This is a genomic window from Clostridium sp. MSJ-8 (assembly GCF_018918325.1).
GTDB lineage: Bacteria > Bacillota > Clostridia > Clostridiales > Clostridiaceae > Clostridium.
This window is the reverse complement of sequence record NZ_JAHLQH010000036.1, coordinates 115,344-166,369: the sequence shown is the minus strand read 5'-3', so window position 1 is coordinate 166,369 and position 51,026 is coordinate 115,344. Positions and strand designations below refer to the sequence as shown.

Below are 51,026 nucleotides of genomic sequence, written 5' to 3'. Positions count from 1 at the left end.
TCTTATAAAAATTATAACTTATTTCAAATATTTTAGCTATAAAAACAATCTAAAAAACTGACTTTACCCTTGCAAACACAATAATTTAGCTAAAACGGAAGTTAGTTTTGCATTCAACGGCCACGAAAATAAACTATATAATTGTAGAAAGAAGGGAATCAAATATGAAAACAATAAAAAGCAAACTTATCTTTAGCATATCTGTTACTGTAGTAATAATTCTTTTGATAAATGCTTTTGGAAGTTACTCTGTATCTAAAAAAGTAGTTACAAATAAAGAATATGAGTATCTATCAGAGTCTTCTAAAGAATCAGCTAGTGAAATAGATAATTGGGTTAATCAAAAAAAGGAATGGACTAAAGGGTGTTCAGAAGCTTATCAATTTCTTCTATATGATAAGTCAAATGATGAATTAAGAACTTTCTTACAAAATCGATTAACTAAAGATGATGGGGTAATTATGGATGCATACTTTTGTAAAGAAGATAATACCACTATAATGGCAAATGCCACACCACCAGAAGGATTTAAATGTTGTGAACGAGATTGGTATAAAAATGTTAAAGCTGCACAAGATACAATTATTACAGATCCATACATAGATACAATAACTGGAGATCCTGTTATAACTATAGCTACTCCTTTTTATGATAATAACGGCAACTTTGCAGGAGCTGTAGGAGCAGATATTAAAATAACAACATTGGTAGAAGTTGTTAATGAATTGTCAGATAGTAATGGAACATATGGCTTTTTGGTAGATTCTTCAGGAAATTTTGTAGCGCATAAAAATGACAAGTATCTCCCTACATCAGAAGAAGTAATATCTATAGCTGAAGCTGATAATGGTTTACTTAAACCTGTAGCTAAACTAATCTCTTCTGACTCAGAAACTAAACCTATATTATCTAAAGATTATGACGGAAAAGAAAAATACTTCTCTCTATCTAATGTTTCTAGTTGTAATTGGACAATAGGCGTTGTAGTACCTCATTCAATAGTAGCTGCGGACCTTTCAGCACTTTTATTTAAGTCATTATTATTTAGCATAATAGGAATTTTAGTAATTATATTATTGATTTTCGTTATTTCTGCAAAAATGCTTGCACCTATAAGCTACTTAAAGCAATTTGCAACTGGCGATTTCAGTGAAAATTCTTCTGATTCTGTCCCTCAAAAAGGTGTAAAAGAAGGCTTCAAGAATGAAATTGAAGAAATAAAATATGCTACTAAAACAGTTAAAGAAACTATACGTTCTACTATTAAAGGCACAATGAATGGTGCTAATGATGTTGCCATTATATCGGAAAAAACAAATGAAAATATGAATAACTTAAATTCAGAATTAAATGATATAACTACTTCCATAAAAGATATATCTAGTGAAGCAATTAAAGCTGCTGAACTTACAGAAACTATCACAGAATCTAGCAAAAATATAGGAATAGCTGTAGATGGTGTTGCATCAAAAGCATCAGAAGCTGCTAGTGAAGCAAGTAAGATTACACTTCGTGCTGACGACCTTATGAAAAAATCTCTATCTTCACAACAAAATACAATTAACATATATAATTCAACCAAAAATGATTTAGAAGCTGCTATAACTGCTTCTAGACATGTAAATGAAATTCAAGGATTAGCAGATGAAATACTAAATATAGCTAATCAAACTAGTCTTATAGCACTTAATGCATCAATAGAAGCTGCACGTGCTGGAGAATCAGGAAAAGGCTTCGCTGTAGTTGCAGAAGAAGTTCGTAAACTATCAGAGAGTTCAACAACTGCTGTAGATGAAATACAAGGAGTTATAAAAAATGTAGTATCAGCAGTAAATCATTTAGGAGATAGTAGCGATAATCTATTAACCTTTATTAATAATCAAGTTATATCAGACTATAATGATTTCATAGATGTAGCAAAACAATACCAAGATGATTCTAAGTTCTATAGTGATATATCATCTAACTTAGGTACAACATCTGAAGAATTAGCATCTACTATATCCGAAATTATAGAATCACTATCTAATATAAATGAATCAACTCAAAATATAGCAAATAATACCGAAACTGTATTTAATAAAACTGAAATTTCTAATGATAAATCAAAAGAAGTACTTAAAAATATGCATGATTTAGCTAATACGGCAGCTGACCTTCAAAAAGTAATCAGTAAATTCAAAATTTAAAAAAATTATGGATAAAATCCAATGTTATTTGGTTTGATTAATATTATGTTTATTATTAGTATCAATATTATATGTTTTCATAAATAGCATAATTTCATTAAGGATTTCTAAATATAAAAAAATTAAGGTAGCTAAATGTTGTAAACTCACTAAAGTTCAAACAGTACAACATTTTAAACGCTATCTTAATTTTTTTAAAGTAAGAATTACTGAAGACTTAAGATATTTGCAGACAGTATAGATATATTAAAAATTACCATAACCCTTAAATAATTAAAATATAATAAGCTTAGTGGAAGTAACCATTATTGTTAGTGTTAGAATTATAGGTAGATATAGAATAATATAACCATAAAGAATTCCATATTAGTATAAATAATATGGAACAATAGGTTACTGAACTAATGCTATTATATTTTAATTGCCAATATTAGGTTTTCTAACATATTTAATCATTTTCTCTTCACAAGCTCCAAACTTCTTATAGTTTTCCCTTGCCTTATTTAAACTAACTGTATTAGCTCCACCTTCATAATCTGGATCTTCTGCTTGGATAGGATCATCTTCCCAATAACATACAGGACATATATCATAATTGCCTCTTGGCTCTTCTAAAAATGTATAACAACCACAACATGGGCATTTATATTTCATGCTAACAAGCCTCCAATATTTTATAATAATATCTATCTTCTTCTATTCTCTATTACATCTATAATTATTATAATAATTGTCCCTATAAAATAACAGAGAATGTCTTTAATATCTCCAGTAGAACCTAGTAATATTCCTAAAAGGCTGCTACCCTCTATACCTAAGATATTATTTATCTTCATATACTGTAATATCTCTACAATAACTGCAAATAAAAACAAAATATATGGGAGCTTTCTTATCCTCTTAGGATATATAATTCTTATAAAAAAATACATAATAGGTATTACCAATATATCTCCTACATAATTTCTTATAATTCCAGAATGTGAATAAGCACCTATAAAAACTTCTACCATAAATATAATAATAAATATAATTAAGTATTTAATTCGTTTGTTTTTCATAATTATCTCCTAATATTACATTACTATACCTTAACAATAACATATCTCTGTTTGTGTCAAAGTAAGTATAAAAAATTTGCTTCCAAGAAAATCACCAAAGACTGATAAATCTTAAAAGCATTCTTTATACAAAGTATATCACTGACTTTTTATAAAGTCATCTGAATTTCTATCTAACTAAATATCTTTATCATCACACATTTTTTAAAACGACTTAAACACTTTTGTAAAATCATAACCTGTAACTTATCTTCATTTTTATGTTTAAAGATGAAATGCAGAAATGCTTTCTAGATTATAATTCCGTTACAATGATCTATCTCATGTTGAATAATTTGAGCAACAAAGCCTGTAAATTTATCTATATGCTTATTAAAATCTCTATCAAGATATTCAACTTCGATGGATTCATATCTAGTAGTTTTTCTTACTCCTAATAAAGATAGACAACTCTCTTCTGTTTTATAACTTTTATGTCTACTCTTTATAATGGGATTAATCATGGGCACAATTGTATCCCCTATAGCAAAAACTATTATGCACTTCTTTACACCTATCATATTAGCAGCCATACCTACACAACCACTTAAGTTTGCTCTTAATGTATCTATAAGATCATCAACTACATGAATATCATCTTTTGTTGCTAATTCTGATTTTTGTCCTAAAAATAATACATCTTTATTAATTGTTTTTATCATATATAATTTCCTTCCTTAAAGTCATATTGCATAACAAAATCGTCAATACAACTACAAGGCCTTAGATTTTGTTATGCAATTATACTAGATTCTAAAACTTGTTTTTGAGTTCTGTCGTGACACTATTTCTATTTTATCATATTTTTATCTTTTTATCTCTTTTTCATCATGTAAATATCACATATATTGTATTTTTTTACCAAAGTAGATTTATGTCTTAATTTTTCCCATATTATAATTTTAAGCCTCATTTAAGTTTTTAATTTTAAAATCAACTTATAAAATTAATTTATGTTTATTTTAGGAGGCAATTATATGAAATCTAAAAAAATAATTTCTATAATAGTAACTTTATCAATGCTTACATTTATTACACCATCTACTGTATATGCAGCTAACATGCCTGGTAATAATTCAAGCACTTCATATACACATGGAAGTAGTACTACAGTAACAGAAGATATGTTATTTACAGAGGATGATATTCCTGATTCTTATGATGTAAATAATGAAACTCAAGGCAAAGCTTCAAGCGGCGCATATACAAGTTTGTTTAATGACGAATCTGTTGAAAATGTCTATATTGATATAAATGAAAATAATTGGAACTATATGTTGCAAAATGCAATTGATAAGCCTAATGTACTAACCAATAGCGTAACTATAGGTGGACAAACTGTCCAATATGCTTCAATTAAAACAAAGGGAAACTTAACATTATCATCTGTATGGAATTCAGATAGTGACAGATTTAGTTTCACAGTAAACTTTGGCAAATACATAAAGAAAAAGAATGGATATAGTGCTAATCAAAACCTTTATGGCTTATCTAAAGTTTCCTTCAATAATATTTATGGAGATTCAACACTTATGAAAGAATATTTATCATATAAGCTTATGACTGAAATGGGAATTCCTACACCATGCTACAGTTTAGTAAATTTATATGTAAATGGTGAATTCTATGGCGTATACATGATGGTTGAATCAGTAGATAGTGCATTAACTCAACGTACTTTAAATGAGAAAAGTGATTATCTAGTAAAACCAGAATCATCTGGTGGAGATTTAGTTTATGATTCATCTCTAGATCAATATTATAATGAAGAAACTGGCGAATTTGAATTTACTTCATCTGATTATCCAACAGATTCAAGTAATCCATTATATAAATATAATGGTTTATGGGAAAATGATGAAGACACCTTCAATGATATTTATGATTCACTTAGTACAGTATTCAAATGGATGAAAACTTTAAATGAATTAAGTAATTCTGAAAATCCTAACACTGAAGAATATAAAGAACAACTAGAGTCAATTATGGATGTTGATAATGTAATTAGATATTTTGCTGTTAACACTTATTTAGTTAATTTGGATAGTTATCAATCAGAAAAAATGCAAAATTATGCACTATATATAAATGATGAAGGATATATGCATATACTTCCTTGGGATTACAATTATTCATTTGGAGCATATGGAGTATCTAATGCTTCCGCAATGGTAAACTTCAATATATACAATCCATTAGTTAATTGCACTTTGGATGAAAGACCTTTATTAAATGTAATACTACAAAATGACGAATACAAAGCGTTATATGAAAGTTATTTAAATGATTGCTGTACTATAGCAAGTGAAGGTGGAACTACCTCAGATGGAACTACCTATTCAGAAAATAATTTTGAAAATATAATTAATTCATATAAGACTCAACTTACTGAAAACTATTCAAATGATCCAACAGCATTCTATACTGTAGATCAATATACTACTGCTAGCACACTTTTATCAGAACTTATTGCACAAAGAAGCGAAGCAGTACTTAAACAATTATCTGGAGATACTGAAGAAGTATCAACTGATATAAATCTTAATCTCTTAGGTAATGTTGTTGGTGGTAGTGGTAATATGCCTGGTGGTAATCCTGGTATAACTTCTAAAACCATAACTGATGAAACTACTGGAATTAGTATAACAGGTACTTTCCCAGATAACGCTACTCTTTCAATCTCTAATATTACTGATGGAGATAATTATGACCTTGCGACTAATTCTATAAAAAATGTAAGCACTATGTCACTATATAATATCTCTATGAATATGGGTGGTAACTTTGACCCAAATAATGGTGGTGCACCTGGTAATCCTCCGTCAATGAATGATAATGGTACTAATCAAAATCCACCTAATATGAATGATACAACTCAAACTCAACCTGACAATAATCAAGCTAATAATGCTGCACAAGGAAATCAAAACAATACTAGTGGTAATCAAAATAATAATAACCAACAGCCAAACAATGGTGTTCAACAACCAGATAATAATATGAATCAAGGTAATAATCCTAATGGGCCTGAAGAAATGTCAGCTCAAATTTCATTTCCTATTACATTATCAAGTAATGAAACAGCAGCTGTATATTACTTAAATTCTGACGGTGCTTATGAGTTAATAGATGGAACTTATTCTGATGGTGTTTACACAATAACAACTAATAATATAACTAACGGTGTATTTGCACTTACAACAACTAAAACAACAGAATCTACTGAAGATAGTACTAATAATTCAACATCAGATACTACTGCTAATACAACAGATAGTTCAACTACAACTTCTAGTGAAAAAACTAATACTACATCTACAACTACAACAACTAATGCAGATTCTAGTTCTTCATCAAGTAGTACAGATACTTCAGCTAGCAGTAAAAAGACAAGTGATAACAATAAGCTTAAATTATTATTTACAGCCTTTGCAGTATCAGCTACAAGTATATTGACTAGTTTATTTGCAAAAAAGAATAAAAAATTGAAAGACTCTAATAATTAGATAAATATAAATAAAGAAGTATCGCACCCTTTACATTCACTCTCCTTTTATGCGATACTTCTTTTTTACTTTTATAGAAAATTATATTATTTTTCCTCATGATATTCTTTTTCAGTATTTACATTCCATATATCTGTTTTATCTTTTTTACCATTAACTATGGCCTTAACTGTTTCAAAGGAAGTAACCATAGAATGATCCATATTATTATAACGATGTTGTCCATTTCTACCTACACAATATAGATTATCAAACTTATTAACATAATCTATAGCTTTATTAATATCTGAATAAGTATCAAAATAAGCTGGATAAGCTTTTTTAACTTTTTCTCTATGAGCATCTAAAACAACTTTATTACTTTCAATCACGCCCATTTTAACAAGTTCATTTATCCCCATATTAATCCATTCCTCTTCACTCATATTCCAATACTTGTCCCCTTCTTTACAGAAGTATTCAAGTCCTATCCATACAGTATTTTCTGGATCTTTAACTAAGTATGGAGACCAATTATTAAATATTTGTATTCTTCCTAGCTTAACCCCTGTATCTTGTACATATATCCAACAATCAGGCACTATGTTGCTCAATGTTTTTAACTTTGTTTCATTCTTTAAATTCAATTTATTCACCAACAAGCCAACAGTAACAAAATCTCTATATGGAAGTCCTTGTGCTATATCTTGTATATCCTTAGGTACGTCATTCATTCCTAAAATTAAATCTTTAAAAGGCATTGAAGATATTACAATATCAGCTTTTTCTACAATTTCTTCACCATTATTGTCATATACAACTTCTGTAACAACCCCATTACTAGTATGTATATTCTTTACTTTACAGTTTCTTTTTATTATTCCACCCATGTCCTCAAATTCCTTAGCAGCTGTTTCCCATAATTGTCCTGGACCATACTTCGGATAAGCAAATTCTTCTATCAATGAAGTTTCTACTTTACTATTGTTCTTCTTAAACATCTTGGAAAATACATCCTTTAATATAGCTACTATAGATAGTCCCTTAACTCTTTGAGAGCCCCAATCTGCTGATATCTCTTTAGGATGTCTTCCCCATAGCTTTTCAGTATATCCTTCAAAAAACATAGAATATAATTTCTTACCAAATCTATTTATATAAAAGTTCTCCAATGAATCTTCAGGCAACTTGTGAATTGTAGCTTTTAAGTAACTAAATCCAGCATTAACGGTAGTTGTAAATCCCATATTCTTTATTGTATTAACATTAAGCTTTACAGGATAATCAAAGAATTTCTTTTTATAATAAATTCGTGATACCCTATTTCTAGTTAACATAACCCTATCTTCTTTTTCTGGATCTGGTCCATTCTCTGATAGTTTTACTTCTCTATTTAATACAATATCATCATAAGAGGGTTTGCCTTGCATTGGCATTATATTATTCCACCAAGATGTTACTTCTCTGTCTTTAGAGAAAAATCTATGCCCTCCTATATCCATTCTATTGCCTCTATAATAAACTGTTCTCGATATTCCCCCTATATCTTCAGTTTCTTCTAATATCTCTACTTCACACTCATCTAATTGCTTTAGTAACTCATATCCAGCAGTAACTCCAGCTGGACCTGCACCTATAATAATTATTTTCTTCATTATATTTTCCCCCAAATATCTTTCCTATAACATGTAACCTATTACATTTCTTAACAAACTTTTAAACTTAAAATATTTTATAATATACTCTTTCTAATATATTATTCTTTTCATTGAAATTTTATCATACTATTCACTTTTATTCAATTAATCCATACAAATATGGAAATATAAACAATTATTTTGTTTTTCTATTCTTTATTTCACTACAATTATTTTTAACGTTTTTACAAACTTACATATTAAGGAAAGCAGTAATAATCAGTACTCACTCTCAAAAAAGTTTTATACTTTCCTATACGTTAAAAAAGAGTCAGATTTGTATCCAACTCTTTAAGATTTATATTAATTACACGTATTATATAACTTTTTATACAAGTAATTTTCCTTCCATTATACAGTTTTTAATGTCCACTCTTCACAATCCCAAATTTCATTAACTACATCTCTATAGAATTCCGGTTCATGGGATACAAGTAATATAGTTCCTTTGTATTCCTTCAACGCTCTCTTAAGCTCATCTTTAGCATCTTGATCTAAGTGGTTAGTAGGCTCATCTAGAACTAATATATTAGTTTCGTTGTTAAGTATCTTACATAACCTAACCTTAGCAGCTTCTCCACCTGATAGAACCATTATCTTCGATTCTATCTGCTTAGTTGTTAAACCACATTTTGCAAGGGCTGCTCTTATCTCATATTGTGTATAAGAAGGAAATTCACTCCACACTTCTTCTATACAAGTATTAGTATTTCCACTTCTATCTTCTTGTTCAAAATACCCTATTTGCTGATAATCTCCTTTTATTACTTCTCCACTTAAAGGTTTGATAATTCCTAATAAACTTTTAAGTAAGGTTGATTTTCCTAACCCATTAGCTCCTACTAATGCAACCTTTTGATTTCTCTCTAGATATAAGTTAAGAGGTTTAGTAAGAGGACTATCATATCCTATTACTAAGTCTTTTGTTTCAAATATAAGTTTACCTGATGTTCTAGCTGTTTTAAATGTAAACTCAGGCTTTGGTTTTTCCTTAGCTAATTCTATCTTCTCCATCTTATCTAGCTTCTTCTGACGAGACTTTGCCATATTGGCAGTTGCTACATTAGCCTTATTTCTAGCAACAAAATCCTCTAGTCTAGCTATCTCCTTCTGTTGCTTCTCATATGCCTGTTCTAGTCTCTTTTTCTTCTCTTCATATAATCTCTTGAATTCATTATAATCTCCTACATATCTATTAATCTTCTTATTATCAACATGATATATAAGATTAACTACTGAATTCAAAAAAGGGATATCATGAGATATAAGTATAAACGCATTCTCATAATTCTGAAGATATCTCTTAAGCCATTCTATATGTTCTTCATCTAGGTAATTCGTAGGTTCATCTAGTAATAGTATATCTGGGTTCTGTAATAATAATCTTCCTAATAGAATCTTGGTTCTCTGCCCACCTGATAGGTCATCTACATCTTTATCTAGTCCTACATCTACTAACCCTAAGCCTTTTGCTACTTCTTCTACCTTGGCATCTATCATATAGAATCCATTATTATCTAAAAGGTCTTGAATAACAGCTGTTCTCTCTAACATCTTCTCTAGTTCCTCTGGAGTACAATCTCCCATCTTCTCATATAATGAATTCATCTCTGTTTCCATATCAAATAGATACTTGAATGCTTCTCTTAAGGCTTCTCTTATGGTCTGTCCCTTCTGTAATACAGCATGCTGATCCATATAGCCTACCCTAACATTATTAGACCATATTACATCACCTTCATCGGGCATAAGCTTTCCTGTTATTATATTCATAAATGTAGATTTTCCTTCACCATTGGCCCCTACAAAACCTACATGTTCTCCTTTTAATAATCTAAAAGAAACATCTTCAAAGATTGCTCTATCTCCAAACCCATGACTCATGTTTTTTACTATTACTATACTCATGTTTGCTTTTACTCCTTAATAATCATATGTTTTTACATTTTCACATACCTTTATAGCAAGGTTCTTATCTTCTATTAATTTCTTATATGAGCATAAGAATTCATTAAGCTCTATATCATTTAGATCTATCTTGCCTTCACTTTGTAGTATTACTTCTTCTGCATTAATTATAATCTCTAGATTGTTTTTGTCATTTTTTATGTAATACTTAAGTATATTAGCTGGCTTTAATCTATCTTTGTATTTCTCTTGAAAGCTCATGGTTTTTCTTATAGATTCATAGTCTGTACCAATATTAGCCATATCTACGCCCATGTCCTTAAGTTGTTCTTCAATTGCTGAAGTATCAACTCCATATCTCTCCATAAGCTTCTTTTGAATATTAATAAACTTGTCTTGAGAAATATTATTTTCTTCCATGTATTTGTAAATTTCTTTAGTAAAATCAGCCATTGATATATTTCCACTAGACATTTTATACATCTGAGAATACATATATTCTTCGAACTTATCAACATCTTTTTCTTTTGCTTTATTCTTCATCTCGTTGAAATCAATTATTCTATCATCGCTCATATACTTTCAACTCCTCTTAACATATTTATTATCTATTATATATCAAATATATTAAATAAACTAGAAATAATTATTTACTTTTTATTTCATTCCAAGCTTCATCATATAATTCTTTTGTTTTCTTATCTAAATCCTTATACATCTCACATTTATTCAAAAATTCTTGATCATAATATGCATTAGGATTATTCTTAACATTATCAGGTTGCATCGCTCTTGCTAACTTATTAGGTGTTACATATCCAATTTCATCTGCAATTCTATATTGTGCATCTTTTCCACTTAAAAAATTAATAAGTTTCTCTGCGTCTTCCTTATTCTCTGAATTACTAGGAATGCATAAACTATCTATCCAGAAATTCGCACCTTCTTTTGGAACAATATATTTTAAATTGTCATATTCTGCTTCTAAATTCAATCCTTCTCCAGACCATATCATATTAATATATGTATCTCCAGAAGCAATAGTTTCAGTACCTATGTCTACCCCATATATTTCTACTAGTGGTTTCTGTTCTATAAGTAAATCTCTTGCTGCATTTATCTCACTTTCATCTGTACTATTCATTGAATAGCCTAATTTCTTAAGTGCTGCTCCCATTGTATCTCTATAAGTATCAAACATGAATATTTCACCTTTGTATTTTTCATTCCACAATATGTCCCAGCTATCTACTGGATCATCTACATAATCTGTATTGTATATTATACCAACTGTACCAAACATATAAGGAACTGAATATTTGTTGCCTTTATCTATATCTAAATCCATATACGTACTGTCCATCTCCTTTAGATTAGGTAGATTATCCTTATTTAGTTCTTGAAGTAAGCCTTCATCTATCATACGTCCCATAAGATTATCTGATACAAGTATCACATCATATTTTACAGCTCCCGAAGAAACTTTTGTATACATCTCCTCCATATCATCAAAAGTTTCTTCATTAACTGCAATATTGTATTTCTCTTCAAATAATTCTAAACTTTCTTCGTCTATGTTAGCTCCATAGTTTAAAAAATTAATAGTTTTCTTCTTGTCCTCCGATGATGAACATCCTATAAATGATACCATCATACATAAAAATAAAATGCTTATTATTACCTTACTTTTTTTCATTTTATAATCCCCCTTATCTTATATTATTCTTTATTTCTTGATATATATGTATATCCTAATCCAATTACTACTGCACCACCTATTATATTACCTATTGTAACAAAAAATAAATTATATAATATTCCTGACAACGTAATAATCGTAGTTTTTTGCCAAAAATACACCATTGACATTATTCCCATATTAGCTATACTATGTTCAAACCCAGCTATCATAAATGTTAATACACACCATAATAACATAATTACTTTAGCAGCTTCATTTTTCATCTTGTATGTGCACCAAGTTGCTAAACATACCATTGTATTACATAACATTCCTCTTATTATTAATTCCATAGGTGAATAACTTATCTTAGCTTCTATTATATGTGTTAAGTATTCTCCTGTAGATGTACTTATTACACCTGCCATTACAAACAATAATGCTGCTATTACAGATCCTACAAAATTAAATGTCCAACTAGCTGATGTTATTTTAAGAAAATCTTTAAAACTTGTCTTTTTCTTCTCAAGACCTACTGTCATTACAAATGTATTACTTGTAAATAATTCTGCCCCTGCAAATGAAATTAAACATAATGCAATACCAAATGATAATCCCATAGCTATTTTACCATATGGAGAGTTAGCCTCATGAAATACTGCCCCTATTGTATACGCTAGTATTGCTCCAAAACATGCATATAATCCTCCTAACATACTTGCACAGTAATATTTCCATCTCCCTGCCTCAAATAATTTAGCCTTCTTTTTAGCTGATTGTGCTACAATTTCTAGTTCTTCTGCGTACATTCTTTTTTCTCCTCTTAAGTTTTTCTTTTGTTTTTTACTTATCGATTTTACAATAATATTAGAATTATTACAATTATTTTTCGTGTTAAATTAAAATATAATATGTAATTTTGTAAAAACATTGATAATTAAAATTGAAATATAATAGCATTAGTTCAGTAACCTATTGTTCCATATTATTTATACTAATCTATAATTCTTCATGGTTATATTATTCTATATCTACCTATAATTCTAACCTTAACAATAATGGTTACTTCCACTAAGCTTATTATATTTTAATTATTTAAGCGTTATGGTGATTTTTAGTGTATCTATATTATTACAAGTATCCTAATTCTTACTTAAAAAAATTATCTAATATATTGTTTGATTACTTATCTTTTCAGTTAATTAATATCAAATTATTGCTTTAAGTAAAATAATATTATTATAATGAAAAATACAATGTTATTTGATAATGTTAATATTATGATTTTTTTTTAGTATCAATATTATTGCTTTGAATAAATCTTCATAATGAATGTTTATAATTAAAATATAATAGCATTAGTTCAGTAACCTATTGTTCCATATTATTTATACTAATCTATAATTCTTCATGGTTATATTATTCTATATCTACCTATAATTCTAACCTTAACAATAATGGTTACTTCTACTAAGCTTATTATATTTTAATTATTTAAGCGTTATGGTGATTTTTAGTGTATCTGGATTATTTCAAGTATCTTAAGTATTCAGTAGTTCTTACTTAAAAAAATTATTGAATATATTGTTTTGATTACTTATCTTTTCAGTTAATTAATATCAAATTATTGCTTTAAGTAAAATAATATTATTATAATGAAAAATCCAATGTTATTTGATAATGTTAATATTATGATTTTCTTTTTTAGTATCAATATTATTGCTTTGAATAAATCTTCATAATGAATTTTAGGATTTCTTATTATAAAAAAATTAAGTTAGCGTTTAAAATGTTGTACTGTTTGAACTTTAGTGAGTTTACAACATTTAGCTAACTTAATTTTTTTATATTTAGGAATACTTAATGAAATTATGCTATTTATGAAAACATATAATATTGATACTAATAACAAACATAATATTAAGCAAACAAAATAACATTGGATTTTATACATATTATATTATATTATTTACTTAAACATATAATTTTGATATTAATCATTAAATATACATTTTACAATTTAAAGATCATTAATATCAAATGGAGTATTTTGGTATACACAGTAGTTTAACCAATTAGTAAATACAATATGAGCACTACCTCTCCATGTCATAAGTGGTTCCTTAGAATCATCATCATCAACGAAATAATTCTCAGGCACTTTTATTTCAAGGCCTTTATCCTTATCTCTAAAATATTCATCCTTAAGAGTATCTCTATCATATTCTAGATGTCCTGTGATAAATATTCTTCTATTATCCTCCGTTGCAACTATAAATACTCCTGCTTCATCTGATTCAGATAATATTTTAAGTTCAGGTACTTTAATGATATCTTCCCTTCTTACTTCACTATGTCTAGAATGAGGTGCATTAAATACGTCATCTAATCCTCTAGTTAGTTCTGCCTTTTCATCTAAAATATTGTGCTTAAATACTCCAAACATTTTCTCAGCTAATTTATATTTAGGTATTCCATAATGATAGTATAATCCAGCTAACGCTCCCCAACATATATGAAGAGTTGAGAATACATTAGTAGTACTCCACTCCATAATCTCCTCAAGTTCATCCCAATATGCAACCTTTTCATATTCCATATGCTCTACAGGTGCACCTGTTATAATTAATCCATCAAATTTTTGATCTTTTATATCTTCAAAGTAAGAATAAAACTTATCTAAATGCTCTTTAGGAGTATTACTTGATGTATAAGTTTTAGTCTGAATAAGAACTATCTCAACTTGAAGAGGGCTATTAGATAAATATCTTAACAATTGATTCTCTGATGTTATCTTAAGTGGCATTAGATTAAGTATAGCAATCTTAAGTGGTCTAATGTCTTGTGTTGCTGCTCTCTGGTCGTTCATAACGAAGATATTTTCTTCCTTCAAAACGCTATAAGCCGGTAATTCTTCTGGTATTTTTATTGGCATATCCGTCTCCCCTTTTGTTAAATAACTTATTCTTAATTCCAATTATACCATATTTCTTTCACTTTTATGTTATATTATATCTCTATATGCTTTTAATGTTTTTTCGATTTGCCATTCTTTTGTTTTTTTACATACTTATAAATATTATCATTAACTTCTATAGCTTTTTTTATATACTCTTTCTTCATAGGCTTCATTCCATAAGCTACACCATAATACCATTCTATTATTTGTTTTAAATCATAAGGAATATCATTTTCTGTCCTTATAGCGTAATTCATAAGAGTCTCTTCTTTTAATAACTTTAATCCTAATTTATTCATTTCTTCTATAGAATCATCTATTAATCCTAACATGTATTCCTTAGAAGGTAATTGGGATAATCTATGAATTCTTCTATATCTCTCAGTTAATCTATATAGTATATATCCTATTGCTATTAATCCAGCCACACCACTAACAATATATATTATTTTATTAATATATGGAATATTAAAACTAAATCCATTTGAATTATTTTCTTCTACATCAACTCTTACAGGAGTTGGATCAAATATCTTCCATCCATAACCTGGTATATATACTTCAACAAAAGCATGAGCCCTCTCAGCATTAACATTATAATAATCGTCTGTAACTCTATCTTTTTCAAGTGAAACTGCATATCCTTCAACATATCTAGCAGGAATATTTAATGTTCTACACATTATTGTCATTGCTGTTGCATATTGTACACAATATCCTTTCTTGCTGTCAAAAAGAAAATATGATAAATAATCTCTAGCTGATGTATTATCTATAGATAATGAATATGTATATTTTCCACTATTAAAATAATCTACTATTGCTGATGCTTTGTCATATATACTTTCTTTACTTTGAGTTATCTTTGCAGCTAAATTATATATATCTTGAGATGTATCTTTAGATAAACTTGTATAATCAGAATATACCTCTTCCATACTTTCTGTTAATTGCTGTGCATAACTTTCATCTTCACTTGCAATAGAAGATATAAGATCTTCATATCTGTCTTTTGTGAAATATTTCATGAAATAATCTTCTGCACTATTTCCTTCAGGTGCATCTTCTATATACCCTATAGTTACATATTCAGAAGGTAAAAACTTTTCATTTATTCCCTTAAAAAGCCTATTGTTTTCATTTACCCTTAACATAGCTTCTTCATTGTCATCTAAATAAGCCATCGTCACATTTTCTGGATGAAGCATATTTTTTAAAGAATACGACTCTGATTTTATACTCATAACTTTTTTATTATCACTATTATTTAATTGTAAACCTTCTCTAACTTCTTGAGGTATGTTGTCATATCTTTTAAGTGATATAAGCAATTGCTCTATTAAGGTTTGCTTTTCTACTCCAGATGTAGCTATAAAAGAATTTTTATCACTATTCCTCTCACTTTCCACCCATGTGTTATTACTTGTATCAAAATAATCAAACACATGATTAACAAGATATGGTATATATTCACCTTTATAAGAATATAGAACATAATCCTGGTTTCCAGGCATAGACTCCGTTATAGATTTGCTTGTATTATCTTCAATCATTCCATCTTGTAGAGAATACTGTGTCCTATAATCTTGTAAATAATCCTTAAGACCATTTAATGGTTCTATATTGGGAAAAACATTTGTATTAGGTAATATTCTAGCTATAATTGTCATAATAACTATTATAGGTATAACCAATTTCAACGAATTTTTAATTCTTATTTTATCTCTAAGATATTCTTCAATAAAATCACTTTTCTTCATATACAGCAAGAAATAAAAAATTATATATAAATATACAAATATATTATCTTGTGCATAAGGTCCTCTAAAATATAATATAAGAGTTACAAAAGATAATAGCATAAGTATTGGCATTCTTATAATCTTCACTGTAAAATAATAATACATTGCTCCAAATATATAAGATAATAATATAATAGTTCCTATCTCATAATATGTTTCATAAGATAATTCACTCTCTGCTTTAAATAGCCACATCATGTAGCTAGCTTCATTACCACTACCCAAGATCTTTATGATAAAATATGATGAAAGCATAACTATAATGGAAGTTATAGAAAATATAATTACCCTATAACTTTTATTATGATTCATAATATCATAACATACAAAAAATAAAGTTATAAGAACAATCATAAATATAGCTTGAGATATTTTTATATCAGCAACAATAGAATAATATGTAAGGGATATACCTAATATAGTAAATATAAGCGCTATAATATTTTTACTTATTACATCTATACATTTTCTCATTATATTCTCTCCAAACTATAATCTTCATTTAAACAAAATTGCTCTTGAACAATTTTTCTCTTATTATTACTTATTAGATATACCTCATTACAATCATATTCAATCACATCAATAAACTCTAACAATCTACTATCTCTACATGCTGTCAGTATTATAACATCATCATATTCACTAGCATTAAATATATTTGCTCCATTTAACCTTCTATCATCATCTGTAAAACATATCTCTGACAATATCCTTCTAATATCTCCTATACTCTCATCGTCTTCAAGCACTTTTTCATGCCATCTATCATCTATTTTATATACTAATGAAGCATCATATTCAAGACTCATTATTTCCTTACATATGCCCAATGTTCCCTCTAATAACAAATCAATAATCATTAACTTATCTTCTGCCTCTTCTATTCTTGGATCTATAAGGATAGTTTTTTTAGCTCGTGCTGATGATTCATCTTTTCTTATTATTAAATTATTAGATTTTGCTGAAAGCTTCCAATTAACTTTGCTTAGTGGATCTGATGGCATATACTCTCTATATTCATATCCAGGTTCTCCAACAGTTTTTATATATTCATTTTCTATTTCAATATCTCCTATTGTTCCTTCACCTATAAGCAAATTAATATTATCTACATCTACTATTGAAGGTAAGATTTTAACTTCACCTTTTATTTCCTCCTTATAATTCCTATTAAATAATCCAAATATACCTTCTATCTTGATATCTTTTATAGTAATTGTTGCTACTCCAATATGCTTAGGTTTTACACTTATATCTTTATATGTAATTCCTTTACCTTGAACTGAAATTTCTCCTTTTAACTGTTTATCTACCACAATAAACTTTTCATCTAATAATATTTTATACTTTACTCTAGCTATAGGTACAACTCCTTTATTTTTAAATGCAATTTTATTAAATGCTATATTATTTTTTTCAATATATTCATCCTTCACTAATATATCCACTTCAAGATTATTTCTGACCAATAATACAGTCAACAAATCAATAAAAGGACACATTGCTATAAAATAAAAAATCATATAAGCTTCCTTAACTTCAAATATGTATGCAAAAGAAAAGCTAAATATAAACAAGGCTAAATATGTTAATATATTCATTATTGCATCACCTTATTCATTTGCTTTAAAGCCTTATCAACACAACTGCCTACAACTTCATCAGCTGTTATTCCTTTTGCCTTGGCATTAGATGACAAAATAATTCTATGTGATAAAACATCCTTGGCAAGTAATACAACATCTTCTGGAATAACATAATCTCTTTTTTTCATATATGCTATTGCCTTTGAAACTCTAAGTAGTGCAAGAGTTCCTCTTGGACTTACCCCTAAAGACGTTTCTAGAGCTTCTCTTGTGTTTATTGATATAGACACAACAAGTTCTTTTATATCATCACTAACTGATATTTTCTCTACTTCATCTTGCATATCAAGAACATCTTGTGCTGTTGCAACAGGTTTTAAATCATTAAGAGGATTCCTACCTGCAAACCTATTTAATATTTCGATCTCTGCCGCTTTAGTTGGATAACCTATAGATATTCTAAATAAAAATCTGTCTAATTGTGCTTCTGGTAACTTATTAGTTCCTTTACTCTCTATAGGATTTTGAGTTGCTAATACCATAAAAGGCTCCGGAACTTTTCTAGTAACTCCATCTACAGTAATCTGTCTCTCTTCCATAACTTCTAAAAGACTTGATTGAGTCTTAGTTGATGCTCTATTAATTTCATCTCCTAGCAAGAAATTACAATTAGCTGCTCCCTCTCTATATTCAAATGTTCCCTTTACCTGATTGTACATATTGTATCCTGTTATATCTGATGCCATAACATCTGGAGTAAATTGTATTCTCTTATAACTTCCAGATACGGATTTTGCCAGAGAACCTACGCATTGAGTTTTTCCTACTCCTGGAACATCTTCAATTAGTACATGTCCATTCAACAACAAAGCAATAATTATTTTGTTGATAGTTTCTCTTTTTCCTACCATTACTTTTTCCATATTCTCTACTATTTCTGATACTTTATTCATATATGCCCCCTTATTTTAATTTGTAATTTAGAATTTAAAATGTAAAATTGTTTTTAATTTTCAATTCTCAATTTAAATATAATTCTCAATTTTCAATTCTAAATTTAAAAAAAGATTGCTACAAGCAACCTGTAACAATCTCTATGTTTTAATTTAATAGTAATAATAATATCTTTTAGACTTATCTCTAACTCTATTTAATATTACCCCAATAACATGTCCACCAACTTGCTCTACTAACTTCTTTGCATTAACTAATTCATCTTTTTTAGTATATTCATGTCTAGCAATTAAGATAACACCATCAACCTTACTAGCAAGAATCTGAGAATCAGCTATAACACAAATAGGATTACCATCTAATATAACATAATCATACTCTTCTCTAAATTTATTAATAAGCTTCTCCATACCTTTTGATGCTAATAACTCTGCTGGATTCGGTGGAATCTGACCTGCAACTAATACATTTAAATACTCATTAACCTTTATTATTGTGTCATCTAATTCTGCTTCTCCTACTAAAACATCTGTTAAACCTGTTGTTCCACTTATCTGAAGTCTCTTGTGAACTGTAGGTTTTCTTAGGTCAGCATCAATAATTATAACTTTTTTATTATCTAATGATAAACTCATAGCTAAATTAACTGCAACTGTTGACTTACCTTCTCCAGGTTGTGTAGATGTAACTAAGAATACTTTTTTATCTTTATCAGTTGAAGAATATCTTATATTAGTTTTTACTGTTCTAAAAGCTTCTGCATAAGCCCCTTTAGGATTTTTTAATATATTAGGCATTCTTACCACCTCTTCTAAATAGTGATTTTTTTCGCTTATGTTCATGTGTAGGATTAGAAATCTCTGTTGAATCTGCCTCTGGAACTATTCCTATAACAGGTACTCCCAATAAATTTTCTATATCTTCTTCTTTTTTCACTGTATTATCTAAGAATTCTAATACCATAGCAACCACAACAGAAACAATAAGCCCAAATATAAATGCAACAGCTATATTTCTAGCCTTATTAGGGCTAGAAGGTTCTGTTGGCACTCTAGGTGATTCAACAATTTCTATATTACCATTTGGAATATATTCTGTTGAAGTCTTAACAAACTCATCTGTAACTGCCTTTAATACTTCAACACCTTCATCAATATTATTAGATTTATATGTTAATGTTAAGAATTGATCTTCCGAGCCTGCTACAACAGTCATTCTATCAGATACCTGTTCAGCTGTAACATCTAGTTTAGCTTTATCTATTGCTCGTTCAATCAAATCTGTAGATTGCGCAAATCCAGCATAAGTTGACATTAATTTCTGAAACATACTTACTTCATTACTATCGTAACTGCTTGTCTCATCACTTGCTTGTTTACCTATAAATAATTTAGTTGTTGTTTGATATACAGGCTTTGCAATTATAAAACTATATACAACAGAAAGTATAATGCACACTAATATAATTTCAAGAATTATAACCCATCTTTTTCTAATTGACTTAAAAAGTTCAAAAAAGTTTATATCATTATCTTCTCTTACCAATGTTGTATCCTCCTATGTTGATAAAATTATATTATAATTATACCTTATATTCATTAATTTTACATCTAGTTATTACATATACAAATATTAATTTTAAACAACTAGTATTAATCATTTATTAAAATATAATTCAAATTTTTATTTTTAAAGAATAGGTTTACATAAAATCATTAACTATTTTTACCTTCTTCTCTCCACTCACAATGCTAAAATAAGAAAAAATAATAGGAGATTAATTTCTATTATCTCCCATAACTTTTCTACAAACTAGCACGCATGTTTGTCTCCAAATAACACCAAAACAGTTTTTAAGATTAATTTTATATCTAGGAAAATACTTTTTTCATTTACATATTTAATATCTAACTTCATCCAATCTTCAAAGTCTATATCATTTCTTCCTGATACTTGCCATATACATGTTAAACCTGGCTTAACATCTAATCTCTTTAACATCCATGGTTCAAAATCTTTTACTTCATTAGGTAATGATGGTCTAGGTCCTACTAAACTCATCTCACCTTTTAATACGTTAAATAATTGAGGTAACTCATCTATACTTGTTTTTCTTATAAACTTACCAATCTTAGTAACTCTAGGGTCTTCTTTCATCTTAAACATAGGACCACTCATCTCATTTTGAGCTTGAAGCTTTGCCTTCAATTCTTCAGCATTAATAACCATTGATCTAAACTTGTATATATTGAATTCTTTGCCATTTAATCCAACACGTTTTTGCTTAAATATAACTGGTCCCTTTGAATCAAGTTTAATAATTATCGAAACAATCAATAATATTGGACTTAAGCAAATTATCCCAAGCAATGAACACACTACATCTATTACCCTCTTAACTACATTATAAATTACATTGGATTGACTTCTCACATCAGCTTCTCTTATAGTATCTTGCATTGTTCTAACTTGTAAATTATCCATTGACCATTCCCCCTATTGATAATTATTTGTTTCTTTTCTATGAACTAATTATATCACATTCTTTACATTTTGTTAATATATTACTGACATTATATTACTCTTTTTCCTAGTTGTATATTATATCTTTATACTTATTAACAATTAGTTAATTACATGATACATAAATGTTAATTAATTAATAATTTATTAATTTTTTTAGTTCATTTTGCTACAAATATAGAGGAACCCTTGTGTTTATGAGGATAGACGCTATATGAATTTGTTAATTACCTTAGCAACTCCATCTTCATTATTATTACAAGTTATATAATCAGCTACTTCTTTTATTTCTTCCATAGCATTCTCCATAGCTACACCAAGCCCTGCATATTCAATCATTTCTCTATCATTACTAGCATCTCCAAATGCCATTACTTCTTCTCTCTTAACGCCTAAATGTTCTGCAAGAGCTTTTAACCCTTCTCCTTTATTGCCATTTTTATTAATTATCTCAAGGAAATATGGTGTACTCTTAACAATATTATATTTGTCATATGCTTCTTGTGGTAATCTACTTATTGCTTCATCTAGAATTTCTGCTTCATCAACTAACATAATCTTGATTATATTCTCATCATCTGGAATATCAAAAAAATCTATTATAGTTGGTTCTATTCCATTTAATGATGCTTCAACCTCAGTATATTTACTCATTTTAGGAGTTATTAGTCCGTATTTTTCTGAGAAGGCATGAATATTTACATTAAATTCTCTACTTAATGTATACATATAATGTAAATCTGTTCCCTTAAGTCCCACTTCATGAAGTATTTTTCCACTTTTAGCTTCTTGTACTAAACATCCGTTATAACTTAAAACATATTCATCGTCTTGAATTAATTCTAATTCATCTAAATATTTTATTAAACCATCCTTAGGTCTACCTGAAGATAAAACAACCTTAACACCTTTATCCTTCGCTCTCATAAGTGCTTTTTTATTTTCCTCGGTTATTTTCTTATCATCATCTAATAATGTTCCATCCATGTCTAATGCTATTATCTTATACATCGTGTTGTTACTCCTTTCAACATATTCATACACATTATATCATAAATCTCTATAAAAATACCTGTAATTTTATATTGCACTTATGTAAAGCTTTCTTATATCTTTGTAACTTTATCTAACTATAGCACATATTATATTACTAACCTATATGTTTGCTTATAGGAGGTGACTTCATGCTAGAAAGCATACTACTTGTCTTATCTATATGTATTGATTCTTTTGTATGTAGCATTGCATATGGATGTAACAAAATTAAAGTTCCTATATATTCTTCTATGCTTATAAGTATAATATGTACTTTGATACTTGGCATATCGCTATTTCTAGGTAATATATTTAAAACCTTTATACCAATTAATTATTGTAGATTTTTTTCATTCTTTATATTATTAATATTAGGTTTATATAGATTATTTGAAGGAGTCTTTAAATCGATACTTCGTAAGAAATATATAGATGATAAGCCTATAAAACTTAAATTATTTGACTTCATTCTTTTAATATATGTTGATGAAACTATGGCTGATATTGATAATTCTAAAATTCTAAGTTTAAAAGAATCTATATACCTTGCAATAGCATTATCACTAGACAGCTTAGCAGTAGGGATAGGTGCAAGTCTTGCCATGAAAAATTATGTTCTTACTATTATATTATCATTTATTATTAACTTATTAACTATTATAATAGGTGTATTTATAGGTAGGTCTATAACTAGAAAGGTAAATTTGAATCTATCGTGGATATCTGGAGCTATCCTTATAATATTAGCTTTATTTAAAGTATAAAAAATTAAAATGTAATAAAATTTAGAGTTTCTCTATAATAGCAAAATAAAGATCCCATTAAAATGCTATACATTCCAACCTTCAAGGAAGTTTATAGCATTTAGGGATCTTTATCTACTTTTATTATACTTAGAAATACTTAATAAAATTATGCTATTTATGAAAAAATATTTCTTGTATTAGTATAATAATCCGTCTATTTCTTTATTAATCTCAGAATAATCTACATATATTGTAGCTGGTTTTGATACATTCGGAGTATCATATTCATTATTAATAAATACATTTAATGTATTTACATAAATAGTTTTAGAGTCTTCTTGTATTTTATTAACCTTTGCATAATATTTTATAACCACCGGACATGTTCCATCTTCAGAGAATTGTCCACCACATCCAGCTAAACTACTACCATTAACATCTATATAATATGTCTTGCTACTTGCATCATATGTCAATGTGCCTATTTCAGATAAGTTTCCATCAGCTGTTACACAATAAGCTGTCGGCTCTGTTGCATCAGTACCAACATATGCTCTATTATCTTCTTCATCTCCAAATTTACTATCCAATTCTAATTGTAACCTAGTATTAAACTTATATACTTTTGCACAAGCTACAAAAGGAATTATTGACTGATAATCTCTAGGAATATCGTTTATAAATTTATCTGATAAATTATTCCACGATTCAGATACTCCTTCACTATATTTATTATTATTTAATGGACTGTTCTTTATCACAAAATTTTCATTGTTAACTTCTAACTTATTAACACCATGGTCAGCTTTTAACTGTGGTATTTTAATAGATAAATTAAATGTCTTAATATCTGATTCAGCTCCATACTTATCTATTGCTTGAGTTGTTACAGTTACTGTTTGCCCTACATAATTACTTAATTTATCTGCAGGAATAATACAATCAACAAACATTCCTTTATTATTATATCTATCTATTGCATATTTTACAGTTTCATTTTTCAATGTTTCTGATCCTAAACTTACTGTATATCTTATATCATCATTTTCCTTTGAATCAGCATCATATAATCTAACCTTAAAATTATAATCTTCACCTAAATCTACAGAAATTGTTGAACCATTACTAATTTCTTTTTCAGAATCATAATAATGATTAAATATCTCAGGTTTAATATTAGCTCCATCCATAGCTTTTATAATTGTATTAATAAATAATTCTAATTCAGCCTCTCCAGTAATGTCACTATGTCCTGAACCAGAATAAGTAATATTACCTATATTATAAGTATAATAAGCGTTTCTAGAATCCCCCATATTCATAGGTGTACCATATAAATTAATCCATGGAACTAAATCTTCCTTCTCTAAATTTAATTGATACCATTGAGTATGAGTCATAGCTATATCCATGCAATTAGAATTAACTTGATTCTTGCTAACATCAGATTTTGTATAATCTCTTCCTAGCTTATCATTAAGATTATATGGATAAGAAGTAATTTGGGCTTCATTTACACCTATAACCTTCTTAGTTTGAGTACCTTTTGTTGTCGGATCGCCATCTTCAGTATCAAAACCTCCATTATATGAATATAACATTAAATTAGCAAATGGTGTTGCCCCTAATGAAGCTAGTCCATCAGCATTTCCACCAATTAATTCATCTTTTCTATTCTTTAATCCCGTACCAACAGTTAGATAATGTTCATCTCCCCAAGTTGAACTATCAAATGGGTCTTCATATACCGATTGACCTACTAAATTCTTAAATCCTTGAGTTAAAGTCTTTGAAGGAGCAACATTATTACAATAATATTGAGTTGGATTAACATATCCCTTATCACTATATTTACTATACTTAACATCATAAAAATCAACTTCATCTAATACATTAAGAGAAATAGTATCATGAGTAAACATAAGTGCCATCTTCATATTATTACATTCTTGTAATACCTCAACTGACTTCGTAGAGAATACATCTCCTGCTGCTAATGTAGCATTATCTCCAAATCCTATTACTATCATATCAAACTTTTTGCCATAATCATTTGCTTCATTATTTATTAATGAATTAGCATATTCTTTTGCAGATAGTCCGCTCTTATCTATCTTACTAGTGAATTCTGACATTTTTATAGCAGTTACTTGAATATCTATTCCCAATTTATTCTTAACATCATCAAGCTTATTCTTAAAAGATGTATCTTCAGTATTATTTTTTACTTTACCAGTTGACATATTTAAAGTAACAGTGGCATTATCAGGTAATAGTTGCAAAACGTTAATAGTACTATTTGTTTCAGAACTATCTGCCTTATAAGCACAATTTCCAGTTACATATGTTTTGATTCTAGTACTATCATCAGTAAACTTATCATTAACATCCCCATCTTTGGCTTCAAATACAACAAGTTTCCATGATAGATATCCAACAAATGTATGTGGAACAGTATATTCAATATAATTAACTTCACTTTCATCAATATTATTAACATCAACAAGAGCTACTGCTTCACAATTATTTTTTTTACTTTCATCATCTAAAAATTGACCATCATTATTACTATCAATATATAGTTTAGCTTTATATTTCTTACTCGAATCACCTTTTACAGTAAAGCCTATTTTTATATTTCTATTAGTTTCTATTGTACTCATATCTTTATAAGACTTAGGTTGTTGTTTAATTGTAACTACTGGACTTGCATTATCAAGACTTTTATATTTTTTAATAATAGTAGTCATATCTAATCCACCAGTACATTGTACATTATCTCTTATATCTGATTTTATATATTTATTAAAATTAGAATATAACTTTGTCTTATCAATACTTATTGCGCTTCTATCTAAATAAACTAATTGATTAGATTCTATAAAGTTAATTACTTGTTTCGCACGTCTATTAGTAATATCATTTCCAGAATAGTATTCATCCATAACAAATTGATAAGTTTCTTTTGTCCCATCATCATTTGCATCAACAGAATATTTAGCCTTTAAGAAATTAATCTTTTCATTTTTAATAGATAAATTATATGATGCATAATCATTTATTTCAATCCATTTACCACTAGTATTATTATTAGGAACAAAACCACTTGATGCATACCATAAACTTCTTCTTGCTCTTTCATTTTCAAGTGCTCCTCCAGTCGCCCATGAATAATTATAATTAAAATACATATATCCAAAATGATTTATATCACTACTTTCTGCTACATATTGCCTGTATCTAAAATCCTTAGTATCACCCCACATAGTATTAAGAGTGGCTCCATCCTTTCCGTTTTTACAATTACCAATACATATTATGTCATATTGTCCAGACAATTCGTCAACCATACTAACAAATGTCGGCATATCTATATGAGATACTTCTACTTTAATATTTTCATAAGTACCTGATTGTAATTGAAACTTGTCCCCCGGTTCAACTTCAAGAAGTTTTACAGTATTTTTTATAACATCTGCTTTTGTTCTTATATTAGGTATGGTTATAAGAGTTGCAATAACTGCAATAATTACAATCCATGTTACTTTATTCTTTATTAACTTAAAGAACTTATTGTTTCCACTTCTCATTTATTTACCCCCTTACCTTAATTATTCCTAAACTTAACAATTGAACTTACTTCATATTCAACTTCTATATTACCTTGTTTCTTTTTGAATTTTGCTGTAACTTTAATTCCTGTCATTTCATCAAATAAATTCAAATCAGCAGTCTTAGAATCATCTGCTTTTTCTTTCAATTCCTGCCAATTAAGAGGAATTATTGACACACTTTCTATATCTTTCGACACAGTTTTCACTAACACATCCTTTGTAATAGTTGGGGATGATAAGTCCCCTTCTAGTTTATCAATTCTTTTTATAAATACTCTGCCGGAACTTCCAGTACTCTCAAACATCATATTACACAAAAGATATTCATTATCTGCTACTGTCAAATTTGTATCACCATTAACTCCATTAGGTAAAAGAAAGCTTATACTTGCTATATCTAAATACCCACCATTGGAATTAGTTGCATCTTTATAATCTCTTATGGTCCATCCACTTATTTCATTTGTTGAATTTTCCTTAATACTTAAGTCAATAGCTTGCGTACCATAAGTAACTATAGATTTTTGTAATTTTTCTCCTTCTTCTTGCATTTGAGATTTAAGCTCTGTTTTCACCATTAATTTTCTACTATTTATAAATACTGAAGATACTACTGCAAGGACCACTACCATAATTGTTAATGTAATTATTGTTTCTAGTAATGTAAATCCTTTAACTTTCCTATTCAATATCTTCACCTCTCTACTTATCTATCTTCCATAGATGTTCTTTAAGATATTTTTGATCAAGGCTCTCATCCATATATCTAGTTGTATTAAGAGTAGCAGAAGCAGTATAATCTTGTGCTGAATCTGGAACCACATTATTACATAATGTTTTAATTTTGTCATGAAGTTCTGTCATTTCTGATATTGTATATCTAGAATTATCTGCATCTTGTTTAGTACATGATATAGTAACATTATTTCCTATAGTTACATCTGAGCCAGCTATTATAACTCCTTTGAACTTAACTTTATCTTCAACTATAACCCTACCTTTTGTAATTACAACAGAACATATTGCATCTTCATCACTTGAATATTCTATGTCAGTTTTCTTATCACCTATATATATAGCATCTTTCTTTATTATAACATCATCACTGTCTATACAATTTACTAAGAAGCCATATAATTTAGGTTTAATTATAGATCTCTTAGATGTGAATTGCATATATTTGTTATAGTCTTCACTACCTTCTGTATAAGTATCCTTTATTAGCTTCTCATATCCTGCGAAATTAACAACTCCAATGGAATCATTTTTTCCTAATACAGATTTAACAACACTATTATCACTATAAATTTTTTCAAGTTCATCTGAGTTATACTTAGTGCCATCTGCATTATCCATATCTGCTACACTTACAGAATTCTTATATCTATTTTGCATAAGGAAAACATTAAGTGCATATGCTTGTTTCTTTGCATTTATATTTTTACTTGCTTCAGCGTTTAAAGTATTATTATTTACCTTTGTGTTTCCACTTTCATCTTTGTATACAGATGCTCCATAAGCATATACATTCTTTATTGCAACACCACCATTTTGTGCTTTATTACCATCTTCAGTATAATATTTTACAAAATAATTACTTTTATCTTTAATCTTATCACTATTTAATAAAGCATATGATGAAAAATATTCAACTTGTAAACTAGGGTCTTCACTTCCAGCTGTTACATCTGCATATGCCTTGTAGTTTCCATCTATAGCTATTGACTCACCAGTTGCATATTCAGTATTCTTATCATTATCCCCTTGTAGATGTAAATATGATATACCATTTATCCATGCTGAACCTAAATTAATATTATTGTCTCCACTAGCATTATTAACTATAATACTACTTGAATCTCTAATAGCTTTATCAATATCGATATTTGAAATTGATGATGTTTTTTCATTATTATTTATTCTATCATTTGCACCATAGAAATTTTTAATATTTACATTGGTCTTTGAAGAATTAATAACCAAGTCATTGTTAGCAATAACATTATCTGCATTTAATGTATTATCTTTAGATGTTGATTTATCATCAACTTTTGGTCCAATATATACATTATTAGCATATAAATTATTTTCTCCTCCTTCTGAACTACCTTCTGAACTATTATTAACCTCAGAATCGCTTGATATTGCTATAGCTTGACCACACATTACATCACCATTAAATGTAATCTTGCTATTATTGATTAATATACCATTTGAATATTTACTTCTAATCTTTTCTGCATTAGTTGTTTCATTATTAAATTTACTTTCATTGCCTTTTATCCATATATCACCATTAACAGTTGAGGAAGATGTTGAACCATTGATATTTAAATTACCATCTGCAGTAATTGCTCTAATAAATTCATAATCATAAGCTTTTAGGTTTTTAGCACTTGTTATTAATGCCTTATCATAATCTGGTGCTGCTAATGTAAATGATGTGCTTATAGTCTTTTTATTATTTAACTTCTTACCTGTTTTGTCCTTTGATGTGTCTGTTTCAAATGTTGACTTAACAGCAATAGTTATAGTAAAATCACCATCATATTTTTCTGTATCATTATAATCCTTTATAGAATTAAACTTGTCACTAGTTTCAACAGAAGCATCTATAACTGCTGTTGATCCTTCTGTAGCTGTTCTCAAGCATTCACTTTTAGGAAATACTTTCGCATCGTTTACAATTGTCTTTTGATTAGCTACTGCATTTTTGTATGCAGTATAATCACTATAACCTTTTAATTCTTCTAAATTTTCTTCTTTATTTGCATTAAATTCATCTTCTGACTTAATAACATATCTATAAGTAAGCGATTCAATAGAATATAATAGATTTTCTTTTGCTTCTAATTCATTACTATCTGATAAAGCACTAAGGTCCTTAGTAGAGCTTGTTAATGCTTTTATAAAATAATACTTAAATCTCTTATTAATCTTATTATAATCTTCCTTACTTATAGTAGTTACATCATATATAAGTCTGTTATGCTCAATATCTTCTGCAAGTGCATTACTTGCACAAACCATTGCAACTTCTGACTCCTTATTAATTACATTCTTCACAAGATCTATACCAGAATCTGCTGCATATAGATTCTTAAGTTGTATACTAGCATTCACTCTTGCCTTATAATCAGCAGTAACTGCTGTTAATAAAGCTGCACCTGTTGTAAATATTAATGCTGCTATAAATACGACAAAAATCAAACTAGATCCTTTTCTTTTTTTCTTACTCATAATACCCCCCCTATTAATTATCAAAATATTAGGTATTGTGTCATACTCTATGATGTTGGTGTATTAAACACTTCAATATCTGTATTAGTTGATATCTGACTACTATATAATACATCTGTCCCATCACTTATAGAAACATTAATATCATATAATGAATGTAATGTGTCAACTTGTGTTTCTGATATATTTTGCCTTAAATTAATCTTACAAGCTTCTGTTGATGAATCTGAAGAATAATCCAAACGTAAATCTATAGGTGTTTTAGTTAAGTCATCCCCTAAATCTATATAGTCTATGTCTATTGATGCTTTATTTTTTTGTTCATCTGTCAAATCTTTAGGAACATCTCCTCTTATATATGCTAATAACTTTGTTGATGCATTGAAATTAGCATCTCTTATAATCTTTATTCTATGACATAAATCCTTGCTATATGGTTCTTTAATATCACTCGGTTTCCTGATATTGTTGATTTGAGCTTGTTTTGAATAAGTCACTTTTGGTTCTCCAGTTACAGAAGCATCCTCACTACCTACATCAATTTTTACATTAGTTATAGCATTATTTTCGCCATCATTCTCTATAGTTAATTTTACCACATCTAAGCCAGAAATGGGAAGATTATTTGTGCTTGTAAATTTTGCATTACCATTAGCATCAAAAGAAGTTGTTTCCCACTTTATATAATTGTCTGTAAATTTAATTACAACTGCATATTGATCATCTTTTAACTTTTCTACTTCTTTATCATTGTTATTATATTTAACCTTGTCATTCTTTTTTAATGTAACTTCTATAGGCAAATCCTTATCTCCTGGTCCTTCCATCTTCCACTCATCTGATTCTTTGATAACATTCAGAACATATCCATCTAATGTTGTATATTTGCCTATATTAGTAGATGAATCAAAATCATGTAATTGTATTGTATCTTGTGCTTTTAATTCTTCTACAATTTTCTGTCCTAAGTTAGTTGCTTCTTGCTTAACTTCAGCTTTTTTATTCTTTTTTATGCTTGTCATTACCAAATCAGTAAGAGGTATAAGCAATATAGCAATTAAGGCAACGCTAATTATCACCTCAATTAGCGTTATACCTTTTCTTTTATTTACCTTCTTCATTTTACTCACAAACAAACACCTACTTCTTATATACAGAGCCACCTTCACTCTCTAATGTAACTCTTGGCTTATCTGCATCATCATTATTTATTGCAACTTCAACCTTCTTGTCTGTGTTATTTATAACTTTAAGTTTAATTCCAGACTTATCAGTACTTCCATCTCTAGCTTCACTCTCTATATTTACCTTGATAACATCAGCACATGGTGTAAATTCTTCACCATTGCCCATTGTAGTTGCTGGATATCTAGAGTTTCCTGCCGAATATTTATAATAATACTTACCATCTTTTTCTGTTACAGTTAATGTAACATCTATAACATTAGAGCTATCATCATAAATATAAGTGCTACAATATTCATCATTTGCTCTACCAAATGTTAATGTTGGTTGTATTGATGATGACGATTTAACCATACCTACAAAATCATTAGTTCTTTCCTTCTCTGTTGCTTCTTCTACAGATACTCCATAAGCACCAGTTGCTGCACCTTCACCAAATAACTCATCTTTACCGTATACATTACTATAATCCCACTTGAAATAATTATTATCATAGTTTCCAACCTTAGGTACTCCATAGAATTCTAATACAATAACTCCTGATATATTTCCGCCTTCATAAGTAGTAGTTACACTCTGACAACTTATCTTTCTGTTATATGCTTCTAATGCTTTCTTAAAATCCTTAAGCTGTTTATAATTAACTTCAGTAAAGTTTATTGAAACTTGAAGATGCTCACAAGTAGAATCATTAGCATATTCCGAACTTGAATCATTAGTTATTACACTTCCATCTGATGTTGAAGAATCAGAACTATTAGTTGAACTTGTAGTTTCTTCATTTGAAGTACTATTATCTTCATTATTGGAGCTATCTTCATCAGACTTATTTTTACTCTTGCTTGAATGATTATCTATATAACTATTTGCAGCACTTGCATAAGTAGCAAATGATGTATCAGGTAATTTCTCTACTTGTGGAGTTAAATCTTCTAAGTTAACTACTTCTATTGGATTAAAAGATATATCTCCCTTGAAATCACTTTTCTTCATTAAGTCATCTATTTCAGTAATTATCTTTTCTTGAATTATTTCTGGATATAATTTTTCAGTTTTACCTTCTATTCCTGCTGTTAATTCCTTTATATTACCTTTTCTCTCATCAAGAGTACTTAACTCATCCATAACTTTGTTGTATTCTGTTATAGCAGCTTGTCTATCCTCTCTTGCTGCTTCTAGTTGTGATGACTTATTGTTAAATACAAAGCTATAATACATAACTCCTAATATAACAGCTAATGCGCCAACAAGAGCATATATCTCATTTTTCTTTAACATTAGTCTACCCCCTTAAAAGTACATTCAGCAGTAAATACATATGCTCCTTCATCACCTGATATTGATCCTATATATACATCATATATTGATTCTATCTCTTTTAGGTTATGTTGAAACTCTGCTATTGCTGTCTTGTTACTTGATGTTGCACCTATTGTTACCTTAGTGTTATCTATACTGATAGTAGCTATATTAACTTCACTAGGAATAGTAGCACTTATTTGATTCATAAGTGTAACTGTAACTATATCCCTACTTGCAATTGCATTATTAACAATTGTTATTCTATTATCATATTGAGTAAGATTATCAATTTGATCATTTACTTCATTTGATTCTTTTACTTTAGCCTTTATATCTTCTGCCTGAAGCTTATCCCTATATTCTTGTGCTTCATTATTATTGATATATGTAGCTATAGTAAAATACGAGAATGTACCTACAATAAATATAGCTACTATAAGAATTATAACGCTAACAATAATTTTAGGGGTATCGCTACCTTTTTTCTTCTTTATAAATGCGCTAAAAAAGTTCATATCCTTCATTAATTCAATCACCCCTATAACCTAATTATTGCGCCTAATGCATTTATATATCTAGAAAGACTATCTCCACTGCCTCTTTTACTTGTAAATTCAACCTTAGGTAATGAAGCTATCTTCTCTGTCTTTATATTTAACTTTCTCTCCATATATTCAGGTAATCCTTCAATGTTAGATGTACCTCCATATATTATTATCTTCTCTATACTGCGTCCTATAACTTGATTATTATAGAATTGAAGTATCCTCTCTAATTCTCCTAACATATCATCTACTGCATCTGCAATAGTAGAGTTAATAACATCTTCCTCCGATACCCTTATAAGACTTCCCTTTTCTATCTTCTCTGATTCTGTAGATTTTATTGACATATCCAGTCTTGTACTTAGTGCATAGTCAATACTTTCTCCACCACTTTTAACTATTCTATTGAAGTCTAGCTTACCATTCTTGAACACAGTTATGTTCATAGATGTTGCTCCCATATCAACAAAAGCTACAGTACCTTCCCCTGATAATCTTGAATATGCTGATATCTTATTTAATGCATTAAAGTTAACATCTAATACTACTGGATTAAGATCTATATCTGTTAACAGATCAAAATAGCTTCTTGCAATTACAATAGGATAAGCTACTACATTCACTTTATACTTAGGACCTTCTGCATCTGCTATTTTATCTAGGACAACATATTGAATAATATAATCTTCTAGTTTAATAGGTAAGAATTGTTCTATTTCATACCTTATAACTGTTTCCATTTCATCATATTCTACTACTGGAATTACCAGATCTCTATTAATAATTGCTGAGGAATTAGTAGTACATACACTATCCTTTATCTTTATGTTATTTCGCTTAATAAATGCCTTTAAGGTTTCTATTACTTCTCTATCGTTTACAATCTTACCATCTTCTATAGCTCCTTCTGGAGTAGATAATTCCATAAGTCTATATACTGTAAGTCTTCCTTTACTATATCTTCCTTCTACTATCTTAATAGTATTAGTTCCTATATCAAATGAGACTACATCTCTTATTTTTTCCTGTTTTTGTTGTTTTGGCGCTAACATTTTGGAAAATTTCTCTTTCAACATTGAAGTATCTAATGCCACTACTTTCACCTCTTTAAAAAATGTATTGATAAGTGTGAGATAGAGTCTATCTCACACTTACAATTTGCAAATAAAACATATTTGTTTTATTCTTATAATTTTCTATTAAAAAATTAATATTCAAATTATGATGGATTACGATAGTTACCAGTATAATCTGCACTATAGATATTTCCTGAAGATTTTATATCTGGGTATATTTGTAATCCTGTTGAATCACATACTTTAACATCTCCATCTTCTACTTTTACATAGAAGAAGTTATCTCCTCTTCCTGAAGTAGTCTTACCTTTAAGTACTAAATTTGCTGTATCCATATCATTAGCAATTACTTTACCATTAGTACCACCATTAGTTTTGTCAACTTTTTCAAGTGTTGCTCCTAATGATGTTACTTTATCATCTGTTATTAAATTTACAGTAGTATCGTATACTATTTTAGCATTAGATACATCTGATTTAATTGTTGATTTTGCCTTTACTTCTAAGTATTTTGGTACAGCCACTGCTGCTAATATTGCAATAATTGCAACAACGATGATTAACTCTATAAGAGTAAATCCTTTTGATTTTGATTTTTTGTTCATTAAGTTCTTTAACATTAATAAACCCCTCCTAAAATTTTGTTATTATTTTTTATATTAATTTTTAATATAAACACTATTAAACTGCGTTGTACATATCGAACATTGGTAACATTATAGCTACAACCATGCCTCCTATTACAACTCCCATGATTATTATCATAATAGGCTCTATCATAGACGTTGCATTACTTATAGCCACATCTACCTCTTCATCATAATAATCTGCTGTTTTCTCTAGCATTTCATCTAGAGACCCTGCTTCTTCTCCTACTCTTATCATAGAAGCAAGCATATCTGGGAATACTCCACTTTCTCTAACAGGACCACTTAAGCCATCACCTTTCATAACCTTGTCCCTTATCCCATCCATAGCATCTTCTGCTACTTTATTATTAAGAATAGACTTAACTATAGGTATAGCTTCCATCATAGATATACCAGAGGATAATAATGTAGACATTGTTCTAGTAAATCTAGATGTTACTGTTTTCTTAGTTAAATCACCAAACACAGGAAGCTTAAATTTCAATTTACTAAAGAACTCGTACCCTTTAGTTGTTTTCTTAAACCTCATAATTAGTACAACAACAACTGTTATTCCTATAACAAGGTATATTATATACTTTTTCATAAAAGTACTTAATGATATAAGAAAACTTGTTATCCCTGGAAGTGGAGTATTACTATCTTCAAACATTTCTTGAAATGTTGGCATTACAAACATTAAAATTACAATTACTGCAACAGTGGCTATAATTGATAGTATTATAGGATATATCATAGCAGATTTTATCTTGCTGTTTATCTTACTTTCCTTCTCGAAATGTATAGCCATACGTAGCATCATCTCATCTAGATTACCTGAAGCTTCTCCTGATTCAACCATACTTATAAGAAGTTTAGGAAATGTATCTGGATATTTCGCCATTGAATGAGATAACATCTCACCTCTTTTAACATCATCCTCTATCTCTGTTATTATGCCTCTTAGTTTCTTATTAGTAACTTGAGTTGATAACATGCTAAGGCAATTAGTTATAGAGATACCTGCATCTAACATTGTATTCATCTGTCTGCAGAATATTGTTAAATCTTTAGCTGTAATCTTTTGAGTAAAATTAAATTCTGCAATAGTTGTAGAAGTCTTAACTTCCTCTATCTTAAGTGGATAATATCCTGATGAAGTTATCATAGACACTACTTCATCTCTTGATTCAGCTTCAAATTCATCTTCAATCTTCTTACCATCAGCTTTCATAGCTCTGTATTTATATTTCTTCATATAACCTCACCCTCCTATTCTCCTTTTATAAGTGTTATTGTTGCAAGTTCACTAACTGTTGTAGTACCTTGCAGAACTAACTTCTTACATTCATCTTCTAGAGTTGTCATACCATTTTGTATAGCAACTTCCTTTAACACATTAGGATCTCTAGTTTGATTAATTACTTCTCTATGTTCTTTACCTATTTCCATCATCTCATAGACACCTATTCTTCCTAAATAGCCTGTTTCATTGCAATGTCCACAGCCTTCTCCTTTATATAATGTAAGTTCATCTGTTTCATCATATCCTAGGACTTTCTTTTCATAAGAAGTTGCTTCATAAGCTTTCTTACAATAAGGACATATCCTCTTAACAAGTCTCTGAGCAATAATTCCAGCTATGGATGTCGAAGCAAGGAATGGTTGAATGCCCATATCTATAAGTCTAGTAACCGACGACGGTGCATCATTAGTATGAAGTGTACTTAGAACTAAATGTCCTGTTATGGCTGCCTTGATAGCTATCTCAGCAGTTTCATTATCTCTAATTTCTCCAATCATTATTATATCAGGGTCTTGTCTAAGTATACTTCTAAGTGCACTTGCAAATGTCATACCAGCTTTGCTGTTTACGTTTACCTGATTAATTCCATTAAGGGTGTATTCAACTGGATCTTCAACTGTTATTATGTTAACATCCTCTTTATTAAGTTCACTTAAAACAGTATATAATGTAGTTGATTTACCACTTCCTGTAGGTCCAGTTACTAACACTATACCATAAGGATTAGATATTATATTATTTAACTTAGTTAAGTTTTCATCACTTATTCCTAGCTTTTCTTTACCAAATCTATAGCTGTTTCTATCTAGGATTCTTATAACTACCTTCTCGCCATTAACTACCGGCAATATTGATACTCTCAGGTCAACTTCATTATCTCCTACCTTGGTAATTATTCTACCATCTTGAGGTACCCTCTTTTCTGCTATGTTAAGTCCTGCTAGTATCTTAATTCTAGTAACTAGCGGTCCTAAACTCTCTATACCTAATGTATTAGCTATATGAAGATCACCATCTATTCTATATCTTATCCTTATTTCATCTTCAAAAGGTTCTATATGAATATCTGAAGTTCTCATTTCTATAGCATTCTTAAATAACCTATCTATCATTTTAACTACTGGAGCATTTTTTACTGTAGAGTTTTCTTCCTCTACAACTTCAGCTTGTTTATTTTCCAAGGTTTCCTTAAGAAGTTCTTCAGCTGCCTTCTTAACTTGTTCTGTACTATAGTTAACTTCAATATATCTATTTATGTCTGATTTAGTTGCTATAAAGGGTTGTACCTCTAATCCAGTTGATATAGATATATCATCTATAGCTATTATATTAAGTGGATCTGCAAATGCAACTTGAATCTTACCTTCATCAAAGCCAAATGGTGCAAGTGTATATTTATTACATAATGTTTGAGGAATCATGTTTAATACTTTTTTATCAATCTTTACATTACTTAAGTCAATTTCTCTTATGCCTGTCTGTTGTTCTATAGCATGAATAATATCATACTCAGTTACACATTTCTCTTCAATAAGTAATTCTCCGAGTTTCTTTCCTTTTGTCTTCTGTAATTCTAGTACTTTTTCCAATTGCTGTGTATCAATTTTTCCTGCCATGACTAGGATTTCACCTAATCGCCTCTTTTGGATTACTGCCATATCCTCTCCACCTTTTACACTCTTTAATGATTCTTCACATATATTTCCTTATAAACTATTATATATTATTTATTTTAATAATTCCACAAAAAGTTAATTTATTTTGAAACATTTTTGAATTTAAATTTGATTTTACTTTAAAATATACTATAATTCAAAATATTTTCTAAATAATAATTTATTACATAATTTCCAACGTAAATCGACATAATTGTTGCAATTGCAATATATGGACCAAAAGAAATCGCTTCTTTTCTACCTTTTTTCTTTATAAGCATTATTAGTATTCCTGCTATACCACCTAATACAAATGATGTGAATAAAGTAAATATACTTCCTCTTATTCCTAGGAACAAACCACTTAATGCTACTATTTCTATATCGCCTACTCCCATACCTCTTGTAAGAAGTACTATAAGCCCTATTAAAATTAGTCCAATAAGCATACCTATAAGCTTATCTTTAGGAAAACTTCCATCATTAATCCATTCTGCAACAAAAAATATTATTCCTGCTATTGCTCCAATAACAATTGTTGATGAATAAACATATTGAGTTTTTAAATCTATCATACCAATAACTATCATAAGAGAAGCTAGTATCATAAATTTCAATGTTTCTATTGTAAATCCATATTCCATATATATAAATATGTATAATACACAGTTCAATAATTCTATACATGGATACTGAATTGAAATTTTCTGTTTACAATTTCTACATCTTCCTCTTAAAAATATATAACTAAAAACAGGAATCAAATCCTTCCATTTAAGTTTATAATTACAATTTGTGCAATGAGAAGGTGGAAATGAAATAGATTCTTCCTTCGGTATCCTAAAAATACATACATTTAAAAAACTTCCTATACATAGCCCTAAAACAGCCACTACTAAATAATCCATCACTTCTACTCCTGTCCACTTTATTCTTTCGTTAACATTTTAATCCATGTTATTAATAAAATCAATATGTAATTACAAATTTTGTATTGTAATATCTTTTTTTGTAAATATTCTGTTAACAACTTCGTATATATACTTCATATTTTTCTCTTATTCATGTATTATTTTCTTCTTATATTCCACACATCTACTTTATTCATGCTTATTTTACTTGATTTGTTAACTTTTTATGAATATGTTAACAATAATCACCTAGTCATTATAATAATTTCAAGTTCATTTATTTATATAATGTACTATAAAGCAAAAAATAAGTTAGCATTTAAAATGTTGTGCCGTTTGAACTTTTGTAAGTTTACAACATTTAGCTAACTTATTTTTTATATTTATAACCTATTAATAATATTATGCTATTTACAAAAACATATAATATTGTTTCTAATCATTTAAATATATATTGAATTTATTCTTCAACAAATTCAATTAAATCTTTTCCAAGCTTTGCAACTCTAGCTAATGAATATACATCATAACCTTTATCCTCAAGTATCTTTCTGCCTGGTTGAAATGACTTTTCTATAACAATTCCTATTCCTGCAACTGTTGCACCAGCTTCTTCTACTAATCTAATTGCCCCTTGAGCTGCTTCACCATTAGCTAAGAAATCATCTATTATAAGAATATTATCCTCAGGTGATATATATCTTTTAGATAAAGTTAATTCATAATCTGATGATTTAGTAAATGAATGTACTGTTGTTTGATATACTTCTCCATTAAGTATTTTAGATGATTGCTTCTTAAGTGTTACCATTGGAAGATTCATCTGTAATGCAGTCATTACGGTAGGTGCTATTCCTGAACTCTCTATAGTGAATATCTTAGTAATCTTCTTATCTTCATAATATTTTTTAAATTCACTTCCTATATTATACATAAGCTCTGCATCAACTCCATGATTTAGAAATGAATCAACCTTTAATACTTCTTCGCTTAGAGCTCTTCCTTCTTCTAATATTCTTTGTTTTAATTCTTGCATAGTTTTCTACTCCTCTTCTTTTAAAACCTTATTTAGTATCAAGGCAACTATAGTACCTGTTGAAATTCCTGATGAAAATATCATATTTAATGCCTTTGGTAAATTAGCAACAAATTCTGGTCTGAAAGTTACTCCTAATCCTAATCCTATAGATGTAGCTATTATAAGTAAATTTCTATTATTTATCTTGATATTACTTAATGTTCTGATACCTGCAGCTGCAATAGTTCCAAACATAACTATTCCAACTCCACCTAGTACAGGTGATGGCATTATATTTATAAGTGCAGCGAATTTTGGGAGTACTCCTAAACCTACTAATATAATACCTGCCATTATAGCTACACTTCTACTTGCATTTCTAGTAAGCGGTATTAAACTAACATTTTGACTAAAGGTTGTATTAGGGAAAGTTCCAAGTGCTCCTGCCACTGCACTTCCAATACCATCTGATAATACACCTCTTCCAATTACCTTATCTTCTGCCTTTACTCCAGATACTTCACATATAGATGATAAACATCCCACTGTCTCTATGGTCGTTACAATATAAGCTGGTATAAATGCTATAATGTTATTTACATCAAAATCCACACCATACTTAAATATATTAGGAAAAGCTATCCATGAAGCTTCTTTTACTGTTGTAAAATCAACCATACCTAACGGAATACATATTATATATCCTACAATCATACCTATAAGTATAGATGCTGAACTTATTATTCCCTTTCCATACCTATTAAGTAATATAGTTATTATCATAACAATCATTGCTATTGCTATATTCCTCAAACTACCATAATCAGCACTTCCTGATCCACCTGCTGCCCAATCCATAGATACAGGAATAAGAGTTAATCCTATAAGACAAACAACTGTACCTGTAACAAGTGGTGGAAATAGCTTAAGTAGCGGCTTAATAAAAAAGCTAAGTACAACCTCCACAATAGAACCTATTATAGTTGCTCCAATTATCCCCGGCATACTTCCAATTGATAAAGCTGGTGCAACAAAAGTAAAATCTGTTCCCATAATAGTAGGAACTCTAGCACCTATCTTCCATATTCCTCTACTCTGTATTATAGTTGCAAGACCTGAAGCTAATATTGTAGCACTTAAAACTTGTGTTGATGTCTTCGCATCTAGTCCAAGAGCACTACATATAACTAACGGAACTGCAATAATACCACCAAACGCTGCAAAAATATTCTGAAATCCAAGAATGATTCTAGTCATCATCTTTGGTTTATCATCTATTTTGAATAATAATCCTTCATTATTGCTTATATTCTGATTGTTATCCACTCACATTTCCTCCTATTTTGTCGTTAATATCGCAATTATATCATATATAAAGAATAAAATCTCAATTTTCGTCATTTTTTCGTATATTTTTTTCTGATTTTTTTAGCTATTATAACAATTTTAAAAACTACAAACAAAATATAATTTACTAGAGAGTAAAAAAATTAAGCTAGCATTAAAAATGTTGTACTGTTTTAGTTTTAATAAGTTTACAACATTTAGCTAACTTAATTTTTTATTTATAAGTACTTAAATATACCTATACCATTCATATAATAAGTATTAATTGATTTTTTATAAAATATATAAAGACTTATTTTCTATAACGTTCCACAAAAGCCTTCATTCTCTTAATCGCTTCTATAATGTCTTCAGTTGAAGATGCATAACATGCTCTTACATATCCTTCTCCACATTCTCCAAATGCTGTTCCCGGAATAACTAGAACCTTTTCCTCAACCAATAATTTCTCACAGAATTCTTCTGATGTTAATCCTGTAGATTTTATACATGGGAACATATAGAAAGCTCCAAGTGGTTCAAAACATTCTAATCCCATTTCTTTAAATCCAGTAAATAAAAGTCTTCTTCTTCTATTATATTCTCTAACCATCTTATCTACTGATTCTCTAGAATGCTTAAGCGCCTCTAGTGCTGCATATTGTGCAGTTGTTGGTGAACACATAATTGCATATTGATGAATCTTCTTCATTTGAGATATAAATTCCTTATTACCACACAAATATCCCAATCTCCAACCTGTCATAGCGTAAGATTTTGAAAATCCATTTACAACTAATGTTCTATCTCTCATTTCTTCAAAACTAGCAATAGATACATGTTCTTCTTCTCCATAATTAAGTTCTGAATATATTTCATCAGAAATAACAACTATGTCTTTATCCTTAAGGACTTCTACAATAGGTTCAAGTTCTTCTCTAGTCATTACAGCCCCTGTTGGATTGTTAGGAAATGGCATAATAACAACCTTAGTTCTATCAGTTATAGCTGCTTCTAATTGTTCTGCAGTAAGCTTAAATTCATTTTCTTGTTTCAAATCTATAGTCACTGATGTTGCGCCAGTAAATGCTGTACAACCTTTGTAAGCAACAAAACTAGGTTCCGGAATTATAACTTCATCTCCTGGTCCTACTAATGCTCTAAGCGCAATATCTATCCCTTCACTTCCACCTACTGTTACAATTATCTCATCAGTTGGATTGTAATAAAGATTATACCTCTGTAGATATTTTGCTATTTCTTCTCTAAGTTCAATATATCCTGCATTAGAAGAATAATGAGTATTTCCTTGTTCTAGAGAATATATTCCAGCCTCTGTTACATTCCAAGGAGTTAAGAAGTCTGGTTCTCCAACGCCTAATGATATCGCATCATCCATTTCATTTATTAAATCGAAATATTTTCTTATACCTGAAGGAGGCATTTCTAATACATTTTTTCTTATCATTTTCTCTGGTATCATACAAAAATATCCTCCCTACTTATTGGCTTTCTTTCTTTAAATTCTGTTCCATGATCTTTGTATTTTTTTAGGACAAAGTGAGTAGCTGTACCTGTTACATATTCTTGACATGCAAGAGAATTAGATACAAATAAAGCAACTTCTTTCATTGTCTTACCTTCTACTATAACTGTAAGATCAAATCCACCTGAGCTCATAAGATAACAAGCTTTAACTTTATCAAATCTATATATTCTCTCTGCTACTTTATCAAATCCTTCGTCTCTTTGAGGAGTTATCTTAACCTCTATAAGTGCAGTTACTGTTTCTGTTCCTGTATTCTCCCAATTAATAAGTGCAGTATATCCTGCTATTATATTTTTTTCTTCATATTCTCTTATAGCATCTCTTACTTCTTGAACAGTTTTGCCTGTCATTACTGCAATCTGTTCATCTGAATATCTACAATTATCTTCTAATATTTCCAAAATCTCATCCATAAATAACCCTCCACTAAAAATATTACTTAAATTCTTCAGCTAGTTTGGTAAAAGCTTGTAATGAATTCTTCACCTTCTCAGTGCTTATACAATATGAAAGTCTAAAATATCCTGGACATCCGAAAGATGATCCTGGCACAATTAATAGATTATATTTCTTCGCTGCTTCTGCAAAAGCTACATCATCTGGAATTAATGACTTAGGGAACATATAGAATGTTCCTTCTGGTTTCACCATCTCAAAACCTAATGAAGTAAGATGTTTATATAAAATATCTCTATTTTCTCTATAAGTAGTCATATCTGTAGTAACACCTAGATTTCTAGCAATTACCCTTTGGAATAACGAAGGTGCATTAACAAATCCTAATATTCTATTTGCTACATTTAAAGCTACCTTTATGTTTTCTATATCTGACATCTTATTGCTAATAACAACATATCCTATTCTCTCTCCAGGAAGAGATAATGACTTACTATACGAATATCCTATGAATGAATTATCATAATAATTCAATATATATGGTATTTTAACATCATCATAAACTAACTCTCTATAAGGTTCATCACTAATAATAAATATATCTGTGTTATATTCTTTTTGTTTTGCATTTAAAATATCTGCCATCTTCTGTATTGATGCTTCTGAATATACAACTCCTGTAGGATTGTTAGGATTATTTATTATTACTGCTTTAGTCTTAGGATTTATTGCCTTCTCGAATTCCTCAAAGTTAGGTTGAAAATCTTTTGTATCTGCTTTAACTTCAATTAATTTACCATCAAAATTATTAACATAATTATTATACTCTCCAAAATATGGTGATATTGTTATAACTTCATCCCCTGGATTTATTATAGACTTTAAGATTATATTAAGTCCCCCTGCTGCACCTACTGTCATAATAATATTACTAAAATCAATGTCAGTTCCTTGAGTTCTATTAATAAACTCTGCTATACTGCCTCTTACATCTTCATATCCTGAATTATTCATATATCCATGTACTAGATTCTGAGGTTCTTCTCTCAATATGTCTATAACTGATTGTCTTACTTGTTCTGGAGGCTCTACGTTAGGATTTCCTATACTATAATCATAAACATTTTCTTCCCCATATATATCAGATAATCTCTTTCCTTCTTCAAACATAGCCCTAATAATTGAACTATTATTAACTAAAGCCTTCATTCTATCAGCTATCATGCTAACCTCCACCTCTCTTATTTTTTCATTCTATCATATGTAACTCATTATATAGATTTTTTTTGCATTTGTAAAATACCACTCTTTTATATTTTTTATAAAAGAGTGGCATCCTTAATGACATTTATATTATTGTTATTAATTCCAATTACCAAATGAGAGTTATCTATATATTCTCTTATACTATGTATAACCTCATTATTCATTACTTCTCCTGCACATATTATAGGTATTCCTGGTGGATATGGTATTATATCTTCTGATACTATTCTTCCATCACTATCTTCTAACGGCACTTCCTCACTCTCCATCTGAAAAACTTCATAAGGTTCTCTTCTCTTCTCACATTCTATATAATTGCCTTTTGTTATACTACAATCATTATTATATCTAAGACTCTCCATATTGACATTGCTTGTTACCTCTAAAAGCTTCTGTAATTCTTCTTCTCCCTGGCAAGGTGATAATATTATAACCACTCCTGATGTAAATGCCATCTCACATTGAATCTTATTATTTCTATAATATTCAAGTAACTTATGTCCACTATATCCATTATCTAACTTCACTATAAATCTACTCTTATCTACAACATATCCATCTTGTAGATCTTCGTTAGAAATAACCTTTATTCCATGTATACAATTCATCTTATCTTTATAATGTTCTGCTATATTGATTAATCTCTTATAGTCTTCCATACCATATCTCTCTAAATAATATCTGCTATAATCTAATGATGCCATTATAAGATAAGAAGGTGAAGTTGTCATAAAAGCACTATAGTAATAATCTATATATTTATTATTATCATTTACCAAAAGATACGACCCACTAGTTAAAGCAGGTAATGTTTTATGTGCACTAACTATAGTATAGTCTGAAAAAGATGCTAGAGAAATAGGTAAATTATCACATATTCCATAATGTGCACCATGTGCTTGATCTACTATTACCTTTAATCCTTTAAGTTTTAAATCTAATATTATATCCTTAACATCATAACTTATCCCATAATAATTAGGTGAAGTTAATATTATACCTTTAGGATTATTGCTTTTCTCATATGCCTTATATATCTCATATCTACTAGGGGGAAGGAATATATCCTCATAGAATACAGGTTCAATATATGTTACTTTTAGTTTTCTCATTACAATTGCATTATATACTGACTTATGACAATTTCTCTCTACTATAACCTCATCACCTTCATTAAAAGCTGAAAAAATAGCTGCCATATTAGATCCTGTACTTCCATTTACACAAAAATACGCTCTCTTAACATTATATAATCTAGCTAATTTCTCTTCTGCTTCCTTTATAACTCCTTCAGGTTTATGTAGATTATCTAAAGGTTCAACTTCTGTTATATCTAATGTGTTCATTTTATTATAAAATTCTCTTCCTATGTTATCTCTAAGAAAGGCTTTTCCTGCTTTATTGCCTGGCATAGAAAATGGTATATTATGTTCACTATTATATTGAAGCAAAGCTTTTAATAAAACTGGCATCTTCTTCTATTCCCCTTTAATTATTTGTATCGCAATATTACCAAAAACCTTTGACACTACATTCTTAATATCATCTATAGTTATATCTTGTGGAATAATATATTCCTTACCTAATATACTATTTATGGCTAATTCTTTTGCCAAAACTATTCCTTGATCTTCTTTAAACAATTTCTTTAATTTATATTGTTTCATCATCTTATTTATATCAATTGAATTATAATTTATTCTATCTATATTCCTTATAACTTCTATAGCTTCATCAATATTTTTTTCTTCTGTATTAAAGAATATCTTATATAGCCCTATATGTTTCTCATAATTAATACTAGTTAATACATCATATACTAGAGACCTTTTAGTTCTTAATTCATTAAATATATAGGAATTAACTCCTTTTCCATAATACTCATTAAATATATATAGAATACCTACTTCTTCTACTGATAGGTTACTTATATCACTTATTATTTCAACTCTAGAAGTGTTACTTCCATGTTTTACATCTGTATATATTCCTAATTTTATTTCTTTAGGATTCTCTTTTTTATTTGTATTTTCTTTCTTACTCCATATAGAAAAATGTCTATTTACTATATCTATTACATCTTCTTCATCTCTATCAGTAACTACTGATATAACTGCATTTTCAGGATTATATAACTTATTATAAAATTCTATTACATCTTTATTTTTTATATTATGTATAGTTGTTTTTTTCCCTATTATAGGATATTTCAATCGATTATTTATTGCATTAAGAAATAATTTATCTTCACAATATTGCTCTAAATCAGAATCCCATTCTTGTAGTTCTTGTACAACAACCTTCATTTCTTCACAAAATGCTTCTTCTGTAAAAGTAGGATTAATAAGTATATCAGCGAATAATTCTATTCCTTCTTCTATATCTTCACTTAATAGAGAACCATAATATATTACATAAGGATAATTAGTCATTGCATTCTGAAAAGCAAATATATTATCTAATTTTTCATTAATATCATCCTCAGTTCTTGTTATAGTTCCTTTATATACTAGATGTTCTACTGCATGTGCTACACCATATATAGAATCTTCCATAACTGCACCTGCTTCTAATGCTAAACATATAGAAGATAGATTAGAATTCCTCTTCTCATATATTAGTTTCATGCCATTATCTAATGTTGTGCTTTTCATATACTTATCAACCTCTTTTAGAAAATTATTACTCAACGTCTGCTGCTTTTAATGCAATCGCACACTCTATTCTCTTCTTTTGCATTTTACAACCAACTTCATATGGTATAGTCATATCTCCATTGAAGTTAACATTGTTAGCCTGACATCCTCCACTACAATAGAATCTAGCCCAACATTCCTTACATTTTGGTTTATTGTATATATGAGCCTTCTTGAATTTTTTACTTAATTCCTTATCAAAAGTATCATCATATACTGAACCTAATTTATATTCTTCTCTTCCAACAAATTGATGACAAGGATAAACTTCTCCTTGTGGCGTAATAGCTACATATTCAAATCCAGCTCCACAACCAGAAATTCTCTTATATACACAAGGTCCTCCTTGTATATCTATATTAAAATGATAGAAAGTGAATTCGTCTCCTTCCTTCTTTCTTCTTAACATTTCGTTATATAACTTGTCATAATTATCAAAAATAGTAGGCAAATCTTCTTCTCTCAAAGCTAACGGATGTCCATCTTCAAGTACAACTGGTTCTATAGATATTTCTCTAAATCCTTCATTAAGCATAGCAACAACATCATTATAGAAATCTGTATTTTCTCTAGTGAATGTACCTCTTACATAATATGTCTTGCCTTTAGTTCTCTTAGATATCATCTTTTTGATATTAGGTAGGATATCATCATATGATCCACTTCCATCTACTTTTATTCTAACCTTATCATTTACTTCTTTTCTTCCATCTAATGATAATATTATGTTACCCATCTCTTTATCCATGTAATCCATCATCTCATCTGTTAAAAGAGTAGCATTAGTAGTCATAGTGAATCTAATATTCTTCTTCCATTTAGCTTCATTATCTCTAGCATATTGTATTATCTCTTTTACAGTGTCCATTATCATAGTTGGTTCTCCACCAAATAAATCTATCTCTATGTTTTTTCTAGGACCACTCCTCTTTATTACATAATCTATAGCTTTCTTTGCTGTATCAACAGACATAACACCTTTATGTCCATTATATTCGCCTTCATCTGCAAAACAATATTTACATCTTAAATTACATCCATGAATTATATTTAAGCATATAGCCTTTATGTAATCTCTATCATCCATTGATGAATGAGCTATTTCTTCATATCTATCTCCTGAATATAGTATCTCTTCATCTGCTAATTCTTTTATTTCATCATAAGCCTCTTCTATGTCTCTTGATGCATATTTTTCTTGTAATCTAGATATAACTTTTTCTTTGGATTCTAATCTCTCATCATCTAATATGTCATAAACCAATTCATCAATTACATGAACTGCTCCAGAATTAACATCTAATACAAAATAATCATTTCCCTGTTTAAATTTATGAATTAATGCCATTATATATACGGACCTGCCCTTCAAAATTATTAGTTTCTTAAAAAGGCAGTATTTTTAAGTACTGCCTTTAATAATTAGTTGTTTTCGCACTCTAAGTTTGCGACTGTACAAGATGTCTTGCAAGCTGATTGACAAGAATTAGCACATTCTTTACAACCAGGTTTACATAAGCTGTTTTTTATATTAGTCTTGTTAACTGTTTTAATATGTTTCATCATGACACCTCCATCTTACCTTTTTTCTTAAACATTATAACACATATCTTTTTCAATTGATAATTGTTATAACAAATTTATTAATATTATTTTTCTATATTAGCTAGAGCAATTCCAAATGAAACTAATATAATTGCCAATAATACATTAATTCTAAAAATATTCTCACCTAAAAATATTCCAGATAATATTGTTCCAAATACAGGAATCAAAAAGTTAAATAATGCAATTTTACTAACTTTGTTATACTTTAATAATTGAGTCCACACTAAAAAAGCAACTGATGAAATAAGTGCCATATATATAAGAAGTACTATTGAACTAATAGAATATATTATTAATTTTCCACCAAAAACATATCCTGTAACAAGAAGAATAATGCCACCTATAGATAATTGAAATCCTGTAACTATAGCTGGATCAATATCTTGAGCTACTTTCTTACTGTATATATTAGCAATAGAAGCCATTATGGTAGATAATAAAACGCATATATCTCCTATTAATATTTTATTACTAATAGCTGTATTGCCCCCTTCTAAACTAACTAATAACACACCTATAAATCCCATAATACAACCTATAATCTTACCTTTAGTAATTTTGTCATTCTTATATATAAAATGAGCAAATATTATACTAAAAAACGTTCCAGTACCATTTATAACTGATCCACTTACACCAGTTGTATACGCCAATCCAATATAAAAAAATGTGTATTGAAGACTTGTTTGAATTATTCCCAAAATTATTAATTGTAATATAGCTTTTTTATTTAACTTAAAAGCCTTTTTATCTCTAATAATCTTATAAATAATCACTATAAGCCCTGCTATAAAAAATCTATATCCTGCAAAAACTAGTTTAGAATACACATCTCCTGCTTCTATAGAAAATAATTTATATCCTATCTTAATAGAAGGATACGCACTTCCCCACAATAAACATGCTATAACCGCTAGAATAAATATATTACTGTTCTTCTTATAAAATTTCTCATCCATTGTAAAACCTTCTTATTAAATATAATTATTACCAAGCTAAGCAATACTTAGCTTGAGCCAAAACACAATAATTATACATTACATACATTTTAATAGCAAATAATAGGCATTCCTGCTTCTATATTATTAAATATAGTATTAGCTAAGTTATATGGAGCATTAACACATCCATGAGATCCTCCATTCATATATATCTGTCCTCCAAATGCACCTCTCCATGTTGCATCATGTATGCCAATTCCGTTATTAAAAGGCATCCAAAATGATACATTGGATTCATACCCTTCTCCTCTAAGCACAGCATTTCTCTCTTTGTATGCCAAGAAATACACTCCAGCTGGTGTAGCACAATTATTAGCTACATTACCAGTCACCACATCACCTTCCACAATAAGAGTTCCATCTTTATAAAACCATAAGTGCTGATTAGCTAAACTTATCTCCACATAGGTATTTCCTATATCATTTCCTTCATAACTTAATGCTTTCTGATAAAATGCAGGTTCTACTTCTTGTTTTTTCCCTTCTTTTATATAACTTATAATCTGATCAGTTTCTTCTTCTTTGTCTATTAACCATCCATAAGTTCCACCAGACACTTGAATTATATTTCCATAAGAATTTTTAAATTCTCTTGCTTTACCAACTGTATTAAAACAATCTGAAATAGAAAATACATATTCCGCTATTTTTTCTTTATCTATAATTACATTTAGGTTCTCATCTACACTAAGCCAATCTTTTATAATATCTGAATTGATATTCATCTCTTTATCGCCTTTTTTTATTGTAATATTTGATGATACATATCTATTTAATTCATCTCTAGTCTTTATAACTTGCTTTGAATTCTTATTGTACTTTGGACCATCATAACATTTTTCAATATTAACTTCATTTTTCCCCTTATTTATGGCTTCTTTTATTGCTTTTTTTAATTTTTCTTTATTTACTACTGCTCCCTTTACCTCATCTATGATCTTATATTCTCCATTAACATATTCATAACTTGGATTCTCATAATTGATTATATTCTCCTCTTTAAAGCAATTTAATCCTTCAATAACTTCATCTAGT

The 51,026-nt window shown here is 28.8% G+C and carries 41 protein-coding genes (1 of these 41 only partly in view); 3 read left to right on the top strand and 38 right to left on the bottom strand.

All coding sequences use genetic code 11. From position 1 onward, the window contains the following. Positions 1-164: 164 nt before the first annotated feature. Positions 165-2,189, top strand: a complete 2,025-nt coding sequence (locus tag KQI77_RS07850) for a methyl-accepting chemotaxis protein (protein ID WP_216389899.1) — start codon at positions 165-167, stop codon at positions 2,187-2,189. Positions 2,190-2,606: 417 nt separating this feature from the next. On the opposite strand, the gene KQI77_RS07845 is transcribed toward KQI77_RS07850, so the two are convergent. The 3 genes from KQI77_RS07845 to KQI77_RS07835 all read right to left on the bottom strand — a co-directional run bounded on the left by KQI77_RS07845 (position 2,607) and on the right by KQI77_RS07835 (position 3,951). Beyond that, positions 2,607-2,843 carry a CPCC family cysteine-rich protein gene (locus tag KQI77_RS07845; protein ID WP_216389898.1) on the bottom strand — a complete coding sequence of 79 codons (237 nt, stop codon included), beginning with the start codon at positions 2,841-2,843 and terminating at the stop codon, positions 2,607-2,609. Between the two features lie 32 nt (positions 2,844-2,875). Beyond that, complete coding sequence (locus tag KQI77_RS07840) at positions 2,876-3,250, bottom strand: DUF2809 domain-containing protein (RefSeq protein ID WP_216389897.1); 375 nt, start codon at positions 3,248-3,250, stop codon at positions 2,876-2,878. A gap of 290 nt (positions 3,251-3,540) precedes the next feature. After that, entirely contained in the window at positions 3,541-3,951 is a 411-nt protein-coding gene (locus tag KQI77_RS07835) for a peptide deformylase (RefSeq protein WP_216389896.1), read from the bottom strand. Positions 3,952-4,266: 315 nt separating this feature from the next. Between KQI77_RS07835 and KQI77_RS07830 the strand changes: the two genes are divergently transcribed. Further along, the gene (locus KQI77_RS07830; RefSeq protein WP_216389895.1) at positions 4,267-6,795 is read left to right on the top strand and encodes a CotH kinase family protein; all 2,529 of its coding nucleotides are present in this window, start codon (positions 4,267-4,269) and stop codon (positions 6,793-6,795) included. Positions 6,796-6,881: 86 nt separating this feature from the next. On the opposite strand, the gene KQI77_RS07825 is transcribed toward KQI77_RS07830, so the two are convergent. From KQI77_RS07825 to yidA, 13 genes are all read right to left on the bottom strand, one after another. Further along, positions 6,882-8,429 carry an NAD(P)/FAD-dependent oxidoreductase gene (locus KQI77_RS07825; RefSeq protein WP_216389894.1) on the bottom strand — a complete coding sequence of 516 codons (1,548 nt, stop codon included), beginning with the start codon at positions 8,427-8,429 and terminating at the stop codon, positions 6,882-6,884. Positions 8,430-8,822: 393 nt separating this feature from the next. Further along, positions 8,823-10,379 (bottom strand): ABC-F family ATP-binding cassette domain-containing protein, encoded by a 1,557-nt coding sequence (locus tag KQI77_RS07820; RefSeq protein ID WP_216389893.1) that lies wholly within the window; start codon positions 10,377-10,379, stop codon positions 8,823-8,825. A 15-nt stretch (positions 10,380-10,394) separates the two neighbouring features. Next, positions 10,395-10,955 (bottom strand): DUF3867 domain-containing protein, encoded by a 561-nt coding sequence (locus KQI77_RS07815; RefSeq protein ID WP_216389892.1) that lies wholly within the window; start codon positions 10,953-10,955, stop codon positions 10,395-10,397. Between the two features lie 70 nt (positions 10,956-11,025). Then, positions 11,026-12,075, bottom strand: coding sequence for a PotD/PotF family extracellular solute-binding protein (locus tag KQI77_RS07810; RefSeq protein ID WP_216389891.1), 1,050 nt, complete (start codon positions 12,073-12,075; stop codon positions 11,026-11,028). Positions 12,076-12,098: 23 nt separating this feature from the next. After that, positions 12,099-12,869, bottom strand: coding sequence for a formate/nitrite transporter family protein (locus KQI77_RS07805; RefSeq protein ID WP_216389890.1), 771 nt, complete (start codon positions 12,867-12,869; stop codon positions 12,099-12,101). A 1,211-nt stretch (positions 12,870-14,080) separates the two neighbouring features. Further along, the gene (metA, locus tag KQI77_RS07800; RefSeq protein ID WP_216389889.1) at positions 14,081-14,995 is read right to left on the bottom strand and encodes a homoserine O-succinyltransferase; all 915 of its coding nucleotides are present in this window, start codon (positions 14,993-14,995) and stop codon (positions 14,081-14,083) included. Between the two features lie 92 nt (positions 14,996-15,087). Further along, positions 15,088-17,295, bottom strand: a complete 2,208-nt coding sequence (locus tag KQI77_RS07795) for a transglutaminase family protein (protein ID WP_216389888.1) — start codon at positions 17,293-17,295, stop codon at positions 15,088-15,090. Next, positions 17,295-18,425, bottom strand: coding sequence for a DUF58 domain-containing protein (locus KQI77_RS07790; protein ID WP_216389887.1), 1,131 nt, complete (start codon positions 18,423-18,425; stop codon positions 17,295-17,297). The genes KQI77_RS07795 and KQI77_RS07790 overlap by 1 nt, the downstream gene beginning before the upstream one ends. Continuing rightward, on the bottom strand, positions 18,425-19,363 hold the full coding sequence (locus KQI77_RS07785) for a MoxR family ATPase (protein WP_216389886.1): 939 nt from the start codon (positions 19,361-19,363) through the stop codon (positions 18,425-18,427). Before KQI77_RS07785 ends, KQI77_RS07790 begins: the two co-directional genes overlap by 1 nt. Positions 19,364-19,516: 153 nt before the next feature. Continuing rightward, a complete protein-coding gene (locus tag KQI77_RS07780; protein ID WP_216389885.1) occupies positions 19,517-20,161 on the bottom strand; it encodes a CpsD/CapB family tyrosine-protein kinase in 645 nt (214 codons plus the stop codon). After that, positions 20,154-20,909: a YveK family protein gene (locus tag KQI77_RS07775; protein ID WP_216389884.1), complete on the bottom strand. Its 756-nt coding sequence runs from the start codon at positions 20,907-20,909 to the stop codon at positions 20,154-20,156. Before KQI77_RS07775 ends, KQI77_RS07780 begins: the two co-directional genes overlap by 8 nt. A gap of 267 nt (positions 20,910-21,176) precedes the next feature. Further along, positions 21,177-21,824, bottom strand: coding sequence for a sugar transferase (locus KQI77_RS07770; RefSeq protein WP_253289392.1), 648 nt, complete (start codon positions 21,822-21,824; stop codon positions 21,177-21,179). A gap of 273 nt (positions 21,825-22,097) precedes the next feature. Continuing rightward, complete coding sequence (gene yidA / locus KQI77_RS07765) at positions 22,098-22,898, bottom strand: sugar-phosphatase (RefSeq protein ID WP_216389882.1); 801 nt, start codon at positions 22,896-22,898, stop codon at positions 22,098-22,100. A 173-nt stretch (positions 22,899-23,071) separates the two neighbouring features. Between yidA and ytaF the strand changes: the two genes are divergently transcribed. Then, positions 23,072-23,686, top strand: coding sequence for a sporulation membrane protein YtaF (gene ytaF, locus KQI77_RS07760; protein WP_216389881.1), 615 nt, complete (start codon positions 23,072-23,074; stop codon positions 23,684-23,686). 179 nt (positions 23,687-23,865) lie between these two features. Here ytaF and KQI77_RS07755 read toward each other — a convergent pair whose 3' ends face one another. The 22 genes from KQI77_RS07755 to KQI77_RS07650 all read right to left on the bottom strand — a co-directional run. Further along, positions 23,866-27,258, bottom strand: coding sequence for a DUF5057 domain-containing protein (locus KQI77_RS07755; RefSeq protein ID WP_216389880.1), 3,393 nt, complete (start codon positions 27,256-27,258; stop codon positions 23,866-23,868). Positions 27,259-27,275: 17 nt separating this feature from the next. Continuing rightward, positions 27,276-27,971 (bottom strand): Tfp pilus assembly protein FimT/FimU, encoded by a 696-nt coding sequence (locus KQI77_RS07750; protein WP_216389879.1) that lies wholly within the window; start codon positions 27,969-27,971, stop codon positions 27,276-27,278. 13 nt (positions 27,972-27,984) lie between these two features. Then, positions 27,985-30,522, bottom strand: a complete 2,538-nt coding sequence (locus KQI77_RS07745) for a hypothetical protein (protein ID WP_216389878.1) — start codon at positions 30,520-30,522, stop codon at positions 27,985-27,987. A 47-nt stretch (positions 30,523-30,569) separates the two neighbouring features. After that, entirely contained in the window at positions 30,570-31,643 is a 1,074-nt protein-coding gene (locus KQI77_RS07740; RefSeq protein WP_253289391.1) for a prepilin-type N-terminal cleavage/methylation domain-containing protein, read from the bottom strand. A 19-nt stretch (positions 31,644-31,662) separates the two neighbouring features. Next, on the bottom strand, positions 31,663-32,985 hold the full coding sequence (locus KQI77_RS07735) for a hypothetical protein (RefSeq protein ID WP_216389876.1): 1,323 nt from the start codon (positions 32,983-32,985) through the stop codon (positions 31,663-31,665). After that, positions 32,985-33,533 carry a PilN domain-containing protein gene (locus tag KQI77_RS07730; protein ID WP_216389875.1) on the bottom strand — a complete coding sequence of 183 codons (549 nt, stop codon included), beginning with the start codon at positions 33,531-33,533 and terminating at the stop codon, positions 32,985-32,987. The genes KQI77_RS07735 and KQI77_RS07730 overlap by 1 nt, the downstream gene beginning before the upstream one ends. A 14-nt stretch (positions 33,534-33,547) precedes the next feature. Then, a complete protein-coding gene (gene pilM, locus KQI77_RS07725; protein ID WP_216389874.1) occupies positions 33,548-34,648 on the bottom strand; it encodes a type IV pilus assembly protein PilM in 1,101 nt (366 codons plus the stop codon). A gap of 125 nt (positions 34,649-34,773) precedes the next feature. Further along, positions 34,774-35,250: a prepilin-type N-terminal cleavage/methylation domain-containing protein gene (locus tag KQI77_RS13200; protein ID WP_301281680.1), complete on the bottom strand. Its 477-nt coding sequence runs from the start codon at positions 35,248-35,250 to the stop codon at positions 34,774-34,776. Positions 35,251-35,311: 61 nt separating this feature from the next. Next, positions 35,312-36,517 carry a type II secretion system F family protein gene (locus tag KQI77_RS07715; RefSeq protein ID WP_216389873.1) on the bottom strand — a complete coding sequence of 402 codons (1,206 nt, stop codon included), beginning with the start codon at positions 36,515-36,517 and terminating at the stop codon, positions 35,312-35,314. A gap of 14 nt (positions 36,518-36,531) precedes the next feature. Further along, positions 36,532-38,223 carry a GspE/PulE family protein gene (locus tag KQI77_RS07710; RefSeq protein ID WP_216389872.1) on the bottom strand — a complete coding sequence of 564 codons (1,692 nt, stop codon included), beginning with the start codon at positions 38,221-38,223 and terminating at the stop codon, positions 36,532-36,534. A 137-nt stretch (positions 38,224-38,360) separates the two neighbouring features. After that, positions 38,361-39,128 (bottom strand): A24 family peptidase, encoded by a 768-nt coding sequence (locus KQI77_RS07705; protein WP_216389871.1) that lies wholly within the window; start codon positions 39,126-39,128, stop codon positions 38,361-38,363. Between the two features lie 463 nt (positions 39,129-39,591). Next, the gene (locus tag KQI77_RS07700; RefSeq protein ID WP_216389870.1) at positions 39,592-40,167 is read right to left on the bottom strand and encodes a xanthine phosphoribosyltransferase; all 576 of its coding nucleotides are present in this window, start codon (positions 40,165-40,167) and stop codon (positions 39,592-39,594) included. A gap of 6 nt (positions 40,168-40,173) precedes the next feature. Then, positions 40,174-41,409, bottom strand: a complete 1,236-nt coding sequence (locus KQI77_RS07695) for a nucleobase:cation symporter-2 family protein (protein ID WP_216389905.1) — start codon at positions 41,407-41,409, stop codon at positions 40,174-40,176. 379 nt (positions 41,410-41,788) lie between these two features. Continuing rightward, positions 41,789-42,958, bottom strand: a complete 1,170-nt coding sequence (locus KQI77_RS07690; RefSeq protein WP_216389869.1) for a pyridoxal phosphate-dependent aminotransferase — start codon at positions 42,956-42,958, stop codon at positions 41,789-41,791. Continuing rightward, entirely contained in the window at positions 42,955-43,437 is a 483-nt protein-coding gene (locus KQI77_RS07685; RefSeq protein ID WP_216389868.1) for an Lrp/AsnC family transcriptional regulator, read from the bottom strand. Before KQI77_RS07685 ends, KQI77_RS07690 begins: the two co-directional genes overlap by 4 nt. A 22-nt stretch (positions 43,438-43,459) precedes the next feature. After that, positions 43,460-44,644 (bottom strand): pyridoxal phosphate-dependent aminotransferase, encoded by a 1,185-nt coding sequence (locus KQI77_RS07680; RefSeq protein WP_216389867.1) that lies wholly within the window; start codon positions 44,642-44,644, stop codon positions 43,460-43,462. A gap of 95 nt (positions 44,645-44,739) precedes the next feature. Continuing rightward, the gene (locus KQI77_RS07675) at positions 44,740-46,158 is read right to left on the bottom strand and encodes an aminotransferase class I/II-fold pyridoxal phosphate-dependent enzyme (protein WP_216389866.1); all 1,419 of its coding nucleotides are present in this window, start codon (positions 46,156-46,158) and stop codon (positions 44,740-44,742) included. Positions 46,159-46,164: 6 nt separating this feature from the next. Further along, positions 46,165-47,340: a pitrilysin family protein gene (locus KQI77_RS07670; RefSeq protein ID WP_216389865.1), complete on the bottom strand. Its 1,176-nt coding sequence runs from the start codon at positions 47,338-47,340 to the stop codon at positions 46,165-46,167. A gap of 28 nt (positions 47,341-47,368) precedes the next feature. Further along, a complete protein-coding gene (gene scfB, locus KQI77_RS07665) occupies positions 47,369-48,730 on the bottom strand; it encodes a thioether cross-link-forming SCIFF peptide maturase (protein ID WP_216389864.1) in 1,362 nt (453 codons plus the stop codon). A gap of 74 nt (positions 48,731-48,804) precedes the next feature. After that, a complete protein-coding gene (gene scfA / locus KQI77_RS07660) occupies positions 48,805-48,945 on the bottom strand; it encodes a six-cysteine ranthipeptide SCIFF (protein ID WP_216389863.1) in 141 nt (46 codons plus the stop codon). An 86-nt stretch (positions 48,946-49,031) separates the two neighbouring features. Beyond that, on the bottom strand, positions 49,032-49,949 hold the full coding sequence (locus tag KQI77_RS07655) for a DMT family transporter (RefSeq protein WP_216389862.1): 918 nt from the start codon (positions 49,947-49,949) through the stop codon (positions 49,032-49,034). Between the two features lie 89 nt (positions 49,950-50,038). Continuing rightward, positions 50,039-51,026: the 3' portion of a L,D-transpeptidase family protein gene (locus KQI77_RS07650; RefSeq protein WP_216389861.1), read on the bottom strand. The gene runs 383 nt beyond the window's last position; the window shows 988 of its 1,371 coding nt (coding positions 384-1,371); its start codon lies off the right edge, out of view; its stop codon occupies positions 50,039-50,041.

Excerpts from the sequence above, each read along its gene's own strand:
- KQI77_RS07850 (WP_216389899.1), top strand. The coding sequence starts at position 165 with ATGAAAACAATAAAAAGCAAACTTATCTTTAGCATATCTGTTACTGTA.
- KQI77_RS07845 (WP_216389898.1), bottom strand. The coding sequence starts at position 2,843 with ATGAAATATAAATGCCCATGTTGTGGTTGTTATACATTTTTAGAAGAG.
- KQI77_RS07840 (WP_216389897.1), bottom strand. The coding sequence starts at position 3,250 with ATGAAAAACAAACGAATTAAATACTTAATTATATTTATTATTATATTT.
- KQI77_RS07835 (WP_216389896.1), bottom strand. The coding sequence starts at position 3,951 with ATGATAAAAACAATTAATAAAGATGTATTATTTTTAGGACAAAAATCA.
- KQI77_RS07830 (WP_216389895.1), top strand. The coding sequence starts at position 4,267 with ATGAAATCTAAAAAAATAATTTCTATAATAGTAACTTTATCAATGCTT.
- KQI77_RS07825 (WP_216389894.1), bottom strand. The coding sequence starts at position 8,429 with ATGAAGAAAATAATTATTATAGGTGCAGGTCCAGCTGGAGTTACTGCT.
- KQI77_RS07820 (WP_216389893.1), bottom strand. The coding sequence starts at position 10,379 with ATGAGTATAGTAATAGTAAAAAACATGAGTCATGGGTTTGGAGATAGA.
- KQI77_RS07815 (WP_216389892.1), bottom strand. The coding sequence starts at position 10,955 with ATGAGCGATGATAGAATAATTGATTTCAACGAGATGAAGAATAAAGCA.
- KQI77_RS07810 (WP_216389891.1), bottom strand. The coding sequence starts at position 12,075 with ATGAAAAAAAGTAAGGTAATAATAAGCATTTTATTTTTATGTATGATG.
- KQI77_RS07805 (WP_216389890.1), bottom strand. The coding sequence starts at position 12,869 with ATGTACGCAGAAGAACTAGAAATTGTAGCACAATCAGCTAAAAAGAAG.
- metA (WP_216389889.1), bottom strand. The coding sequence starts at position 14,995 with ATGCCAATAAAAATACCAGAAGAATTACCGGCTTATAGCGTTTTGAAG.
- KQI77_RS07795 (WP_216389888.1), bottom strand. The coding sequence starts at position 17,295 with ATGAGAAAATGTATAGATGTAATAAGTAAAAATATTATAGCGCTTATA.
- KQI77_RS07790 (WP_216389887.1), bottom strand. The coding sequence starts at position 18,425 with ATGAATATATTAACATATTTAGCCTTGTTTATATTTAGCTTTTCTTTT.
- KQI77_RS07785 (WP_216389886.1), bottom strand. The coding sequence starts at position 19,363 with ATGAATAAAGTATCAGAAATAGTAGAGAATATGGAAAAAGTAATGGTA.
- KQI77_RS07780 (WP_216389885.1), bottom strand. The coding sequence starts at position 20,161 with ATGCCTAATATATTAAAAAATCCTAAAGGGGCTTATGCAGAAGCTTTT.
- KQI77_RS07770 (WP_253289392.1), bottom strand. The coding sequence starts at position 21,824 with ATGCAAGATACTATAAGAGAAGCTGATGTGAGAAGTCAATCCAATGTA.
- yidA (WP_216389882.1), bottom strand. The coding sequence starts at position 22,898 with ATGTATAAGATAATAGCATTAGACATGGATGGAACATTATTAGATGAT.
- ytaF (WP_216389881.1), top strand. The coding sequence starts at position 23,072 with ATGCTAGAAAGCATACTACTTGTCTTATCTATATGTATTGATTCTTTT.
- KQI77_RS07755 (WP_216389880.1), bottom strand. The coding sequence starts at position 27,258 with ATGAGAAGTGGAAACAATAAGTTCTTTAAGTTAATAAAGAATAAAGTA.
- KQI77_RS07745 (WP_216389878.1), bottom strand. The coding sequence starts at position 30,522 with ATGAGTAAGAAAAAAAGAAAAGGATCTAGTTTGATTTTTGTCGTATTT.
- KQI77_RS07740 (WP_253289391.1), bottom strand. The coding sequence starts at position 31,643 with ATGAAGAAGGTAAATAAAAGAAAAGGTATAACGCTAATTGAGGTGATA.
- KQI77_RS07735 (WP_216389876.1), bottom strand. The coding sequence starts at position 32,985 with ATGTTAAAGAAAAATGAGATATATGCTCTTGTTGGCGCATTAGCTGTT.
- KQI77_RS07730 (WP_216389875.1), bottom strand. The coding sequence starts at position 33,533 with ATGAAGGATATGAACTTTTTTAGCGCATTTATAAAGAAGAAAAAAGGT.
- KQI77_RS13200 (WP_301281680.1), bottom strand. The coding sequence starts at position 35,250 with ATGTTAAAGAACTTAATGAACAAAAAATCAAAATCAAAAGGATTTACT.
- KQI77_RS07715 (WP_216389873.1), bottom strand. The coding sequence starts at position 36,517 with ATGAAGAAATATAAATACAGAGCTATGAAAGCTGATGGTAAGAAGATT.
- KQI77_RS07710 (WP_216389872.1), bottom strand. The coding sequence starts at position 38,223 with ATGGCAGTAATCCAAAAGAGGCGATTAGGTGAAATCCTAGTCATGGCA.
- KQI77_RS07705 (WP_216389871.1), bottom strand. The coding sequence starts at position 39,128 with ATGGATTATTTAGTAGTGGCTGTTTTAGGGCTATGTATAGGAAGTTTT.
- KQI77_RS07700 (WP_216389870.1), bottom strand. The coding sequence starts at position 40,167 with ATGCAAGAATTAAAACAAAGAATATTAGAAGAAGGAAGAGCTCTAAGC.
- KQI77_RS07695 (WP_216389905.1), bottom strand. The coding sequence starts at position 41,409 with ATGATGACTAGAATCATTCTTGGATTTCAGAATATTTTTGCAGCGTTT.
- KQI77_RS07690 (WP_216389869.1), bottom strand. The coding sequence starts at position 42,958 with ATGATACCAGAGAAAATGATAAGAAAAAATGTATTAGAAATGCCTCCT.
- KQI77_RS07685 (WP_216389868.1), bottom strand. The coding sequence starts at position 43,437 with ATGGATGAGATTTTGGAAATATTAGAAGATAATTGTAGATATTCAGAT.
- KQI77_RS07680 (WP_216389867.1), bottom strand. The coding sequence starts at position 44,644 with ATGATAGCTGATAGAATGAAGGCTTTAGTTAATAATAGTTCAATTATT.
- KQI77_RS07675 (WP_216389866.1), bottom strand. The coding sequence starts at position 46,158 with ATGCCAGTTTTATTAAAAGCTTTGCTTCAATATAATAGTGAACATAAT.
- KQI77_RS07670 (WP_216389865.1), bottom strand. The coding sequence starts at position 47,340 with ATGAAAAGCACAACATTAGATAATGGCATGAAACTAATATATGAGAAG.
- scfB (WP_216389864.1), bottom strand. The coding sequence starts at position 48,730 with ATGGCATTAATTCATAAATTTAAACAGGGAAATGATTATTTTGTATTA.
- scfA (WP_216389863.1), bottom strand. The coding sequence starts at position 48,945 with ATGAAACATATTAAAACAGTTAACAAGACTAATATAAAAAACAGCTTA.
- KQI77_RS07655 (WP_216389862.1), bottom strand. The coding sequence starts at position 49,949 with ATGGATGAGAAATTTTATAAGAAGAACAGTAATATATTTATTCTAGCG.